This window comes from Pseudoxanthomonas daejeonensis (genome assembly GCF_010093205.1).
GTDB classification, from domain to species: domain Bacteria; phylum Pseudomonadota; class Gammaproteobacteria; order Xanthomonadales; family Xanthomonadaceae; genus Pseudoxanthomonas; species Pseudoxanthomonas daejeonensis.
Map to the genome: position 1 here is coordinate 1 of NZ_PDWN01000018.1, position 56,315 is coordinate 56,315.

Annotated in this window: 53 protein-coding genes (1 of these 53 running past the window's edge); 23 read left to right on the forward strand and 30 right to left on the reverse strand. The window is 69.8% G+C overall.

Annotation, left to right across the window (positions count from 1 at the left end; all coding sequences use genetic code 11):
* Window positions 1-314: 314 nt before the first annotated feature.
* From CSC65_RS15135 to CSC65_RS15215, 17 genes are all read right to left on the reverse strand, one after another.
* Complete coding sequence (locus tag CSC65_RS15135; RefSeq protein ID WP_202922903.1) at window positions 315-1,760, reverse strand: metal-dependent hydrolase family protein; 1,446 nt, start codon at window positions 1,758-1,760, stop codon at window positions 315-317.
* Window positions 1,761-1,788: 28 nt separating this feature from the next.
* Window positions 1,789-3,252, reverse strand: coding sequence for a DcaP family trimeric outer membrane transporter (locus CSC65_RS15140; RefSeq protein ID WP_162411422.1), 1,464 nt, complete (start codon window positions 3,250-3,252; stop codon window positions 1,789-1,791).
* A gap of 129 nt (window positions 3,253-3,381) precedes the next feature.
* Complete coding sequence (locus CSC65_RS15145; RefSeq protein ID WP_162411423.1) at window positions 3,382-3,981, reverse strand: cytochrome c3 family protein; 600 nt, start codon at window positions 3,979-3,981, stop codon at window positions 3,382-3,384.
* Window positions 3,982-3,984: 3 nt separating this feature from the next.
* Entirely contained in the window at window positions 3,985-4,548 is a 564-nt protein-coding gene (locus CSC65_RS15150) for a nitrate reductase cytochrome c-type subunit (RefSeq protein WP_162411424.1), read from the reverse strand.
* A 10-nt stretch (window positions 4,549-4,558) separates the two neighbouring features.
* The gene (napA, locus tag CSC65_RS15155; RefSeq protein ID WP_162411425.1) at window positions 4,559-7,054 is read right to left on the reverse strand and encodes a periplasmic nitrate reductase subunit alpha; all 2,496 of its coding nucleotides are present in this window, start codon (window positions 7,052-7,054) and stop codon (window positions 4,559-4,561) included.
* Entirely contained in the window at window positions 7,051-7,359 is a 309-nt protein-coding gene (locus CSC65_RS15160; RefSeq protein WP_162411426.1) for a chaperone NapD, read from the reverse strand. Before CSC65_RS15160 ends, napA begins: the two co-directional genes overlap by 4 nt.
* Complete coding sequence (napF, locus tag CSC65_RS15165; RefSeq protein WP_162411427.1) at window positions 7,356-7,856, reverse strand: ferredoxin-type protein NapF; 501 nt, start codon at window positions 7,854-7,856, stop codon at window positions 7,356-7,358. Before napF ends, CSC65_RS15160 begins: the two co-directional genes overlap by 4 nt.
* A 3-nt stretch (window positions 7,857-7,859) precedes the next feature.
* A complete protein-coding gene (locus tag CSC65_RS15170) occupies window positions 7,860-8,030 on the reverse strand; it encodes a periplasmic nitrate reductase, NapE protein (protein WP_162411428.1) in 171 nt (56 codons plus the stop codon).
* A gap of 144 nt (window positions 8,031-8,174) precedes the next feature.
* The gene (cobA, locus tag CSC65_RS15175; protein ID WP_162411429.1) at window positions 8,175-8,981 is read right to left on the reverse strand and encodes a uroporphyrinogen-III C-methyltransferase; all 807 of its coding nucleotides are present in this window, start codon (window positions 8,979-8,981) and stop codon (window positions 8,175-8,177) included.
* 16 nt (window positions 8,982-8,997) lie between these two features.
* Window positions 8,998-11,760 (reverse strand): nitrate reductase, encoded by a 2,763-nt coding sequence (locus CSC65_RS15180; RefSeq protein ID WP_162411430.1) that lies wholly within the window; start codon window positions 11,758-11,760, stop codon window positions 8,998-9,000.
* The gene (gene nirD / locus CSC65_RS15185; RefSeq protein WP_162411431.1) at window positions 11,760-12,140 is read right to left on the reverse strand and encodes a nitrite reductase small subunit NirD; all 381 of its coding nucleotides are present in this window, start codon (window positions 12,138-12,140) and stop codon (window positions 11,760-11,762) included. The genes CSC65_RS15180 and nirD overlap by 1 nt, the downstream gene beginning before the upstream one ends.
* 2 nt (window positions 12,141-12,142) lie before the next feature.
* A complete protein-coding gene (gene nirB / locus CSC65_RS15190; protein WP_162411432.1) occupies window positions 12,143-14,614 on the reverse strand; it encodes a nitrite reductase large subunit NirB in 2,472 nt (823 codons plus the stop codon).
* On the reverse strand, window positions 14,611-15,093 hold the full coding sequence (locus CSC65_RS15195; RefSeq protein ID WP_162411433.1) for a GNAT family N-acetyltransferase: 483 nt from the start codon (window positions 15,091-15,093) through the stop codon (window positions 14,611-14,613). The genes nirB and CSC65_RS15195 overlap by 4 nt, the downstream gene beginning before the upstream one ends.
* A 9-nt stretch (window positions 15,094-15,102) precedes the next feature.
* On the reverse strand, window positions 15,103-16,272 hold the full coding sequence (locus CSC65_RS15200; protein WP_202922909.1) for a nitrate/nitrite transporter: 1,170 nt from the start codon (window positions 16,270-16,272) through the stop codon (window positions 15,103-15,105).
* A 410-nt stretch (window positions 16,273-16,682) separates the two neighbouring features.
* Window positions 16,683-17,762: a CmpA/NrtA family ABC transporter substrate-binding protein gene (locus CSC65_RS15205; RefSeq protein WP_162411435.1), complete on the reverse strand. Its 1,080-nt coding sequence runs from the start codon at window positions 17,760-17,762 to the stop codon at window positions 16,683-16,685.
* Window positions 17,763-17,819: 57 nt separating this feature from the next.
* A complete protein-coding gene (locus CSC65_RS15210; RefSeq protein ID WP_202922910.1) occupies window positions 17,820-18,389 on the reverse strand; it encodes an ANTAR domain-containing response regulator in 570 nt (189 codons plus the stop codon).
* Window positions 18,390-18,471: 82 nt separating this feature from the next.
* On the reverse strand, window positions 18,472-18,909 hold the full coding sequence (locus CSC65_RS15215) for a CopD family copper resistance protein (protein ID WP_162411437.1): 438 nt from the start codon (window positions 18,907-18,909) through the stop codon (window positions 18,472-18,474).
* 167 nt (window positions 18,910-19,076) lie between these two features.
* Here CSC65_RS15215 and hemN point away from each other — a divergent pair, with 167 nt between their 5' ends.
* From hemN to CSC65_RS16145, 8 genes are all read left to right on the forward strand, one after another.
* Window positions 19,077-20,480, forward strand: a complete 1,404-nt coding sequence (gene hemN / locus CSC65_RS15220; protein ID WP_162411438.1) for an oxygen-independent coproporphyrinogen III oxidase — start codon at window positions 19,077-19,079, stop codon at window positions 20,478-20,480.
* Between the two features lie 19 nt (window positions 20,481-20,499).
* On the forward strand, window positions 20,500-21,255 hold the full coding sequence (locus tag CSC65_RS15225) for a helix-turn-helix domain-containing protein (RefSeq protein ID WP_162411439.1): 756 nt from the start codon (window positions 20,500-20,502) through the stop codon (window positions 21,253-21,255).
* A gap of 341 nt (window positions 21,256-21,596) precedes the next feature.
* On the forward strand, window positions 21,597-23,894 hold the full coding sequence (locus CSC65_RS15230) for a nitric-oxide reductase large subunit (RefSeq protein WP_162411440.1): 2,298 nt from the start codon (window positions 21,597-21,599) through the stop codon (window positions 23,892-23,894).
* A gap of 205 nt (window positions 23,895-24,099) precedes the next feature.
* Window positions 24,100-24,480, forward strand: coding sequence for a hypothetical protein (locus tag CSC65_RS15235; protein WP_162411441.1), 381 nt, complete (start codon window positions 24,100-24,102; stop codon window positions 24,478-24,480).
* A gap of 56 nt (window positions 24,481-24,536) precedes the next feature.
* Window positions 24,537-25,826, forward strand: coding sequence for a TolC family protein (locus CSC65_RS15240; RefSeq protein WP_162411442.1), 1,290 nt, complete (start codon window positions 24,537-24,539; stop codon window positions 25,824-25,826).
* Window positions 25,823-26,872, forward strand: a complete 1,050-nt coding sequence (locus tag CSC65_RS15245; RefSeq protein ID WP_162411443.1) for an efflux RND transporter periplasmic adaptor subunit — start codon at window positions 25,823-25,825, stop codon at window positions 26,870-26,872. Before CSC65_RS15240 ends, CSC65_RS15245 begins: the two co-directional genes overlap by 4 nt.
* On the forward strand, window positions 26,862-30,065 hold the full coding sequence (locus CSC65_RS15250; protein WP_274379420.1) for an efflux RND transporter permease subunit: 3,204 nt from the start codon (window positions 26,862-26,864) through the stop codon (window positions 30,063-30,065). Before CSC65_RS15245 ends, CSC65_RS15250 begins: the two co-directional genes overlap by 11 nt.
* A 101-nt stretch (window positions 30,066-30,166) precedes the next feature.
* Entirely contained in the window at window positions 30,167-30,343 is a 177-nt protein-coding gene (locus tag CSC65_RS16145; RefSeq protein WP_202922904.1) for a hypothetical protein, read from the forward strand.
* Between the two features lie 6 nt (window positions 30,344-30,349).
* On the opposite strand, the gene CSC65_RS15255 is transcribed toward CSC65_RS16145, so the two are convergent.
* On the reverse strand, window positions 30,350-30,637 hold the full coding sequence (locus CSC65_RS15255; protein WP_162411444.1) for a hypothetical protein: 288 nt from the start codon (window positions 30,635-30,637) through the stop codon (window positions 30,350-30,352).
* A 217-nt stretch (window positions 30,638-30,854) separates the two neighbouring features.
* On the opposite strand from CSC65_RS15255, the gene CSC65_RS15260 reads away from it, so the two are divergent.
* Genes CSC65_RS15260 through CSC65_RS16305 form a run of 3 tightly spaced genes read left to right on the forward strand, consistent with a single transcriptional unit; the run spans window position 30,855 to window position 32,684 of the window.
* The gene (locus CSC65_RS15260; RefSeq protein WP_162411445.1) at window positions 30,855-32,114 is read left to right on the forward strand and encodes an NnrS family protein; all 1,260 of its coding nucleotides are present in this window, start codon (window positions 30,855-30,857) and stop codon (window positions 32,112-32,114) included.
* Window positions 32,115-32,129: 15 nt separating this feature from the next.
* Window positions 32,130-32,531, forward strand: coding sequence for a SirB2 family protein (locus tag CSC65_RS15265; protein WP_162411446.1), 402 nt, complete (start codon window positions 32,130-32,132; stop codon window positions 32,529-32,531).
* An 18-nt stretch (window positions 32,532-32,549) separates the two neighbouring features.
* Window positions 32,550-32,684, forward strand: a complete 135-nt coding sequence (locus CSC65_RS16305; RefSeq protein ID WP_274379421.1) for a hypothetical protein — start codon at window positions 32,550-32,552, stop codon at window positions 32,682-32,684.
* Window positions 32,685-32,694: 10 nt separating this feature from the next.
* Here CSC65_RS16305 and CSC65_RS15270 read toward each other — a convergent pair whose 3' ends face one another.
* From CSC65_RS15270 to CSC65_RS15295, 6 genes are all read right to left on the reverse strand, one after another.
* Window positions 32,695-33,054, reverse strand: a complete 360-nt coding sequence (locus CSC65_RS15270; protein WP_202922905.1) for a GFA family protein — start codon at window positions 33,052-33,054, stop codon at window positions 32,695-32,697.
* Window positions 33,055-33,163: 109 nt separating this feature from the next.
* A complete protein-coding gene (locus CSC65_RS15275) occupies window positions 33,164-33,829 on the reverse strand; it encodes a DUF2894 domain-containing protein (protein ID WP_162411447.1) in 666 nt (221 codons plus the stop codon).
* On the reverse strand, window positions 33,819-34,463 hold the full coding sequence (locus CSC65_RS15280) for an OmpA family protein (RefSeq protein ID WP_162411448.1): 645 nt from the start codon (window positions 34,461-34,463) through the stop codon (window positions 33,819-33,821). The genes CSC65_RS15275 and CSC65_RS15280 overlap by 11 nt, the downstream gene beginning before the upstream one ends.
* On the reverse strand, window positions 34,460-36,565 hold the full coding sequence (locus tag CSC65_RS15285) for a DUF802 domain-containing protein (protein WP_162411449.1): 2,106 nt from the start codon (window positions 36,563-36,565) through the stop codon (window positions 34,460-34,462). Before CSC65_RS15285 ends, CSC65_RS15280 begins: the two co-directional genes overlap by 4 nt.
* Window positions 36,562-37,293, reverse strand: a complete 732-nt coding sequence (locus CSC65_RS15290; RefSeq protein WP_202922906.1) for a DUF3348 domain-containing protein — start codon at window positions 37,291-37,293, stop codon at window positions 36,562-36,564. The genes CSC65_RS15285 and CSC65_RS15290 overlap by 4 nt, the downstream gene beginning before the upstream one ends.
* A 147-nt stretch (window positions 37,294-37,440) precedes the next feature.
* The gene (locus CSC65_RS15295) at window positions 37,441-38,676 is read right to left on the reverse strand and encodes an alginate export family protein (RefSeq protein ID WP_162411451.1); all 1,236 of its coding nucleotides are present in this window, start codon (window positions 38,674-38,676) and stop codon (window positions 37,441-37,443) included.
* 177 nt (window positions 38,677-38,853) lie between these two features.
* On the opposite strand from CSC65_RS15295, the gene CSC65_RS15300 reads away from it, so the two are divergent.
* The 6 genes from CSC65_RS15300 (at window position 38,854) to CSC65_RS15325 (ending at window position 44,314) form a co-directional block, all read left to right on the forward strand.
* Window positions 38,854-39,108, forward strand: a complete 255-nt coding sequence (locus CSC65_RS15300; RefSeq protein ID WP_162411452.1) for a DUF2249 domain-containing protein — start codon at window positions 38,854-38,856, stop codon at window positions 39,106-39,108.
* A gap of 12 nt (window positions 39,109-39,120) precedes the next feature.
* The gene (locus CSC65_RS15305; RefSeq protein WP_162411453.1) at window positions 39,121-40,380 is read left to right on the forward strand and encodes a hypothetical protein; all 1,260 of its coding nucleotides are present in this window, start codon (window positions 39,121-39,123) and stop codon (window positions 40,378-40,380) included.
* Entirely contained in the window at window positions 40,377-40,808 is a 432-nt protein-coding gene (locus CSC65_RS15310) for a putative zinc-binding protein (protein ID WP_162411454.1), read from the forward strand. The genes CSC65_RS15305 and CSC65_RS15310 overlap by 4 nt, the downstream gene beginning before the upstream one ends.
* Window positions 40,809-40,927: 119 nt before the next feature.
* Window positions 40,928-41,806, forward strand: coding sequence for a ubiquinone anaerobic biosynthesis accessory factor UbiT (gene ubiT, locus CSC65_RS15315; protein ID WP_162411455.1), 879 nt, complete (start codon window positions 40,928-40,930; stop codon window positions 41,804-41,806).
* Between the two features lie 13 nt (window positions 41,807-41,819).
* Window positions 41,820-42,857, forward strand: coding sequence for a quinolinate synthase NadA (gene nadA / locus CSC65_RS15320; RefSeq protein WP_162411456.1), 1,038 nt, complete (start codon window positions 41,820-41,822; stop codon window positions 42,855-42,857).
* Window positions 42,854-44,314, forward strand: coding sequence for an L-aspartate oxidase (locus CSC65_RS15325; RefSeq protein ID WP_162411457.1), 1,461 nt, complete (start codon window positions 42,854-42,856; stop codon window positions 44,312-44,314). The genes nadA and CSC65_RS15325 overlap by 4 nt, the downstream gene beginning before the upstream one ends.
* Window positions 44,315-44,348: 34 nt before the next feature.
* Here CSC65_RS15325 and CSC65_RS15330 read toward each other — a convergent pair whose 3' ends face one another.
* The 3 genes from CSC65_RS15330 to CSC65_RS15340 are packed head-to-tail and all read right to left on the reverse strand — an operon-like array spanning window position 44,349 to window position 47,807.
* Window positions 44,349-45,236, reverse strand: a complete 888-nt coding sequence (locus CSC65_RS15330) for a U32 family peptidase (protein WP_162411458.1) — start codon at window positions 45,234-45,236, stop codon at window positions 44,349-44,351.
* A 35-nt stretch (window positions 45,237-45,271) separates the two neighbouring features.
* Window positions 45,272-46,270 carry a ubiquinone anaerobic biosynthesis protein UbiU gene (gene ubiU, locus CSC65_RS15335; RefSeq protein ID WP_162411459.1) on the reverse strand — a complete coding sequence of 333 codons (999 nt, stop codon included), beginning with the start codon at window positions 46,268-46,270 and terminating at the stop codon, window positions 45,272-45,274.
* Between the two features lie 52 nt (window positions 46,271-46,322).
* Window positions 46,323-47,807, reverse strand: a complete 1,485-nt coding sequence (locus tag CSC65_RS15340) for a UbiD family decarboxylase (RefSeq protein ID WP_162411460.1) — start codon at window positions 47,805-47,807, stop codon at window positions 46,323-46,325.
* Between the two features lie 150 nt (window positions 47,808-47,957).
* Here CSC65_RS15340 and CSC65_RS15345 point away from each other — a divergent pair, with 150 nt between their 5' ends.
* Window positions 47,958-48,512, forward strand: coding sequence for a DUF411 domain-containing protein (locus tag CSC65_RS15345; protein WP_202922907.1), 555 nt, complete (start codon window positions 47,958-47,960; stop codon window positions 48,510-48,512).
* Window positions 48,513-49,099: 587 nt separating this feature from the next.
* Here the strand turns inward: CSC65_RS15345 and CSC65_RS15350 are convergent.
* Window positions 49,100-51,190, reverse strand: a complete 2,091-nt coding sequence (locus tag CSC65_RS15350) for a TonB-dependent copper receptor (protein ID WP_162411461.1) — start codon at window positions 51,188-51,190, stop codon at window positions 49,100-49,102.
* 231 nt (window positions 51,191-51,421) lie between these two features.
* On the opposite strand from CSC65_RS15350, the gene nirK reads away from it, so the two are divergent.
* The 5 genes from nirK (at window position 51,422) to CSC65_RS15375 (ending at window position 54,755) form a co-directional block, all read left to right on the forward strand.
* Entirely contained in the window at window positions 51,422-52,513 is a 1,092-nt protein-coding gene (nirK, locus tag CSC65_RS15355; RefSeq protein WP_162411462.1) for a copper-containing nitrite reductase, read from the forward strand.
* 6 nt (window positions 52,514-52,519) lie between these two features.
* Window positions 52,520-53,299, forward strand: a complete 780-nt coding sequence (locus CSC65_RS15360; protein WP_162411463.1) for a formylglycine-generating enzyme family protein — start codon at window positions 52,520-52,522, stop codon at window positions 53,297-53,299.
* A complete protein-coding gene (locus CSC65_RS15365) occupies window positions 53,296-53,907 on the forward strand; it encodes an SCO family protein (RefSeq protein ID WP_162411464.1) in 612 nt (203 codons plus the stop codon). Before CSC65_RS15360 ends, CSC65_RS15365 begins: the two co-directional genes overlap by 4 nt.
* 46 nt (window positions 53,908-53,953) lie before the next feature.
* A complete protein-coding gene (gene azu / locus CSC65_RS15370; protein WP_162411465.1) occupies window positions 53,954-54,409 on the forward strand; it encodes an azurin in 456 nt (151 codons plus the stop codon).
* 106 nt (window positions 54,410-54,515) lie between these two features.
* Window positions 54,516-54,755 carry a hypothetical protein gene (locus CSC65_RS15375; protein WP_162411466.1) on the forward strand — a complete coding sequence of 80 codons (240 nt, stop codon included), beginning with the start codon at window positions 54,516-54,518 and terminating at the stop codon, window positions 54,753-54,755.
* Window positions 54,756-54,761: 6 nt separating this feature from the next.
* On the opposite strand, the gene CSC65_RS15380 is transcribed toward CSC65_RS15375, so the two are convergent.
* Complete coding sequence (locus CSC65_RS15380; RefSeq protein ID WP_162411467.1) at window positions 54,762-55,598, reverse strand: aldose 1-epimerase; 837 nt, start codon at window positions 55,596-55,598, stop codon at window positions 54,762-54,764.
* Window positions 55,588-56,315, reverse strand: partial view of a glycoside hydrolase family 43 protein gene (locus CSC65_RS15385; protein WP_162411468.1) — the 3' portion only. It continues 307 nt past the right edge of the window; the window shows 728 of its 1,035 coding nt (coding positions 308-1,035); its start codon lies beyond the right edge, outside the window — the gene reads right to left on this strand; it ends in the stop codon at window positions 55,588-55,590. Before CSC65_RS15385 ends, CSC65_RS15380 begins: the two co-directional genes overlap by 11 nt.

Sequence of the window (56,315 nt, forward strand, 5' to 3'; positions counted from 1 at the left end):
CCCCAGATCCATCCCCGCCCCCGTGCACCCGCGACTGCTTGCTGGGCGACTTCACACTCGCGAAGCCACCCTCCCCTTGTGTGCGAATCCGGGCACTGCGTCCCTTGATTGCGGCGACAGGATATGGCCGGGCAGCACCGGCCAGCAATACGGCGCTGACGGACGGACTCGCCGCATGTGAAGGGGCCAGCTTCAGGCGCAAGCCACGGCGCTGGACGTGCTGACCGCGACCTCGGCCCCCTGCCCGGCGGATCCCGCAACGGCGTGGAATCAGGGTTGCCGGGCGGAACTGGACCGCCCGGCAACCGCTCCGTTCAGGGCGCCTGGGCGCCCAGCGTGTCCTTGTAGATCCGCCCGTCCTTCATGATGACCTTGAAGGCCTGTTCCGGGCGCGCGACCAGGCTGATGTCCACGGTCGGATCGCCGTCGACCAGCAGCAGGTCGGCGAACGCGCCTTCCTGCACCACGCCGACCTTCCCCGGATAAGGATTTCGCTTGCCGCTCAGCTGCAGCAGTTCGCCATTGGTGCCGGTGGCCATGACCAGGGTTTCGGCCGGCGTGTACCAGCGGGTGAGGCTGGCGAGGATCGCGCCCTGCCGCCCGGCGAGTGCGGCGGAAAACAGCACGTCGGTGCCCCACGCAGTCTTGAGCCGGTACTTCTTGGCCAGGTCGTAGGCGTGGTTGTTGCCCGCGAACACTTCCTCGGCCTTTTTCCGCTCGAACGAACCCGGCGGGAACGCCTCGGCCAGTTCATCGGGGAACGGCTGGATGCTCAGCCAGATCCCCCGCTGCGCCATCAGCCGGGCAGTGGCATCGTCCATCAGGCTGCCGTGCTCGATGACCTTGACCCCGGCCTCGATCGCCTGGCGCACCGCTTCGGCCGTATAGGCATGCACGGTGACGTAGGTGCCCCAGTTGCCGGCCGCCTCGGTCGCCGCGCGCAGCTCCGCCGGCGTGAAGGTGATCGCATCCAACGGACTATGCGGCGAGGACACGCCGCCTCCGGCGGTCAGCTTGATCTGCGCGGCGCCACGCATGAGCTGCTCGCGCACGCGCATGCGCACCTCGTCGGGGCTGTCGGCGATGGCGGTGTCGCCCTCCAGGTCGGTCGGGCCGGGGGCGCCCATCGTCCGCGGCAGGTCGCCGGCCTGGCGGAAGTCGCCGTGGCCGCTGGTCACGCTGATCATCGCCCCGGACGCGTAGATGCGCGGGCCCGGCAGCACGCCCTCGTCCACCGCCTGCTTCAGGCCGAAGGAATTGCCGCCCACGTCGCGCACGCTGGTGAAGCCGCGCATCAGGGTCCGGGTGGATTCGGCGGCCGCGATCGCGGTCAGGTAGCGATGGTCGCCACTGAGGATCGCGCCCAGCGAGGGAGCGGCCATCATGCTGTGCCAGTGCGCGTCGATCAGGCCGGGCATGAGTACCCGTCCGCCACCGTCGATCACCTTCGTCGCCGGCTCGGGGACCAGCCCCGGCGAGATGCGTTCGATCAGGTTGCCACGGACCAGCACGTCGCTCGGGCCGGAGACGCGGCCGGACGTGCCATCGAAGATCCGCACGTTGCGGAACAGCACCGACCCCGCGTTTGGCGCGGATGCCTGGCTGGCGGCGGCTTGCGCGGCGGCCATGGCGAGCGAGTCGTCGTGCGCGCCGGCGCTGCCGGTGGCCAGACCTGAAACGAGGAAAGCCACCGCAACGACCAGCTGACGCGAACCGGTTCCCATGACATCCCCCGAAGCCTTGAAGGTCGGGCCGATCATGTCACAACTTTCCGCCCCCCAAGCCCTGCTACTTGATGAAGTCGTACTTCAACGAGGTCTGCAGCCGGAACGCATCGCCATCGGTGCCGTCCTGCTGCTGCAACTTGCCATAGACCAGTTCAAGGCCCCAGCTCCAGCTGGGCACCGGTGCGTAGATCACGTTGGCCGCCGCATAGTCGCTGCGCCGGAATGCGTCCGGCGCGAGCGAATCGTTCCGGTCCAGGTACAACCGGCCCCAGGTCAGGGTCGAACGCCAGTGTTCGTTCCAGGGATGGCCATAGCCGATCCAGCCGCCCCATTCGTCGAGCACCTCGAGCGCGCCGGTGTCATCGACCACCGCATCCAGTCCGATGCCTCCCAGATCGCCGACGTAGGTGGCGATGCCGCGGCCGCCGACCGCGCCCCAGGTCACGTAATTGCCCGCCTCGGCACCCCATGCACCACTGACGGTGATGCCGCCCGCCATCGCCTCGTCGCTGCCCGCATCGTCGCGGTAAGCCAGCTGGCGCAGCAGCGTACCGACCTGCATGTGGCCGCTTTCTCCTTCATGTCGGGCGACGAAGACCAGGTTGGGCGCGGTCGTGCGCGCCGACCCCGATGAGGATGTGATCTCCGGCGGCGCGTGTTCGGCGGCGAAGACCAGCTGGTTGCCGTTGGACAGCGGCACGTACTGGCGGACACTGGCCAGGCGCGCGAACGGGACCGCGCCGGGTCCGGCGAAGTCGAGCGTATCGGGCCCGGAATCCAGGTCGAGGAACGCCGAGAAGCCGTAGCCGACATAGGTATTGCCCAACTGGCCCCAGGCATGGCGCAGGTTGTATCCGTACGAACCACCGGAACCATAGAAGTCGTTCTGCAGAACGAAACGCAGCCAGCCGTAGTCCGTCTGCCGGCGCGCCTCGATGGTGAACCGGGTCTGGCGCGCGTGCATGTTGAAACTGCCATCACCGGCCTGGTCGCCGGCCGGGATCGTCGAGGTGATGAACTGGTCGCTGACGCCGGCGTCATCAGTGTCGTACATCGCATCGAGCTTGGCGTAGCCACTCAGGCGCAGCCAGGTGGAGGTCCCGCGGACCGGGAAGAATCCCTCCTGCCCGTCCTCGCCCGGCGCCAGCTCGTTGTCCACGCGCGCGCCGCCGAGCTCGTCCTCGCTGAAGGACGGATGCGCGGGCAGCGGCGATTCGTCGGGAACGGGAACCGGCATGGACGCCACCGCAGGATCGATGACGACGGCCGCCGGCGCAGGCGTGGTGGTTGCTGGCGGAACAGGCCCCGTCGCGACCGCCGCCGGTGCAGGCAAACCAGGACCCGCCGCAACTGGCGCCTGCCCCCGCTCCGATTCCAGCACCTCGATGCGCTGGACCAGCCGATCCACGGTCTCCCGCAGGTGGGCGATCTCCGCATCGCGCTCGTCATCGGTCTTCTGCGCAAGCGCCGGCAAGGGCGAAAGTGCGGCGACCAGGACCAGGAACCGCAGGGTTGCTCCATTCATGTCCGGACTCCGGGTGGATCAGGCATCCATCGCGCCGAATGCCGGCTGCGAGGATGCGATCGGGAACGGCACGTCCTGCCTTCCAGCCGTGCCCTGGCTGCCCCTGTATCCCGCACCCGACCGCGCGGCTCAGCCCTGCGGCACGCCCGCCATGTTCGGCAGCTGGTGGGCGACACCCTTGTGGCAGTCGATGCAGGTGCGCTCGCCACTGCGCAGCCACAGGCCATGGATCTGCGCCGCTCGCGGACTCTGCCGGGTCAGGTCCATCGAATCAAAGTCGTGGCAGTTACGGCACTCCAGCGAGTCGTTGGCCTTCAGTCGCGTCCATTCGTGGGTGGCCAGGACCAGGCGTTCGTCGAGGAACTTCTCGCGGGTGTTGATCGTGCCGAAGATCTTTCCCCAGACCTCCTTGGAGGCCTGCATCTTGCGCGCGATCTTGTCGGTCCAGTTGTGCGGCACGTGGCAGTCCGGGCAGGTGGCCCGGACCCCGGAACGGTTGGTGTAGTGGATCGTGCCCTTCAGCTCCTGGAAGACGTTGTCGCGCATCTCGTGGCAGCTGGTGCAGAACTGCTCGGTGTTGGTCGCCTCCAGCGCAGTGTTGAAACCACCCCAGAACATCACACCGGCGATGAACCCGGCCACGGTCAGGAAACCCAGGCTGTAGTAGCGGCTCGGCGAACGCAGCGTCCGCCAGAAGCCCTGCGCATGCCGCTTGGTCCATGCCCACATGGCTCAATGTCCTCCCGGCGGCGGCGCGGCCATCAGGCTGTCGATGTCGCGGAAGCCGTTGGCCACCAGCGTCGGCGCGTCGGTCTGGACCACGTGGCACTGGCTGCAGAAGTAGCGTCGCGGCGAGATCGTCGCCAGGAACTGGTCGTCGCGGTCCATGTAGTGGGTCACGCTGACCGGCGGGGCCTGGAAAGTGGCCGCATTGGCGCGCGCATGACACAGCATGCAACGGTTGCTGTTCTTGTCGACCTGGTAGCCGTCGATCGCGTGCGGGATGGTCGGCGGCTGCATCGGATAGTTGCGCACCCGGCGGATGTCGGTGTTCTCCACCCGCGCCATCGGTGGCGGATGGCCTTCCTTGTCGACCGGGACGCCGCGGCGGAGGGCGTCGATCTGGCCATCGCCCGGGACGAAGATGGCACGCGCGCCCACCGGGGTCGAAGCAGTCGCGGCGGGCTGGGCGTCGTCGGGCCGCTTCAGGCTGCCGAACATCCAGCCGGCGGCGAACACCAGCACCGACAGGAGCAGGACGAGGCCGGCGACGATAAGCAGGGGTTTGTTCCGCATGACATGCCTCCTAGGCGATCACGACCTTGCAGGCGCACTTCTTGTAATCGGTCTGCTTGGAGATCGGGTCGGTCGCATCAAGCGTGACCTTGTTGATCAGCTGGCCGGCATCGAACCACGGAACGAACACCATGCCCGGCGGCATCCGGTTGCGCCCGCGTGTCTCCACCCGCGAGCGCATCTCCCCGCGTCGCGACACCACCCGGATCTCGTCACCGCGCTTGAGCCCGCGCGCGCGCGCATCGTCGGGATTCATGAACACCACCGCCGCCGGGAACGACCGGTACAGCTCGGGGATGCGCATGGTCATCGAACCGGAATGCCAGTGCTCGAGCACGCGCCCGGTCACCAGCCACAGGTCGTACTCGGCATCCGGCGATTCTGCGGGCGGCTCGTAGGGCAGCGCCCACACCACGGCGCGGTTGTCCGGGAACCCGTAGAACTTGTGGCCCTCGCCAGGCTTGACGTACGGATCGGCGCCTTCGATGTAGCGGCGGCGCGTCTCCTTCCCGTCCACGACCGGCCAGCGCAGGCCGTGCGCTTGGTGGTACATGTCGAACGGGGCCAGGTCGTGGCCGTGGCCGCGACCGAACGCGGCGTATTCCTCGAACAGGCCCTTCTGCACGTAGAAGCCGAAGTCTTCCGACTCATGGTTCGCGAACCCCTCCTCGATGTCCGACACCGGGTAGCGATCCACGTTGCCGTTGGCGAACAGCACCTCGAACAGGGTCTTGCCCTTGAACTCCGGATTGGCCGCCAGCAGTTCGGCCGGCCAGCACTCGTCGGTGGTGAAGCGTTTGGAGAATTCCATCAGCTGCCACAGGTCGGACTTCGCTTCGCCGGGGGCGTTGACCAGCTGGTGCCAGAACTGGGTACGACGCTCGGCGTTGCCGTAGGCACCCTCCTTCTCCACCCACATTGCCGCCGGCAGGATCAGGTCGGCCGCCTGCCCGGTGACGGTCGGATAGGCATCGGACACCACGATGAAATTGTCGGGGTTGCGGTAGCCCGGCCAGGCCTCCTCCATGATGTTGGCCGCGGCCTGCATGTTGTTGTTGACCTGCACCCAGTAGGCATTGAGCTTGCCGTCGCGCAGCATCCGGTTCTGCTGCACCGCGTGGTAGCCGGGCTTGGGATTGATCAACCCGTGCGGGACCTTCCAGATCTCCTCGGCATGCTTGCGGTGCTCGGGATTGGCCACCAGCATGTCCGCCGGCAGGCGGTGGCTGAAGGTGCCGACCTCGCGCGCGGTGCCGCAGGCCGAGGGCTGGCCGGTCAGCGAGAACGGGCTGTTGCCCGGGGTGGAGATCTTCCCGGTCAGCAGGTGGATGTTGTAGACCATGTTGTTGGCCCACACGCCACGGGTGTGCTGGTTGAAGCCCATGGTCCAGAACGAGGTGACCTTCACCTCGGGGTCCGCGTACAGCTCGGCCAGCTGCTGCAGCCAGCCGCGCTCCACGCCGCTCATCTCGACGGCCTTCTCGAGCGTGTAGGGTTTCACGAACTCGGCAAACTGCTCGAAGGTGATCGGCTCGCCGCCATTGGGGTCGTCGGCGTTCTCGGCGGCCAGCTCCAGCGGATGGTCCGGGCGCAGGCCGTAGCCGATGTCCTGGTTGCCACGCTTGAAGTTCAGGCGGGAATCGACGAAGGCCTTGTTGACCCGCCCGCTCTGGATGATGTGGTTGGCGATGTAGTTGAGGATGACCAGGTCGGTCTGCGGCTTGAACACGATCGGGATGTCGGCCAGTTCGAAGCTGCGATGCTCGAAGGTCGACATCACCGCGACCTTTACGTGCGGGTGCGACAGCCGGCGATCGGTCACCCGCGTCCACAGGATCGGGTGCATCTCGGCCATGTTCGAGCCCCACAGCACGAACGCGTCGGCGGCCTCGATGTCGTCGTAGCAGCCCATCGGCTCGTCCATGCCGAAGGTGCGCATGAAGCCCATCACCGCCGACGCCATGCAGTGCCGCGCGTTGGGGTCGATGTGGTTGCTACGGAAGCCGGCTTTCATCAGCTTGTTGGCCGCGTAGCCCTCCCAGATCGTCCACTGGCCCGAGCCGAACATGCCGATCGCATCGCCGCCCTTGGCCTTGAGCACCTTCTTGAACTGTTCGGCCATCACGTCGAAGGCCTCATCCCATTCCACCGGGGTGAAGTCGCCATCCTTCGCGTACAGCCCACCCTTCTTGCGCAGCAAGGGCTTGGTCAGGCGGTCGGTGCCGTACAGCACCTTGGACAGGAAGTAGCCCTTGACGCAGTTGATGCCGCGGTTGACCTCGGAATGGACGTCGCCATGGGTGGCGACGACGTGGCCGTCGCGCACCGCCACGTTCACCCCGCAGCCGGTGCCGCAGTAGCGACAGGGCGCCTTGCTCCACTTGAGCGAAGTGAGGTCGCCTTCGGTGATGACGTTGCTGCTGCCACCCGGAAGCGGCAGGCCGGCAGCGGCCGCCGCGGTGGCGACGGCGCTGTTGCGGATGAAATCGCGGCGTGTGGTGCTCATGCGGGGGCTCCGCTCACGTTGGCGTTGGACAGGGGTTCGTCGAGCGCCTGGCGCGACTCGGCGTGATGGTGGACCAGCAGCACGTTCAGTACACCGGCGACTTCCTTGAGCTGGTCGACGCGATCCATCACCGCATGGCGGTCGGCCGATTCGCACAGCAGGACGCTGCGCGTGGGGCCGGGTATCGCCAGCTCCAGGTCGTCATGACCGGCGACCATCGCCGCCAGCGCCGGACCCGAACCTTCGCGGTGCTGGACCACGAAACTGGCGATGTGGATTTCGTCGTCGGGCGCGGTCGCGGTCATGCGGGGACTTCCAGCGGCAGGTGGGCCAGGGTGATCGCCTGGGCCGGGCAGATGCCCACGCACGCACCACAGCCGCTGCAACGCTCCGCATCGACCATGGCCGCGCCGCGCCCGCCAGGTGGCACGCGGATCGCCGACTCCGGGCAGACTTCGCGGCAGCTGGCACAGACGACACCATGCGCCGGCAGGCAGCTGTCCTGGACCTGCGCACGCAATTCCCACGGTGGCGAAACCGTCGCCTGCAACGCACCGCTCCCGCAGGCCTGCACGCAATCGCCGCAGAACGTGCATTCCCCACGCGCCGGATCGAAGCGCGGCAGGCCGTCGGCATCGCGCAGCAGGACCTGCTCCGGACAGGCGCGCACGCATGCGTCGCACCGCGTGCAGCGCGCGGCGAACAGGTCGGCATCGATCGCCCACGGCGGGCGCAGCGGGGAATCAGCGGTCGCGTTGCGACCGAACAGCAGCATGCGGCGGGAAAGCGGCGTGGCGGCCATGGCTCAACCCGTCGGCGGCCCGGCGAAGAACATCTGCCAACCCCACACCAGGAAGCCGTAACCGGCCACGATCAGGACCGCCATCAACGGAAAGATCACCGCCGTCACCAGCAGGAACGCGAGGCGCTCCTGGTTCCGCGTGGCCGGGACATCCGGGTCGTGATTCCGCTCCATGGGCCTACCTTCGCAGGATGGGGACGCAGCGAGACTTCAGGCATGAGGCTATCACCACGGCCCGGGAGCGGCAAACGCGGGACGCCGTGGAACGGTAATGTGCGAGCGCTATGCGTCGCTGCTCGCGAGTCGCGCCGCGTCGATTCAGGCGATGGCGCGGGCCTGCTCCTGGATGGCGGGATCGAACGCCGCGACGCATTGCGGCAAGGCTTCCGCCAACGCCCGGCCGACCAGGATCACCCCGGGCTGCCCGGCTTCCAGCGACATGGCCGACGTGGCCAGGTCCTGCAGCGTGGCGACCACGTAGCGTTCGCAGGACTGGCTGGCCGCCTGCACGATCGCCGCGGGCGTGTCGGCCGGCAGGTGCCGCTGCAGTGCACCGACGATCGAAGGAATCCGGCCCATGCCCATGTAGATCGCCAGCGTGGCTCCGCTGCGCGCCAGTGCTTCCCAGTCCGGCTCGCCATGGTCGGCGGTGTGCGCGGTGACGAAGGTGATCCCGTGGCAATGTTCGCGATGGGTGAGCGACACGCCCAGCGAAGCGGCCGCGGCGAAGGCGGCGCTGATCCCGTTGACGATCCGCACCGGAACTCCGGCCTGGCGCAGGAACGCGATCTCCTCGCCGGCACGGCCGAACATCAGCGCATCGCCGCCCTTGACCCGGACCACGCGCAAGCCCTGCAGGGCGTAGCGGCGCATCAGCCGGCAGATGAAGGCCTGCGGCGTGGAACGGCATCCGCCGCGCTTGCCGACACGCACCACCCGGGCATGCGGTGCAAGGTCGACGATCCCCGGATTGACCAGGTCGTCGAGCAGCAATACTTCAGCCACCTCCAGCGCGCGCACAGCCTTCAGGGTCAGCAGCTCCAGGTCGCCAGGCCCCGCGGAGAGCAGGACGACCTCGGCCGGGATGCGTCGGCCGGAATTTGCATCGTGCAGGGACTTGGTCATCGGGGCTCCTGGCGATTCATGCGCTGGCGGTCTCGCGGGCCAGGCGGTTCAGCTGCGGGACGCACGAGCCGCAGACCGTGCCGCATCCCAGTCGCTGCTTGAGTGCGGGTACGTCGGCGCCATTGCGCACCTCGGCGCGGATCGCCGATTCGGTGACCTGGCGGCACACGCAGACCAGCGGGTCGCGCTCGACCTCGGCCAGCACCGAGAATGCGGCCAGGCGTGGCCTGCGCCACGCATCGCCGGCGATCGCGTTGCGCAGAAGCGATTCGCCGGCCGGATGGACATCGGTCCAGAGCACGCCGTCGATGAAGTTTTCGCCATCGGCCTCGCGCCAGGCCACGCGCTTGAGCAGGCCGCGCCGCGCATCGCGGTACTCGAGCGTATCGGTGCCGGCAGCCAGTCCGAGGGCGTGGTCGAGCGCCGCCAGCCAGTCCGCCGGCATCGCCTCCACCGAAGCGGCGCGCAGCACCAGCCAGGCGACATCGATCGCCGCACCCGGCTCGGCCTGCAACGAGAGGGCGGCATACCCGCAGTCCTTCAGCAGCGGCTGCACCGCCGCATGCAGCGGCAGTGCGTTGCCGCGGCGGGCAGCCAGCAGGTGCCAGCCGAATTCCACCTTTTCCACCCGCACCGCGGCGTGCTTGAGTTCGGGCTGGCGAGACCGTGCGTCCGTCGCCGGCTGGCTCACTTCGTTGATGCCGCCGCTGGACAGGTGCTGGCCGCTCCAGTGCATCGCCGCGAACACCGTGCCCGACGCGACTTCGTCGGAGGGTTCCAGCGGCAACACCAGCTCCCCGCGCTTGCTGGACACACGCACCAGGTCGCCTGAACGGAGGCCGCGACGCGACGCATCGTCCGGATGCATGCGCAGGCCCGGCTCCGGGTTGTGCGCGAACAACCCCGCGACCCGGCCGGTACGCGACATGCCATGCCACTGGTCGCGCAGGCGACCGGTGATCAGGCGCAGCGGATAGCGTGCGGAGGTCTGCTCGGCCACCGGCCGATAGGCCGTCGCATGGAAGCGCGCGCGACCGTCGGCGGTGGGAAACACGCCATCCCCGTAGCGGCGCGGCTGGCCCTGCACCTGGCCGGCGGGAAACGGCCACTGCTGCGGACCGTGTTCGTCGAGGCGCGCATGATCCAGCCCGCCGATGTCCAGGTCGCGGCCGACCGTCATCGCCCGATGCTCGTCGAAGATCGCCGCCGGCGCATCGGCCTGGAACAGCGGCGCGGCGCCGGGCGCGGCCAGCCGCGCCTCGATCCGCCGGGCCACCTCGCGCACGATCCACCAGTCCGGCCTCGCCTGCCCCGGGGCTGCCACCGCGGCACGCACCCGCGAGATGCGCCGCTCGGAGTTGGTGACCGTGCCGTCCTTCTCGCCCCAGGTCGTGGCCGGCAGCAACGCATCGGCGTAGGGGACGGTATCGGTGTCGGCGAACGCCTCCTGCACGACCACGTACTCGGCGCGCTGCAAGGCCTCGCGCACGCGGCCGATGTCGGGCATCGAATGGACCGGGTTGGTGCATGCGATCCAGACCGCCTTGACCTTGCCACTGTGCAGGGCTTCGAACAGCTCGACTGCCGCCAGGCCCGGGCGCGGCGACAGACTGCCTGGTGCCAGCCTCCACAGCGCCTCCACTTCGGCGCGATGCGTGTCGTCCGTGATCTCGCGGTGCGCGGCGAGCATGGTCGCCATGCCACCAACCTCGCGGCCGCCCATCGCATTGGGCTGCCCGGTCAGAGAGAACGGTCCGGCGCCGGGCCGGCCCAGCTGGCGCGTGGCCAGGTGCAGCTGGATCAGCGCCAGGTTCTTGTCGGTGCCGTGCGCGGACTGGTTCAGGCCCATGCAGTACAGCGACAGCGCCGCCGGGCTGCGGCCGAACCACTCGGCGGCGGTGACCAGATCCTCCGCCGGGATGCCGCAGATTTCGGCGGACATCCTCGGCGTGTACTCGCGCAGCAGCTGCTTGAGTTCGCCGAAGCCGGTCGTGTGCGCGTCGATGAATGCCTGGTCGAGCAATCCCTCCCATACCAGGTGGTGGAGCATGCCGTTGAACAGCGCCACGTCGGTGCCCGGCTGGATCTGCAGGTGCAGGTCGGCCATCGCCGCGGTATCGGTGCGGCGTGGATCGACCACAATCCAGCGGATGTCCCGATCGCGCTCCTTCGCGTCCTCCAGCCGGCGGAACAGCACCGGATGCGCGTAGGCCGCGTTGCTGCCGGCGAACAACACGGTCTTCGCGTGCTCCAGGTCGTCATAGCAGGTCGGCGGACCGTCGGCACCGAACGCCAGCTTGTAGCCGGTCACCGCGCTGGACATGCACAGGCGCGAATTGGTGTCGATGTTGTTGGTGCCCAGCAGGCCTTTGGCCAGCTTGTTGAAGACGTAGTAGTCCTCGGTCAGAAGCTGCCCGGAGATGTAGAACGCGACGGCGTCCGGGCCATGCCGCTCGACGATCCCGGCCAGGCGTTCGGCCACGGTATCCAGCGCCAAGCCCCAGTCCACCGCGCGACGGGCCTCCTGGCGGCGACCACGCAGCTGCGGCGCGAGCACGCGTCCTTCCAGGCTGCGCGCACTCTCGGCCAGCGCGAGGCCCTTGCTGCACAGGCGGCCGAAGTTGGCCGGATGGTCCGGGTCGCCCTCCACGCCGGTGATGCGCTCGCCCGCGGCCGTGCGCTCACCGTGGATCAGCACGCCACAACCGACGCCGCAGTAACAGCAGGTCGAGCGCGTGGTGCGGCGCTCACCCGGCAGCAGCGGGCCGGTGCCGTCCATCAGGCGGCGGCCACCGCGGCCACGCCCGCATTCGCCGCAATGCCGTCCGCATGCTGCGAAAGCGACAGCCACACTTCGCCATCGCGCACCTGCACGGGGTAACGGCGCGCGCAGCCCACGTCCGGCGCGCAGGCCTGGCCGCTATCGAGCTGGATGTTCCAGCCGTGGAGCGGGCAGGTCACCGTGTCGCCGGACACAATGCCCTGCGACAGCGGCCCGCCCTTGTGCGGGCAACGGTCGGCCAGCGCGAATACCCGTTCTGGCGCCGGTCGGAACAGGGCGATGTTGTCGCCCTCCCCGCATTCGAGCACCCGCGCGCCCAGCAGCGGGATGTCTTCGAGCGCGCAGATGCGCACCCAGGCTTCGGTTGCCGTGGCCATGCTCAATCCTCCAGGGTCACGGCGATCTGCCTTTGCGGCTTGGGTGGCTCAAGCTTCAGCGGAACGAATTCGGGGGCCTGCGTGCCGGCGATGCGCGCCGCCCACGGATCGGGCAGGCCTTCGAGCGCGAACAGCAGCCGCTCGAACAGCGCGCGCCGACTGGCCGGGTCCTCTACGACCTTCTGCTTCACGTACTCCAGGCCGACCCGTTCGATGTAGTGCACGGTGCGGTCGAGGTAGTAGGCCTCCTCGCGGTACAACTGCAGGAACGCGCCGGTGTACTCCTTCACCTCGTCGGCGGTCCTGACCTTGCACAGGAAGCGGGCGACCTCGGTCTTGATCCCGCCGTTGCCGCCGACGTGGATCTCCCAGCCCGAGTCCACCGCGATGATCCCCACGTCCTTGATCCCCGATTCGGCGCAGTTGCGCGGACAGCCGGACACGGCGAGCTTGACCTTGTGCGGGCTCCACATGTTGGCCAGCATCGTTTCCAGGTCGATGCCCATCTGCGTGCTGTTCTGGGTGCCGAAGCGGCAGAACTCGCTGCCTACGCAGGTCTTCACCGTGCGGATCGACTTGCCGTAGGCGTGACCGGAGTTCATGCCCAGGTCCTTCCACACCCCGACCAGGTCCTCCTTCCGGATCCCGAGCAGGTCGATGCGCTGGCCGCCGGTCACCTTGACCATCGGTACGGCGTACTTGTCGGCCACGTCGGCAATGCGGCGCAGCTCGCTCGCGTTGGTGACCCCACCCTTCATCTGCGGGATCACCGAGAAGGTGCCGTCCTTCTGGATGTTGGCGTGCGCGCGCTCGTTGATGAAGCGGCTCTGCGGATCGTCCACCGCCTCGCGCGGCCAGGTCGAAAGCATGTAGTAGTTGATCGCCGGCCGGCAGGTCGCGCAGCCGTTGGGCGTGCGCCACTCCATGAACGCGTAGGCCTGCGCGTGGCTGACCAGGTGGTGATCGCGGATCGCCTGGCGCACCTCGCCGTGGGTCAGCGACGTGCAGCCGCACACCGCCTTGGTCTTGGGCGTCTCCTGGAAGTTGGAGCCCAGGCAGTTCATCAGGATCTGCTCGACCAGGCCGGTGCACGAACCGCACGAACTCGCCGCCTTGGTGTTCTTCTTGACCTCGTCGACGGTGAACAGGCCCTGCTCGCGCACCGCCTTGACGATCGTCCCCTTGCACACGCCATTGCAGCCGCAGACCTCGTCGCTATCGGCCATGGCGGCGGCGCGATCCTGTCCGCCGGTTCCGGCATCGCCCAGTGCGGTCTCGCCGAACACCAGGGTGTCGCGGCGCTCGTCGATCGATGCGCCATCCTTGATCTGCTTGAAGTACCAGGCGCCGTCGCCGGTATCCCCGTACAGGCAGGCACCCACCAGCCTGTCGTCGCGGATCACCAGCTTCTTGTACAACCCGCCGGCCGGATCGGAGAGCACGATCTCCTCGGTCCCCTCCCCGCCCATGAAGTCGCCGGCCGAGAACAGGTCGATGCCGGTGACCTTGAGCTTGGTCGAGGCCACCGAACCCTTGTAGATGCCGATGCCGTAGGTGGCCAGGTGGTTGGCGCAGATCTTGGCCTGCTCGAACAGCGGCGCGACCAGGCCGTAGGCGATGCCGCGGTGGCTGGCGCATTCGCCGACGGCATAGACGCGCGGGTCGTAGGTCTGCAGCGTATCGTTGACCACGATGCCGCGGTTGCAGTGGATCCCGGCGGCCTGCGCCAGCGTCGTGTTGGGGCGGATGCCGGCCGCCATCACCACCAGGTCGGCCTGCACTTCCTCGCCATCGGAGAAGCGCACCGCGGCGACCTCGCCGGCGGCATTGCCGACGATCTCGGTGGTGGAGGTGTTGAGGCGGAAATCCAGGCCACGCCCGGCCAGGGACTTCTCAAGCAACGCCCCGGCGACCGGATCGAGCTGGCGCTCCAGCAACCAGCCGGCCAGGTGGACCACGGTCACCTGCATGCCGCGCAGTTTCAGGCCGTTCGCCGCTTCCAGGCCGAGCAGCCCGCCACCGATGACCACCGCGTGCTTCTTCACCTTCGCGGTGTCGATCATCGTCTGCGTGTCGTGGATGTCGCGGTAGCCGATGACGCCTTTCAGGTCCTTGCCGGGCACCGGCAGGATGAACGGCACCGAGCCGGTGGCCAGCAGCAGGCGGTCGTACTCGGCCTCGGTGCCGTCGCTGGCGACCACCTTGCGGCGCACGCGGTCGATCGTGGTGACTTCCTTGCCCAGGTGCAGGGTGATGCCGTGGTCGGCATACCAGGACAGCGGGTTGAGCACGATCTCGTCGAAGGCCTGCTCGCCGGCCAGCACCGGCGAGAGCAGGATGCGGTTGTAGTTGGGATGCGGCTCGGCGCCGAACACGGTGATGTCGTACATGTCCGGCACCAGCTTCAGCAGCTCCTCCAGCGTGCGGATGCCGGCCATCCCGTTGCCCACCACCACCAGCCTTGGCTTTTTCATTGCAGGTTCTCGTTGGACACGGGAGGCAGCGCGCGGGTCATGAACGCGCTGCAGGGGTCTTCTCTGTAACTTCCGAACGGCGCGCAATACTGGAAGCCGAAGCGCGCGTACAGCGCGCGCGCCGGCGCGAACTGCGGCTGGGTGCCGGTCTCCAGGCTCAGCCGGCGGTAACCGCGCTGCACGGCTTCGTCGATGACCTGCCGCAGCAGCGCCTCGGCCACGCCGCGGCGGCGGTGCGCGGCGGCGGTGCGCATCGACTTGATCTCGCCATGCCAGCCATCGATTTCGCGCAGCGCAGCGCACCCGACCAGTGCGCCGCCCTCGCGCGCGCTCCAGAAGGTGATGTCCGACGCGCGCAACCGGGCCAGGTCCAGCGCATGCACGCTTTCGGGCGGCGAGATGCGGCGCATCTCCTCCAGGTGCTCGCGCAGCAGGGCGACGATCTCCGTGCCGTCGAGTGGATCGATGGCGATCTGCATGGGCATGCCTCAGACCCGCGCCGCGCCCAGCGGGGCCCAGTGCAGGCGCCAGCGCTGCTTGACCCCGACCAGGCACAGCGAAGCGGCCAGGGTCACCGCCGCGAACAGCCACAGGCCGACCGCATAGCTGCCCAGCTGCTGCTTGACCACGCCCAGTCCGGCGGCGAGCAGGAAACCACCGACGCCACCGGCCATGCCGATCAGTCCGGTCATCAGCCCGATCTCGGCGCCGAAACGCTGCGGCACCAGCTGGAATACCGCGCCATTGCCGGCACCCAGGCACAGCAGGGTGAGCACGAACAAGGCCACCGTCGCGCCGGCGCCGCCGATGCCCAATGCCGCGGTCGCGACCAGCACTGTGACGGCGAGGTAGACCATCTGCAGCGAGCGGGTGCCGCCGATGCGGTCAGCGACCACGCCGCCAAGCGGACGCATCACCGAGCCGGCCAGCACGCAGGCCGCGGTCGCCCAGCCGGCGATCTTGGGCTCGAAGCCGAACTGGTCGTGGAAGTAGCCCGGCAGCGCGCTGGCGAAACCGGCGAAGCCGCCGAAGGTGATGGCGTAGAAGAACATGAACCACCACGAGTCGCGGTTGCCGACCAGCACGCGCCCGTAATCGCCCAGGCTCTTGCGCGCCACCGGCGCCGGCGCGTCCTTCGCGCAGGCGGCGAAGATCGCCAGCACCACCAGCAGCGGGATCACGGCCAACCCGAACACGTTCTGGAAGCCGAACGCGGTGGCCAGCACCGGCGCGAACAGCGCGGCGAACACCGTACCGGAGTTGCCGGCGCCAGCAATGCCCATCGCCGTGCCCTGGTGCTCGGCCGGATACCAGCGCGAAGCCAGCGGCAGCGCCACCGCGAACGAGGCCCCGGCCACGCCGAGCATCGCACCCAGCAGCAGTACCTGGCCAAAGCTGTGCACGCCCAGCCGCCATGCCACCAGCAGCGAAGCGATCACCACCACCTGCGCCAGCACGCCGGTGCGCTTGGCGCCGATGCGGTCGGCGAGCAGGCCCAGGAACAGGCGCAGCACCGCCCCGCACAGGATCGGCACGGCGACCATCAATGCACGCTGCTGCGTGTCCAGTGCCAGTGCCTGCGCGATCTGCACCTGCAGGGGACCGAGCAGGTACCAGACCATGAAGCTGACATCGAAGTAGAGGAAGGCCGACAGCAGCGTGGGGGCGTGTCCGGCGTTCCAGAAGGATCGGTTCATGCGTCGCCATCTCCGGGTTTGGGCACGCCGTGGGGGCGGCTGGATCGCAAAAAAAAAGGCGTCCCCGGTTCGCACCGGGAAGACGCCGTTGTCTGGGTGGCCGGACCGCCGTTGGCCGGGCTACCTGATCAGGTTGTGGACGGCCACGCCGTTGTGTCCGCACCCATGGCTACGCAATGGCCATGCCAAGTCGTGTCGCAGCGCAGCATCACCAGCGCACGCGAGGAAAAACATGGAGTTGGGTGCGCGATGGACGCCATGGCGCGATCCGCGCGCGCAGGCTCACGAACCCACTTGCACCGGGCTGGTGCGCTTTGCACTGCGTACGTGCGCCATGCACCACGAGTGCGCACGCGGAGCGGCCGCGAGGTTCAGTCCGTCGCGTCCGTCCGCAGGCCGGGGGCCGTGTCCCCCGCAGGTACGGCGACACCCAGTTGCCCGGCGGCTTGCCGGTAGGTGTCGATCCGGTACACATCGGCCAGCCAGGCGTCGCGCGCGTCGTCTTCGGTGGCCGGCGGCAGCCAGCGCCAGCGGCGGAACTGCTGCAGGAACCAGCGCCCGTTGCCGGCGCGCGGCACGTTCGCCTCGCCCTGCGCGTGGAACTGCAGCGCTTCTCCGGGAACGTCGCCATCGCGTGGGAGCAGGCCTTCCGCCAGCCGCGCGACCGGCAGGCCGATGGCCTCGGGCGCCGACAGCCATTGCGCGGCCTGCATGCGATTGCTTGGATCGGCATCCAGCCAGCGGCACGCTTCCAGCGCCATCGTGGTGAGCGCGAGCGCTAGCTCGGGCTGCAGCGCGGCGAAGTCGCGCCGGCACGCGAGCACCTTCTCCGGATGACCCGGCCAGGCCTGGCCGCTGCGCACCACCCGGCGGCCGGCACCAGTCGCTTCGGCCTGCTCGCCCCAGGGCTCGCCCGCGCAGAAGCCGTCCAGTTCGCCCTCGGCCAGCGCCTGCGGCATCTGCGGCGGGGGCAGGGTCAGCACCTCGATGTCGCAGGTGGGATCCACGCCCTGGCGTGCCAGCCAGTCGTACAGCCACAACGCATGCGTGCCGGTGGGAAAAGTCTGCGCGAACACGGCGCGGCGCGGCAACGCGCGCAGCGCATCGCGCACCGTCCGTCCCTGGTCCAGTGCAGTGGCCAGCGCGGGCGAGACGGTGATCGCCTGCCCGTTGCGGTTCAGGCCAAGCAGGATCGCCAGGTCCGCGCGCGGGCCACCGATGCCGGTCTGCACGCCCAGCACCATCGCCTCCATCGCGTGCGCCGCATCCAGCTCGCTCGACAGCAGGCGGCCGCGCAGCGCGGCCCAGGACGCCTGCCGGTGCAGGCGCAGCGCCACGCCATGCTGCCGGTCCAGGCCCAGCCGCGCGGCCACCAGCAACGGGGCGGCGTCCAGCAAAGGCATGAAGCCCACGTCCAGCGCGTGCGGATCGTTGCGTCCGGCATTCGTCATCGCTTGCCCATCCCGTGCGTCATTGCGGCTTGCCCCGTTGCATGTCTTCGCTTCGTTTCATCCCAGCAGGTCGGACATCGAGAGGATCCGGCGCGCCACGTCGGCCAGCTTCAGGCCGTGCTTCATCGCCTGCTGGCGCAGCGCCGCGTAGGCCTGCGCCTCGCTCATGCCACGCCGCTCCATGAGCAGCCCCTTGGCCCGGTCGATGTCCTTGCGGTCGCCCAGCTTGTGCTCGAGTTCGTCCAGGCGCAGGCGCACGTTCGCCTGCTGCTCGAAACGCGCCATCGCCACGCGCAGGATCGGCGCCAGCCGGCCGGGAGCCAGGCCGTCGACCACGTAGGCGGCCACGCCGGCGCCCAGGACATCGCGGATCAGCCCTTCGTCGCCATCGGCCGAGAACATCACCACCGGCCGCGGCGCGTGCCGGTCGAGCATGGCCAGCTGCTCGAGCGTATCGCGCGAGGGCGAGTCCACGTCGAGGATGACCACGTCCGGCGCGGCGGCCTCCACCGCGCGCAGCAGGCCGCTGCCGGACACATGCGGCAGCACCTCGTAGCCGGCATCGCGCAGGGCATCCTGCAGGTCGGCGATGGGCTTTTCCGTGTCGTTGACCAGCAGGACGCGCAGCATCGGGCACAGGGCGGGGACGTGGGGTCGCCTCGATGTTGCCATGCAACATGAGGCGCCGGCGAGCCCTGCCTCGCGCGGCTCAGAGGTGGAACATCAGCTTGGCCAGGACGGCGATCGCCAGCACGTGGACCAGCACGCTGCGGTGCAGGCGCTGCGAGCGGGGGCCGTCGAGGCGGCCCTGCCGCTGCCAGGCCATCGCCCGCAGGAAGTGGCCGAAGACGCTGGCCGCCAGGACCATCTTGGCCCACAGCAGCATGGCGAAATGACTGCCCAGCGGCTGCGCCAGCGCCCCCCTGTGGTGCCAGGCCAGCCCCAGCCCCGCCAGGTAGAGCACGGCCAGGACCCAGGGCATCACCACGCGGGCCTGCGCGGCGAACGCCGCTTCCAGCCGGCGCGCGGTCGCCGCCGGCAGACGCCGGCGCACCCCGGGCAGGAACAGCACCTCGACCACGACCGTGCCGATGAACACGATCGCGGCCAGCAGGTGCAGCAGCAGGAACAGCAGATACGTCGACATGCCGACAGCGTGGCGCCCGCCACGGCCGGACGCCTTGACCACGATCAGGCGCGCGCCACCCCGCATCGGCCAGGCCCGACCGTTACCAGCCTGAAGCGGTCGCAATGACGCGTCGCGGATTGACCTGCATCAAGGACAGGTTCGGCGTATGGTTCTAGCCTGTCGCCATGGCTACCCTGTCCGCCCTCTTCGACCCGCAGCTGCTCCAGCGCTACGACGTGCCGGGGCCGCGCTATACCTCGTATCCGACCGCGCCGCAGTTCACCCCCGGCTTCGGCGAAGCGGAGCTGCGCCAGGTCGCGACGGCCAGCAACGGCGACCCCATCCCGCGCCCGATCTCCCTGTACCTGCACATCCCGTTCTGCACCAGCCCGTGCTTCTACTGCGGCTGCAACCGGATCATCACCCGCGATGCGAGCCGCGGCGCGGCCTACCTGACCCGCCTGTATCGCGAGATCGCGATGGCCTCGTCCATGTTCGATCGCGACCGCGACGTCGAACAGGTGCATTTCGGTGGTGGCACGCCCAATTTCCTGACCCCGGACCAGATCACCGAAGTGGTGGACGTGCTGCGGCGGCAATTCCATTTCGCCGCGGACGCCAAGCTGGACTGCTCGATCGAGCTGGACCCGCGCTTCATCACCCCCGGCGAGATCGGCCAGCTGGCGTCGGCCGGCTTCAACCGCGCCAGCCTGGGCGTGCAGGACTTCGACCCGGTCGTGCAGCAGGCGGTCAACCGCGTGCAAGGCGTCGAGCAGACCCTGGGCATCATCGATGCCTGCCGGCAGCATGGCTTCCGCTCGGTCAACGTCGACCTGATCTACGGCCTGCCCAAGCAGACCCTGGAAGGTTTCTCGCGCACCCTGGACATCACCCTGCAGGCGCGCCCGGACCGGCTGGCGATCTACGGCTACGCACACATGCCGCAGCTGTTCCGCCCGCAGCAGCGGATCAATGCCGAGGAACTGCCCAGCGCTGAGACCAAGCTGGACCTGCTGCGCCTGGCGATCGACAAGCTCGGCCAGGCCGGCTACGAATACATCGGCATGGACCACTTCGCCCTGCCCGACGACGAACTGGCGCGCGCCCAGCGCGAAGGCGGGTTGCACCGCAACTTCATGGGCTACACCACGCACGCCGAAAGCGACCTGGTCGGCCTGGGGGTGAGCGCGATCAGCCACATCGGCGCGAGCTTCAGCCAGAACCCGCGCGACATCACCAGCTGGGAGCAGGCCATCGACGACGGCCGCCTGCCGGTGTGGCGCGGCATGCGCCTGGACGAGGACGACGTGATCCGTGCCGACGTGATCCAGTCGCTGATGTGCCACGGCGAGCTCGATTTCGAGGCGCTGGGCAGGCGCCATGTGATCGATTTCCGCGACTATTTCCGCGATGCCATCGAGCGGTTGACGCCGCTCCAGGACGATGGACTGGTCGAAGTGGACGGCCGCGGCCTGCACGCGACCTCGCGCGGAAGGCTCCTGCTGCGTATCATCGCGATGTGCTTCGATCGATATCTACCCCCGGCCGCGGATGCGACGGCCACACCCCGGTACTCGCGCACCGTCTGAGTGTGACGGGAGTCATTGCATGACCTCACCGACCGTCTTCCCGCGGACCAGCCCGACCGTGCTGGCCGACGACGGCGATGCCCTCTCCTTCTGCTCGACCTGTGCCTTCTCCCAGGCCTGCCTGTCCGAAGGCATGGACAAGCGCGCACTGATGGACCTGCACGTGCTGGTCGAGCACGTCGGCCCGCTGCACCCGGGCGAGCATGTGTTCCGCGAAGGCGATCCGTTCGGCGCGATCGCCGCGGTGCGCGCCGGCACGGTCAAGACCTACCAGATCGACCGCAACGGGCACGAGCAGGTCCTGGGCTTCCACCTGCCGGGCGAGGTGATCGGCCTCAACGCGATCCACGGCGACCGCTATCCGTGCAATGCCATCGCGCTGGACACGGTCATGCTGTGCCGGTTCTCGTTCCCGAAGATCGCGCTGCTGGCCCAGCGCCTGCCCAACCTGCAGCAGCACCTGTTCCGGCTGATGAGCCGCGACATCGGCGTGGCCTCGCTGTTCGCGCGCGACAACACCGCCGACGAGCGCATGGCCGCGTTCCTGATCGGCCTGTCGCGGCGCCTGGCCGCGCGCGGCTTCTCGCCGCGCCGCTTCCAACTGACCATGTCGCGCACCGACATCGCCAACTACCTGCGCCAGGCGCCGGAGACCGTCAGCCGGGTGCTGCGCCGGTTCGAGGTCGAAGGCCTGCTGCACATCAAGCAGCGCGACGTCGAGATCGTGGACCTGCCGCGCCTGGAAGCGCTGGCGATGACGGTGCTGCGCCAGTAACGGGGGCCGGCTGCGCGCGTCGACGCGTGCGGCCTGTCGGGCCGGGAAGACGCTGCGGGAAAAGCCCGTCACCAGGGCCGCGTGCGCACGTCGCTCGAAGGCGTGGGCCCGCCCGGTTCGGCCGCACCGGGCCCATGCCACGCCCTTTGCCGCGGTCGGGAAGCCCTCCACACCCCTAACGCCGGTCGCCGTCGTCGGCCCGCCGTGCACGGCGAAGATCGGCGCCGAGGGCATTCCGCGGCCAGCCAGACGGCCGAATCGGCACGGCTTGACCTGCGTCATGGAGGCCGCGGCCCCCGGCGCCGAACATGCGGCCATTCCCCGCAGGAGAGAGCCGCGTCATGAATTCCACCCGCAAGCTTTGGACAGGCCTGGTGGTCCTGCTCATCGCCTCGTTTGCCGTCCTGCTCTGGGTCGGCAGCGAGATCCACCGCCAAGCCCCCCCATTGCCCGAACAGGTGGTCAGCACCGACGGCCAAGTGGTCTACACCCGCAAGGACATCGAGACCGGACGCCAGGTATGGCAGTCGATCGGTGGCCAGCAGCTGGGCTCGATCTGGGGCCACGGCGGCTATGTCGCCCCGGACTGGGGCGCTGACTGGCTGCATCGCGAGGCCGAAGCGGTCCTGGACCTGTGGGCCGCGCGCGAGCATGGCCTGGACAGCTACAAGAAGCTCGATGCCGCCACCCAGGCCGCCTACGCCCAGCGCGTGCAGGCCCTGCTGCGGCCGAACACGTACGAGGCGGCCACCGGCACGATCCACATCGATGCCGATCGCGCCGCCGCCATGGCCACGGTCGCCACGCATTACCAGACCCTGTTCGGCAACGACCCGTCGATGACAGGACTGCGCGAGGCCTATGCCATGCGCAACGGCACCGTGCCCGATGCCGAGCACCGCCGCCAGCTGACGGCGTTCTACTGGTGGGCGGCATGGTCGTCGGTGACCGAGCGTCCCGGCGCGGACATCACCTACACCGCCAACTGGCCGCATGACGAGCTGGTCGGCAACACGCCGCCGTCGAACCTGTTCATGTGGACCGTGTTCAGCGTGCTGTTCCTGATCGCCGGCATCGGCCTGCTCGGCTGGCACTACGCGGTCAGCCACGGCGAGGAGATGGTGCCGGTACTGCCGAAGTCCGATCCACTGGCCGCGATCAAGGTCACCCCGTCGATGCGCGCCACCGCCAAGTACTTCTGGGTGGTGATCGCGCTGTTCCTGGTGCAGATCCTGCTCGGCGCGATCACCGCGCACTACCAGGTCGAAGGCCAGGAGGCCTACGGTTTCGCCCTGGCCGACGTTCTGCCGTACTCACTCACCCGCACCTGGCACACGCAGCTGGCGGTGCTGTGGATCGCCACCGCGTGGCTGGGCATGGGCCTTTACATCGGTCCGGCCATCTCCGGTCATGAGCCGAAGTTCCAGCGCCTGGGCGTGAACGTGCTCTGGACCTGCCTCCTGGTCATTGTCGTTGGCTCGTTCGCAGGCCAGTGGTTCGCAGTGATGCAGAAGCTGGGCCTGGCCAACAACTTCTGGTTCGGCCACCAGGGCTGGGAATACGTGGACCTGGGCCGCTTCTGGCAGTGGTTCCTGTTCATCGGCCTGCTGCTGTGGCTGACCCTGGTCGGTCGCGCGCTGTGGCCGGCCATGCGCAAGGGCACCGAGTCTCGCTCCATCGTCAGCCTGCTGTTCCTGTCGGTGGTGGCGATCGGCATCTTCTACTCGGCCGGCCTGATGTGGGGCGAACACACCCACCTGTCGATGGTCGAGTACTGGCGCTGGTGGGTCGTGCACCTGTGGGTCGAGGGCTTCTTCGAGGTGTTCGCGGTGGCGGTGATCGCCTTCCTGTTCACCCGCCTGGGCCTGCTGCAGGTGAAGTCGGCCACAATCGCGGTGCTGTTCGCCACGATCGTGTTCATGGCCGGCGGCGTGCTCGGCACCCTGCACCACCTGTACTTCACCGGCACGCCGACGGCGGTGATCGCCCTGGGCGCGAGCTTCTCGGCGCTGGAAGTGGTGCCGCTGGCCTACGTCGGCTTCGAGGCCTACCACAACTACAAGCTGGGCAAGGCCACGCCGTGGATGGCCAAGTACAAGTGGCCGATCATGTTCTTCCTGGCGGTGTCGTTCTGGAACCTGGTGGGCGCGGGCCTGTTCGGCTTCCTGATCAACCCGCCGCTGCCGCTGTACTACATGCAGGGCCTGAACCTGACCGCCAACCACGGCCACACCGCGATGTTCGGCGTGTACGGCATGCTGGGCATCGGCCTGATGCTGTTCTGCCTGCGCGGCCTCAAGCCGGACGTGAAGTGGAACGAAAAGCTGCTGGCCACCTCGTTCTGGTCGCTCAACATCGGCCTGGCTGGCATGTCGCTGTTCACCCTGCTGCCGCTGGGCATCCTCCAGCTCAACGCGGCGATCGACAAGGGCTACTGGTACGCGCGCTCGGCCGACTTCATGCAGCAGCCGATCGTGGACCTGCTGGTGTGGATGCGGGTGCCGTCGGACACGCTGTTCAGCGTCGGCGCCGCAGCCCTGGCATGGTTCGTGTTCCGGCTCTGGGTGGCACCCAAGCGTGAATCGCCGGTGCCGTCGGCTACCGCGGTGGCCGCTGCGGCGATCACGCCCAAGCACTGATCCTCGCTGCATCGCTGCATCCATCGGGGCCGCCTTCGTGCGGCCCCGATGTTTTTCCGGCCGGGACTGCGCGCCGGGGGCCGGGCAGTCCACCCGCCAGCACGCTGCCCGCCGCGTCGACCCTGGATCGTCTGCGGCCGATGACCGATATCACTGCCTTGCCCGAAATTGTGTAACCCGACCGGCGCGGCCTATCCTGCCCGCCATGTCCCGCGTCTTCGGCCCCCGCCGGCTCTCCTTCCTGCGCACCAGCGTCATGCTGGCGTTCGCGCTGGGGCTGTTCTGGCAATCGATGCTGGGTTCGCTCGGCGAGATCCACGAAGCCGTCGAGCACGCGAGCACGGCAGCGACCCACGAGGCCGGCGTCGAATCGCACGAGGCCCCGGCGCACGGGAATCCCGCCGACGATGGGCTGCATTTGGCGCTCCACTACGCGCACTGCTGTGGCCAGGCGGCCGGCCTGGCCGATCCGGGCATCACCTGTGCCGCCGTCGCACCGCAATCCGTGCAGCCGCGGACCTTGGCCTCGGTGCGGACGCCTGCGTCACACCTTTCCGGTCCGTTCCGCCCTCCGATCCGGGCCTGACGCTCGACTGGCGATAAGCCAGCGTTCCGTCACTGCACCCTTTCCGGAGTATCCCCATGCCTGTGCGACTCGCGGCCCTGGCCGCGTGGATCGTCGGCTGTGCCCTGGCCTGGCCGGCCGTGGCCGCCGATCCCGCCCCACCCGCCCTCACCCTGGATGACGCGTTCGTACGCGTCGCCCGTGCCCACCCGGACCTGCGCCTGTTCGGTGCGCAGACCGACCTCCTACTCGCCGAGCGTGACCAGGCCAGCCTGAAACCCGCGCTGCGCGCCGGCCTGGACATCGAGAACGTGCTCGGCACCGGCGCGACGCGCGGCTTCGACCAGGCCGAAGTGACGCTGACGCTGGCCGGCGTGCTGGAACGCGGCGGCAAGCTCGACGCGCGTCGCGCGCTGGCGCAGAGCCGCATCGATGCATTGTCCGTGCAGCGCGAGGCACAGCGCCTGGACCTTCTGGCCGAGACCGCGCGACACTACCTGGCCGTGGCCGCGGCACAGGCGCAGGCGGACATCGGCCGCCTCGACATGGAACAGCGCCGGCGCACGGTCGCGGCGGCCCGTCATCGCCTGCAGGCCGGTGCATCGCCCGAGTCCGTCGTGCTGACCGCCGAAGCCGCGCTGGCGCGTGCGGAAATGAGCGTGGATCGCGCCACCCAGCAGGAGCACGCTGCGCGCCAGCACCTGGCCGCACTGTGGGGCGAACGTGATCCGGCCTTCCTGCTCGCCGCGGCCGATCCGCTGCTGACGCCCGCCGTGCCCGAACTCGAAGAGCTCGCCGCCTGGCTCGAGCGCACGCCGGAGCTGGCCGGTTTCGTCGGCGAGCAGCGCATCCGCGAAGCGCGGCTGCAGCTCGCGCGCAGCGCCGCCACGCCCGACCTGGACTGGCAACTGGGCATCCGCCGCCTGCAGGAAAGCGACGACACCGCGCTGGTGGGCAGCCTCTCCATGCCACTGGGGGGCACGCGCCGGGCGCAGCCGGAAATCCGCGCCGCCGAAGCGGAGCTGGCGTCGCTCGGGCTGGAACGCGAATCCCGCGACGTGTCGCTCTACAGCACGCTGGTCCAGGCACACGGTCGCTACCGCGTCGCCCAGCAGGAGGTGCGGCGCACCGCGCAGGACGTGCTTCCGCGCCTGGCACGCGCCGAGCGTGCCGCGCAGCGCGCGTACAGCGCCGGCGCGATCAGCTACCTGGAATGGGCGCAACTGCAGTCCGAGCACACCGCCATGCAGCGGCAGCAGCTCGACGCCGCGCTTGAAGCACAAAGCGCCCTCATCGAAATCCAGCGCCTGACCGGCCAGCCCTTCGTGGCCGGCGCCGGCGCCTCCGGACAAGGAACCTCCCCATGATCCGTTCACTGGGCACCGCGATTTTCCTGGCCCTGCTGCTCGCCGCCTGCGGGCGCGGTGCGGCCGATGGCGAAGCCGGACACGACCATGCCGACGGCGGCCACGAAGGCGAACGCCTTGATGAAGCAGGTCGCGAAAAGCGGGGCGCCGCCAACAGCAACGCCAGAAATGAAGAAGACGCCGACCACGCGCACGATGCAGACGGCGCCGAGGAAGGCGAAGCGCATGCCGACAGCACGGTCATCGCCGCCGACATCGCCCAATCCTCGGGTATCCGCGTCGCGCCGGCGGCCGCGGGAATCATCGCCGACGAACACGAGGTGCAAGGCCTGCTGACCCCGGTCGAAGGCCGCGCCGCGCAGGTGTCGGCGCGCTATCCCGGTCCCATCCGCAGCCTGGCGGTGAACGTCGGCGACCGGGTCCGCGCCGGGCAGGCGCTGGCGGCCGTGGAAAGCAACCTGAGCCTGTCCACCTACACCGTCACCTCGCCGCTGGCCGGCGTCGTCCTCGCGCGCCATGCCAGCCTGGGCAGCGTCGCCAGCGAAGGCAGCGCGCTGTTCGAGGTCGCCGACCTGTCGCAGCTGTGGGTGGACCTGCACATCTTCGGTTCCGATGCCGGCCACATCGTGCCCGGCGCGCCGGTCACGGTGACCCGCCTGAGCGATGGCGTCACCGCGCAGACCACGCTCGAGCGCGTGCTGCCCGGCACCGCCACCGCCAGCCAGAGCACGGTCGCGCGCGCGGTGCTGGAGAACGAGGACGGTTTGTGGCGTCCCGGCTCGGCGGTCAGGGCGCGCATCACCGTCGAACAGCAGCCGGCCGCGCTCGTCGTGCCGCTGACCGCGCTGCAATCGCTGGAAGGCCGTGACGTGGTGTTCGTACGCGAAGGCGACCGCTACCAGGCGCATCCGGTGAAGCTGGGCAAGCGCGATGGGCAGAGGGTGGAGGTCCTCGAGGGACTGAATGCCGGCGACGAAGTCGTGGTCGAACAGAGCTACCTGGTCAAGGCCGACATCGGCAAGGCGGGGGCTTCGCATGAGCATTGAGCCCATGGGCGAGGCCCCGCGCGGAACGCTTGAACGCATCATCGGCTTCGCCATCGCGCATCGCTGGCTGATGCTTGCGCTGACCCTGGCGCTGGTCGCGGTCGGCATCTGGAGCGCGCGCCAGCTGCCGATCGACGTCACCCCCGACATCACCAACGTGCAGGTGCAGGTCAATACCGCGGCGCCCGGTTTCTCGCCGCTGGAAACCGAGCAGAGGGTGACCTTCCCGCTGGAGACCGCGCTGGCCGGCCTGCCCGGGCTGGACTACACGCGCTCGCTGTCGCGCTACGGCCTGTCGCAGGTGACGGTGGTGTTCAAGGACGGCACCGACCTGTACTTCGCCCGCCAGCAGGTGGCCGAACGCATCGCCCAGGCGCGCTCGCAGCTGCCTGCGGGGCTGGATCCGGAGATGGGTCCCATTGCGACGGGCATGGGCGAGATCTTCATGTACATCGTGCAGGCCGCGCCGGACGCTAGGAAGGCCGACGGCACGCCCTGGACGGCCACCGACCTGCGCACCCTGCAGGACTGGGTGGTGCGTCCGCAGCTGCGCAACGTGCCCGGTGTGACCGAAGTGAACACGCAGGGCGGCTTCGCCCGGCAGGTCCACATCACCCCCGATCCGGCGCGCATGGTCGCGTTGGGCTTCAACTTCGACGACGTGGTGCGCGCGGTGGCGGCCAACAACCGCAATGTCGGCGCCGGCTATATCGAACGCAACGGCCAGGAACTGCTGGTGCGCGCACCGGGCCAGGTCACCGACCTGGATGACATCCGCGACATCGTGCTCGACCGCCGCGAAGGCGTGCCGATCCGCGTGCGCGACGTGGCCCAGGTCGGCGAGGGTCGCGAGCTGCGCACCGGCGCGGCGACCCTGGACGGCGAGGAGGTGGTCCTCGGCACGGTGTTCATGCTGGTCGGTTCCAACAGCCGCGACGTCTCGCAGGCCGCGGCCGCGCGACTGGAGGACGCGAACCGCAGCCTGCCGGCGGGTGTGTCGGCGGTGCCGGTCTACGACCGCACCTCGCTGGTGGACCGCACCATCCGCACCGTGGCCACGAACCTGGTCGAAGGCGCCCTGCTGGTGATCGTGGTGCTGTTCCTGTTGCTGGGCAATTTCCGCGCGGCGCTGATCACCGCGGCGGTGATCCCGCTGGCGATGCTGTTCACGCTCACCGGCATGGTCCGCGGCGGCGTGTCGGGCAACCTGATGAGCCTGGGCGCGCTGGACTTCGGCCTGATCGTCGACGGCGCGGTGATCATCATCGAGAACTGCCTGCGCCGCTTCGGCGAGCTGCAGCATCGCCTGGGCCGGGTGCTCGACGAATCGGAGCGGCTGGCGACCACCGCCTCGGCCACCGCCGAAGTGATCCGCCCGAGCCTGTTCGGCCTGGGGATCATCGCCGCGGTGTACCTGCCGATCTTCGCGCTCACCGGCGTGGAAGGAAAAATGTTCCACCCGATGGCGATCACGGTCGTGCTCGCGCTGACCGGCGCGATGCTGCTCTCGCTGACCTTCGTGCCCGCGGCGATCGCGATGTTCCTGCGCGGCGACGTGCAGGAGAAGGACACCCGGCTGATGCAGTGGTCGCGTCGCGCCTACCGGCCGGTGCTGGACTGGGCGCTTGGCCATCGCCTGGCCGTGCTCGGCGGCGCCGTGGTCGTGCTGGTGGGCGCCGGCCTGCTGGCCACGCGGCTCGGCTCGGAGTTCGTGCCCAGCCTGGACGAGGGCGACATCACCGTGCACGCGATGCGCATTCCCGGCACCAGCCTCAGCCAGGCGGTGACCATGCAGGCGTCACTGGAAAAGACCTTCGCCGCCTTTCCCGAAGTGCGCAGGGTCTTCAGCAAGATCGGCACCGGCGAGGTGGCCAGCGATCCAATGCCGCCCTCGGTGACTGACACCTTCATCATGCTCAGGCCGCGCGAGGAGTGGCCGGATCCGCGCAAGTCCAAGGCCGCACTGCTGGAGGAGCTCGAAACCGCCGCGCGGCGCCTGCCCGGCAACAACTACGAGTTCACCCAGCCGATCCAGATGCGCATGAACGAGCTGATCTCGGGCGTGCGCGCGGACGTGGCGGTGAAGGTGTACGGCGACGACCTTGACACCCTGGTCGAGGTTGGCCAGCGGGTCGAGGCGCTGGCACGCGGACTCGAAGGCGCAGCCGACGTGCGCATGGAGCAGGCCGAGGGCTTGCCGATGCTCACCGTCACGCCCGATCGCGCGGCGCTGATCCGCTACGGGCTCAATCCCGGCGACGTGCAGGACACCGTGGCGATGGCGGTGGGTGGCGAAGTCGCCGGACAGCTGTTCGAAGGCGACCGCCGCTTCGACATCGTGGTCCGCCTGCCCGAGCACCTGCGCCAGGACCCCACTGCCCTGGCCGACCTGCCCCTCCCGCTGGGCAGTGCCGGCAACGACGACGAATCACGCAGCCGGCCCGCATGGGCCTCGGGCGAACCGCGCACGGTGCCGCTGCGCGAGGTCGCGAAGATCGAGACCGTGCTCGGGCCCAACCAGGTCAACCGCGAGAACGCCAAGCGCCGCGTGGTGGTGACCGCCAACGTGCGCGGCCGCGACCTCGGTGGTTTCGTCGCCGAACTGCGCGAGCGCGTCGGCACGCAGGTCGAACTGCCGGCCGGCTACTGGATCGACTACGGCGGCACGTTCGAGCAGCTGATCTCCGCAAGCCAGCGCCTGGCAGTGGTCGTGCCGGTGACCCTGCTGGTCATCATGGCACTGCTGTACTGGGCGTTCGGTTCGATCCGCGACGCGGCCATCGTCTTCACCGGCGTGCCGCTGGCGCTGACCGGCGGCGTGGTGGCGCTCGCCCTGCGCGGCATCCCGCTGTCGATCTCGGCCGGCGTGGGCTTCATCGCCCTGTCGGGCGTTGCGGTGCTCAACGGCCTGGTGATGATCAGCTTCATCCGCAAGCTGCGCGAGCAGGGCGATCCGCTCGACCTGGCCGTATCCGACGGCGCGCTCGGCCGACTGCGCCCGGTACTGATGACCGCGCTGGTGGCCTCGCTCGGCTTCCTGCCGATGGCCTTCAACGTCGGTGCCGGCTCGGAGGTGCAGAGGCCGCTGGCCACCGTGGTGATCGGCGGCATCGTCTCCTCGACGCTGCTGACCTTGCTGGTGTTGCCGGTGCTGTACCGGTGGCTGCACGGGCGCTCGCAGCCGGCCGCGTGAGCGGCTGCGGGCCGGCGCGCGCAACGGGTGCGCGCGCCATCACTGCACGACGACGGCCACCGTCGTGCAATGGGCCCCACGCTGCGCATGAGGACGCGACCATGAAACCCACGCCGGAATCCAATCCCGAGGGCGACCAGGCCAAGTCGCACACGCCCGACAAGCTGCGCAACGACAAGGCGCGCTGGAAGGACCACGACCAGCCCGACACGCCGCGCAAGGACGGACCCGACCCGGAAAGCGACTATCCGGACGCGCGCGAAAGCGTACCGCGCTGACCGCGCTCAGCTGCGGCGGCAGCCGCAGCCGCAGCTGCCACCCGTGTTCGTGCCGCGCGCTTCGTCGGCGTCTTCCGCGTACGCATCGCCGGACAGCTCGGCCGTTTCGCCCAGCGCCTGCAACACGGCCATCACCTGGGCGGGTGGCAGCACGGTCAGCACTTTCAACTTGCCGCCGTCTGGATCCAACGCGACCTGGGCATCGGGATCGAGCTCGCGCAGCGCGGCGTTCATCGCCGACAGGCGCGACAGCGCAATAGTGGGATCGGTCGGGGAAGCCGGTGCGATGGACATGGGTTCTCTCGTTCGGAGGGGCGTTCACGGGATCGTTCAAGGACGGACACGGCCGCGCGCGCATGGCGTGCGACCGGTACTGGAGCGACTGTAGGCAGCGGCGGCGCTCGCGGCCTTGACAGGGGTCAAGGCGCAGCACGGTCGCACGGGGCGGCCGATCAGCGCCGGCCTGACGTGGGTCAAGGCATCGCTTGCGTCCGCGTCGCAGACTGCGGCCATGCACATCGAGGTCGCTCCCCCGCCCCGTCCCCACCGCGCTGGCGCATCGCCGGCCTGGCTGGCGCATGCACCACACCGGCTGATGTTCTTCATCGGCGCCTCCAACGTGCTGCTGGCGATGCTGTGGTGGACGCTGTGGCTGCTGTCGGTGCGCTTCGGCCTGTGGACGCTGCCGGCGATGGCGGTGCCGCCAGGGTGGCTGCACGCCTTCCTGATGCAGTACCTGGTGCTGCCCAGCTTCGTATTCGGCTTCCTGCTGACCGTGTTCCCGCGCTGGCTTGGCCTGCCCGACCTGCAGCGCTGGCACTACGTGCCGGTGGGCCTGGGCCTGATGGGCGGGCAACTGGCGATTCTGCTCGGTGCCGCCGGCTGGGAGGTCGGACTGACCGTGGGACTGTGGATGGCGCTGGCCGGCTGGACCGCGGCGCTGGCGATCCTGGGCCGCCTGCTCGCCGACGAGAAAGGGCGCACCTGGCACGCGCGCTCGTGCTACGCGGCGCTGGTGCTGGGCTGGCTGGGCGTGGCAATGTTCCTGGCCTTCGTGCTCGGCGCACCGGCGAACTGGGCATTCGCCAGCATCAAGCTGGGCGGCTTCGGCCTGCTGCTGCCGGTGTACGTAACCGTCGCCCATCGCATGTTCCCGTTCTTCGCGGGCAATGCCGTGCCGGGCTACAAGGCGTGGCGGCCGCTGGCATGGCTGGGTGCGGTGTGGGCCTTGGCGATGTTGCACCTGGCGCTGGAGCTGGTCCACGGCTACGCGTGGCTTTGGTTGGCCGACGTGCCGCTGCTTTCGTTGACCGGCTACGCGGTGTGGCGCTGGTGGCCGCGCCGCGTCGCAGGCGCCCCGCGCATGCCGGGCCTGCTGGCGGTGCTGTTCATCGGCACCGCGTGGCTGCCGGTGACTTTCGCCCTGTACCTGGCGCAGAGCCTGGTCTACGCCACGAGCGGCGAGTTCATCCTCGGGCGCGCGCCGATGCACGCCTTGTTCATCGGCTTCTTCGGCAGCGTGCTGGTGGCGATGGTCACCCGCGTGACCCAGGGCCACTCCGGCCGGCCTTTGCAGATGTATCCCATCGCCTGGTTCGCCTTCATCGCGATCCAGCTCGTCGCCACGCTGCGCATCCTCGCCGATGTACTGCCCGACCCGGGCCTGTGGCAGGCGCTGGCCGCGGTCGGCTGGCTGCTGGCGCTGTCGCCGTGGGTGGCGCGAATCGGCCACATCTACCTGACCCCGCGCCGCGACGGACGTCCCGGCTGACACACCGACTCCGCGATGATCACCTTCTATCCCGACATCAAGCTCGTCCACATCGCCGCCGCGCTGGCCAGCGGCGCGTTCTTCGCCTTGCGGGCGATGGCCCTGCTCGGCGGCATGCGCTGGCCGCGCCTGGCCCCGGTCCGCTACCTCAGCTACACGATCGACACGGTGCTGCTGACCGCCGCTTTCATGCTGCTGACGATCCTGCCGCGCGAGCTGTACGCCAACGGCTGGCTGCTGGTGAAGCTGTGCTTCGTTACCGCCTACGTGGTGCTGGGCATCCTGGCCTTCCGCCCGCAAAGGCGCACCTTGCCGCGCGCCGCACTCGTGGCCGCCGCGGGCCTGTGTTTCCTGCAGGTCTACTGCATCGCCCGCGTGCACCATCCCCTGGGCGCGTTCTACCTGCTGGCGGGCTGACACCCGCGGAGTCACACCATGGACCTGAGCGAACTGGAACTGCCCGATCCCTGCCTGCCGGCCTGTCCCCTGCTGCAGGAATCCTGGCAGGCCGCCGGCCTGTCGACCGACACCCCTGAAGCGCGGTCAGCGGACGATCCCTGGCACGACTGAGCGTGCCGCCTCAGTCCATCCCGGCTCCCACCGTGCGCCGTACCGGTATGCCCTCCGGATCGAAACCCTCCAGGCAGAACACGTTGATGCCCAGGTAGTCGGGCGTGACGCGCTTGCGGTGGAATGGATAGATGCCGCAGGTCTTGCAGAAGAAGTGTCGCGCGGTGCGGGTATGGAACTGGTATTCGGCCAGCGCCTGCTCACCGGCGAGCAGCTGGAAGGCGCTCTCGTGCACCTTGACCATCAGCGCGTTCTTGCGCAGGCAGATCGAACAGTCGCACGTGGTCAGCTCGGGAAACCCGGTCTCGATCTGGAAGCGCACCGCGCCGCAATGGCAGCCCCCCTGGTATTTCTGCAACGGACGATTCATCGGTCGTGCGCTCCGGAACCCTGGCATGCGGCGGATGCGGGCATGCGCCTGGCCGGACGTGCCGGCGGCGGCAGCCGACGATACGGCAAAGGTGCCGCTGCTGCAGCTGTCAGCCGCTGCGCTTGCGCCCGCGACCGCGCGTTGGCGCGCGCGCGTCGGCGCCCGCCGGGACGGTACTTTCCCGCAGCTGCTGCAGCGAGGAAAGCGTGTCGGCATAAGCGATGAAATGCTGCAGGTAGCCCGGGGCGGTGGCCTGCATCAGTTGCAGAGCGCGATGCACGAGCATGCCGGAGTTGAGCGGGCCGGCATCGGCAGGCACCTGCTCCATCGATTCGCGCATCTGGCTGTCGTTGCGCAGGCGCGACCAGACCGTGCGCAGTTCGTCCAGCACCGGCAACTCGGGATACAACGGCGCAGGCGCAGCCTGCAGGTCCGCTGACGCAGGATCCGCCACGACCGGCCGGGCCAGCGACGCGGACAGTGCAGCAAGTGCGCTGCTCGCGATCGCGCCTTGCTTTGCCACGGCGTCGCCCGGACTGGCGGACGCAATGGTGTCCGCGTACGCCTGGACCAGGCGGGACAGGCGCTGCTCGAGAAGTGCGCGCGCCGTACCCGCGTGGTCGTGCACGCGCGCGGCCATCGCGGCGATCAGGTCGAAGCGCAGCGGATCGATGCGATCGGCACCCTGGGCGCGCCAGGCCTCGAGTGCGGCCTCTGCCGTCGGCGGCGCGTCTGGCTGGCTGCGCACCGTGGCGTGCACCGCATCACCGTCCATCGGGCGTCGTGGTCCTTGATGGCCGCGGCACCGGTGCGATCTCCACCCGGCGGTTGCGCGAACGCCCGTCCTCGTCGGCATTGGTGCTGACCGGCTGCTGCGCACCGAACGCGGCCGCGAACACCGAAGCCGCCGGCACGCCTTCTGCCACCAGGACGCGGGTCACGGTCAGCGCGCGCTGCGCCGACAGCTCCCAGTTGTCGGCGAAGCGGGCATTGCCACCGCGCACCTGGCGGTCATCGGTGAAGCCGCTGACCATCAGGATTTCCTCGCGCGAAGCCAGGTAACCGGCCAGTGGCGCGGCCAGGCTGCGCAGCAGCTCGTGCCCTTCCGGCTGCAGCTGGTCGGAATTGAGTGCGAACAGCACATTGCCGCGGATGCCGATGCGACCGTCAACCAGGGTCACCCGGCCCGCCGCCAGCGGCGCGGCCAGTGCCTGTTCGAGCGCATGGCGCTGTTGCGCTTCGGCTTGGCGCCGGCGCACTTCTTCGTCCAGCCGGCTGGCCAGCTGGGCCTGGATGGCGATGACGCCGACCAGGACCAGCACGAACGCGCCCAGCAGCACCGACATCAGGTCGCCGAAGCTGGCCCAGACGGTGGTGCCGAGTTCGGCATCGTCACTCTCCACGCTCATGCCGCGTGGGCTCCGGCGGACGGCTGGCCACCGATCCGCTGCAGGTCGGCCATGATCTGCTTCTGCGCGAGCAGGCTCAGGTCGATCACCTCGCGCGCCTGCGCCACGTAATAGGCCAGCTGCTCGTCGCTGCGCACCAGCGAGCGGTCGAGCGCGCCTTCGATCGCGCCCAGGCGCTCGACCAGGATGTCGTTTGATGCGCCGAAGCGTTCCACGGCCATGCCGAAGGCGTCGCTCAGGCTCGCCACTTCGGTGGCGCCCGCGGCGACCTGCGCGGCGACTTCCTCGAGCTTGCCGGTGCCGGCCTCGACCTGGTCGGCGAAGCGGTTGCCGACGCGGTCGAGCAGGTCGGCCGAGGTGGCGACCAGCGCATCGATGGCACCACGCTGCTCGGTCGATGCGTGGTTGACCGCGGCAAGCAGGGTGTCGAGGGTGGCCAGCATCTGGTTGCGTTCTTCCAGCATGGCGGTGTCGCGGACCATGCTGTCGGAAAGTTTCTGGCGCAGCTCGGCGATGACTTCGGCGGCGGCGCGCGGCGCTTCGGATGCGACCTGGACCAGCCGGGAAATCTCGGCGATCGTCTCGCGGGCGTGCGCCTGCGCCTGCGCGGTGATGTCGGCCGCGCTGCTGGCCAGCGCATCGCAGATTTCCTGCTGGCGCGCGGCGGTGTGCGCGCCGGCGTGCTCCCATTCCTCGCGCAGCGCCACGCCGGTCGCCGAGAGCTGCCCGGTCCAGGCTTCAAGCCGCTGCTGGTCCTGCCCGGCCAGCGCGGCCTGCAGCTCGTCGTGCGACTGCGCCAGGCGCGAGATGAGCGCATCGGCATGCCGCTCGAAAGTCGTGGCCGCGTTCGCCAGCGCCTGTTCGTTGCGGCTGGCCAGCGCCGCACCAGCGGCGTCCTGCTGCGCCAGCGCCTGCTGCCAGGCGGCCGCGACGTGGCCGGCGGTCGCATCGAGGCGCTGCGAGACGCCCTCCACCAGGTCCACCGAGCGCTGCTCGAACGTCGAGGCAAAGCGCGTCAGCGCTGCTTCCAGCTCGCGGCCCTGGGCTTCACTGGCGCCTCGCTGGCCCTCCAGTGCCGTGGTCCAGGCGGCGGCGGCGGCCTCGCGCGTCGCATCGACGCCAGCGGTCAACGCTTCCAGCTGGCGCTGCACGGCCTGGTTCACCGTGTCGTGCAGCACCGCGGTTTCGCGCGACAGGCCCGCCATCGTCGTTTCGATCGCCGGCTGCAGGACCGCGGCGGCGGCACGCGTGCTTTCGGCCACGCCGGCGCGCATCGACTGCTCCAGCGAGTGGGCCAGCTGCGCGTAGGCGCTCTCGGTGCGCGCGTGGAACTCGGCCTGGTGCGCGGCCAGGCGATCGCCGTTGGCCACGCCCTGACGTTCGATCGCCCCGACCATCGCCTGCAGCTGTTCCACCAGCGCCGGCACCACCGTCGCCTGCTGCTGCAGGAGCCGGAACGCCTCTTCGCGCTGCCAGGCCTGCGAATGCACGCGCAGTGACGTGGCGATCTCCACGTCCAGCTGCTGCACCGCCTGCAGCCGCTCGCGCCGGCACAGCGCCGAGAGCAGGCCGAGCACCGCGGAGCTGGCGACGCCGGCGATGGAGGTGCCGAAGGCGAAGGCCAGGCCCTTGATCGGTGCGGCGAGCGATCCGCGGATCGCGTCCAGGTCGGTCGCGCTTTCCAGCGCCAGGCCGGTGCCGCGCAGGGTCGCCATCATGCCCATCAGCGTGCCGAGCATGCCCAGCAGCACCAGCAGGCCGACCAGGTACGGCGTAAGCGCGGGCGCCGGCAGGGCGACGCGCTCGCCTTCGATGCGCAGGCGCACCGCGTTGCGCAGGCCCGGATGCAGTCGCGCAAGCCAGGCGTCGAGCATGCCGCCGGCGGCGGGCATCTCCTGCAGCGCGGCGGACAGCGTCGCCGTCGCCTGCCGGTAGCGATGCAGTTCGATCCCGCCCGCCAGATAGCAGGCCGCGATGACCCCGGTGACGAGTGCGCCGAGCGGATTGGTGACGACGTAGCCGGCGCCGATCCAGCCGGTCACGCCCAGGCCGGTCAGGTACAGGGCGAAGTAAGGGGCGAAGTAGGGGGAATGCCGGTTCATGTTTTCCGCAAGGTCTGGGGATCGAGCGCTGCGAGCAGCGCCTGGATCGGTTGGAAACGGACATCCAGTTCGGCCAGCAGCACCGCCTGCATGTCGCGGCTGAACGCATCCAGCCAGGTGTGTGCGGGCACCGAACCGGCGCCCGTGGATGCCTGCGCCAGGCGCAGGCGCTCGAAATGTTCGCCGAGCATCGCCGGCACGCCCGACAGCAGTGCCTGTTCGCGCGGACTGAGGGTCAGTTCCATCACCGCGTCGACTTCGGCCAGCCGGGCCAGGTCGGCCGGGCCGTGGGCGAGCTGGTCGCGCAGGCGACCGCGCAGCTGGCCGGTGGCCGCCTGCATCGAGCGCTGCCGGGCCAGGTGGAACTGGCGGAAAGGGGCGTAATCGGGCGCCTCGCCGCTGGACGCGCAGCGTTCACGCACGCGGGCGAGGGCCGCCGCGCCTTCGTCGACGATCGCACTGGCCTGCATTTCGCGCGCACGGGCGCAGGCCGCGGTCGCGTCGTCGTCGGCAGCCGGTGCGCCATCGCCGGCCGGCGCTGGGAGCCGCCCGTCGAGCGCCCGCGACAGCACCACGGCGCGGTTCCAGTCGAACCACTGGCCCAGCCGCCCTGACAGGGCCGGGCCCGACGCCGGGAGTTCAGCCCCGGTGACCCGCGCCAGCAGGCGGGTGAAGGCCGGGCCCGGAACGGGCGTTCGATGTCGCGCTTCTGCCACTCTGCCGCTCAAAAGACGGCGATTTTACATGATGGGCCGGCCCCGGCCGGGTATCCGGGGCTGGAAGACCCGCCGGCGGCCGGCGGTCAGGGAGGCTTCCGGCGCCGGCCGGAGGGACCCGGACGGCCCCGGCACCCGCCGGGACGGGCCAGGACAGGCTCAGTAGGTGTACTGCAGCTGCAGCCAGAGCTTGTCGGTATCGACCGTGCGGCTTCGGTCTTCGCTGCGGTAGCGGGCCAGCTTCAGCAGGCCGGAAAGGCCCTTCAGCGCGGGGATCGGGTGGGCGTAGGACAGGTCGATCTCGTCGCCGTAGCGTCCGCCGCCGCGCTGCGGCGAGAAATCGTGGTACCAGGCCTGCAGCGTGCCGCCGGCCAGCGGCACGCTCACGCCGGCGTAAAGGTCGTCGACGCCCTGCGCCGGGGTGGTCAGGAACATGTCGGCCCAGCCCTGGAACAGGTGCTTGGTCGCCAGCGGGGTCTGGAACGCGCGGTTGCCCGTGCCCTCGCCGCCGCCCAGCGATTCGAAGCCGGCCTTCAGGGTGGCGCCGCGGACCTTGTAGCCCAGCTCGGCCAGCAGGTAGCGGCTGTCCAGCGTCCACGGGTTGTCCGCCAGCTCCTGCTGGCGCGCGTACTCGGCGGCGTAGCTCCATGCGCCCTGCGCGCCTTCCAGGCGCAGGCCGGTGGTGTGGCTGGACAAGGTGCCAGGCGGCGCGGTCGCAGTCACCGCGATTCCGTCGAGGTCGAGCCGGTAGTGATAGGCGCTGGCCGACAACGCAGGCGCGAACCGCAAGCCGACCTGCAGCAGGTGACTTTGGCCTTCGATGTCCGACGGATTGCTGCGGTTGGAGGCGGCGCTGTCGTCGGGCCCGAACACCGTATTGATCCCGTCGACGAAGCTGTAGTCCACGCTGAGGCGTTCCAGCGGCGCCAACTGCACGCGCACGCCATCGTAGGTCTGCTCGTTCTGGCGCCAGCCGACGCCGCCGACGAAGCGCTGGTTACCCAGGTTGATCCGCTGGCGACCGAGCGTGGCCGTGTTGCTGCCACTGGTGTAGCGCAGCAGCGCCTGGTTGATCTCCGCGCCGGGTCGGTCGGCGATCACCGGGTACTGGCGCTGGCCGTTGCGGGTGTCGTTGTAGCGGCCATCGCCCAGGCCGAGCACGGCGTCCGCCTCGGCCAGCGCCGTCCAGCCGTGCCAGGCCGCAGTGGCGTAGCCGGCGCGCACGCGCAGCGTGTCGGCATGGGCGTCCTTCGCGAAACCGTCCTGGTCGACGGATTCGTGCCGGTAGCGCAGGTCGAGGATCGGCGTGCCGGCGTCGGCAGCCAGTGCCTGTCCGGCGGCAAGTGAGAGGAGGATGCATGTGGCCAAGGTCGAACGGATGGCGTGACGCGACATCGGAAGCTCCTGCTTGGAAGATGCGCGCACCGTAGGACCGGTGCCATCGCGTCCTCCATGATCAGGATCAATTCCGGCGCCTCCCGCGCGCCGATGCCGCGCCCACCTGATGCAGGTCAAGGCGCGCGCATCCGGGGGTTGCGATGGTGGCGCCATCCGCGACCTGCCGTATACGCCATGCACGCCTTGCTGGACCTGCGCCACCTGCCCCCGCCCGCACCGATGGAACGCATCCTCGACGCGCTCGATGCGCTGCCGGCGGGCGCCTGCCTGCACGCACTCACCCCGCACCGGCCCGGACCGCTGCTGCCTATGCTGGAACGGCAGGGTTACGCCTGGCGACTGGACGACCTGGGCGACGGCGGGGCGCGCATCGCCGTGTGCCGGCTCGAAGACGCCGCGGTGTTGCCGGCGCAACCACCCGCTTCGTGACGGGGTGATGCGATGACTGGCCTGGCGCTCACGCGTGCGCCGCCCGCGCCGCGGCCGCTGCGCTTCCTGTTGACCGCGCCGCTGTGGGGCGTGGTTGCCGGCGTGCTGCTGGCCGCATCGCCGGACACCCTCGCCGGCGGACGCTGGTCGCCCACGGCGGTCGCGCTGGTGCACCTGTTCACCCTGGGCGTGCTGGGCAACGCGATGCTCGGCAGCCTGCTGCAGTTCCTGCCGGTCGCCGCGGGTATCGCACCCTCCGCGGCGCGACTGGCGCCGGTCGCGCATGTGGCGCTCAACCTCGGCCTGCCGGTGTTCGTGGCCGCGCTGTTCTTCAACCACGCTTTGCTGCTGCCGGCATCACTGCTGCTCGCCGCCTCGCTCCTGCTCGTCATCGTGCCGCCACTGCCGGCGCTGCTGCGTGCAGGCGCGCAACGCCTGTTGCGCGCGGGTATCGGCGGCGCGCTGCTGGCGCTGCTGGCCACGATCGCGCTGGGCCTGCTCGCGGCCCTGGTGCTCGGTGGCCATGCCGCCCTGCCCTTGGACCAGGTGGTCGATGCGCACGCCACGCTCGGCGCCGGCGGCTGGATGCTCGGCCTGCTGGCCGCGGTGGGCAGCGTGACCGTGCCGATGTTCCAGGGCACGTCGCCGGTCCCGCCGCGCGCGTTCGCGGCATGGCTGGTGCTTGCCCTGGGACTGCCGATCGCCGGGGGCCTGGCGCGCCTGGCGGGTGCGCCGGTGCTGTACGCCGCGCTGTCGCTCGCGCTACCGGCGATGGCCTTCGCCGCGGCGCTGCTCTGGCTGCAGTGGCGCGCACCGCACCGGCGCAATCGGACCCTGGTCCGCTTCTGGTGCGTGGGCAGCATCGCGCTGGCCCTGGCCGGGATCGCCGCGTGCGCGTCAGCGGCCGGTGCGCCCGCCATCACGACGGCGCTCGCGGGCATGCTCGCACTGGGTATCGGCGTGCCGCTGCTGGTCACCGGCATGCTGCTGGAGATCACCGCATTCATCACCTGGATCGCCTTGCGCGGCCAGTGCCCGCGCGGCGTGCGTATTCCCGCAGTGGGCCGGCTGGTCACCGATGGCGAAAAGCACGGAGTGCTGTGCGTGCACCTGGCGGCGGCCGGGCTGCTGCTGGTTGCGCTGGCCTGGCCGCCGCTCGGACGGATCGCCGGTATCGCGCTGGCGGTCGCGTATGCAGGCAGCGCCCTGTGCCAGTGGCGCTGCCTGCAGCGCGCCCGCGCATTCGCACGCCAACACGGGGAACCGCAATGACCGGAAAACTTCCGCTCGTCTACAGCTGCTCGGGCTGCTCGAGCGCGGCGCAGATGGCCAACCAGATGGCGCTGTGGCTGGACCGCGCCGGCGCCGCCGAGATGTCGTGCATCGCCGGCGTCGGCGGCGGCGTCACCGGGCTGGTGCGCACCGCGCAGTCCGGCCGGGCGATCCTGGCCCTGGACGGCTGCGTGCTGCATTGCGTGCGCGCCTGCCTGGAGCGCGCCGGCGTGAGCGCCGACACGCACCTGACCCTGTCCGACCATGGCGTGCGCAAGCGCAGGCATGCGGACTTCCTGCCGGAACAGGCGGAGACCGTCTACCGGCAGACGGTGCTGCCGGCGGCACGGGCACTGCATGCCGCCGGACCGGTGCCGGTTGCCATCGATCCCGAGGCAGGAGAGGAAACCCGCGCAGTGCCGCCTTGATCGACCGGCCACCCGCCCACCCGTGCGCATGCCATATCGCGGCGCGCTTGATCTGGATCAGAAGCCGCGCGCAACGGCGCCGCTAGCATCGTCGCGCTCGCCACCTACGCGGACCCCGCATGGAAACACCCCGAGGGCTGCCACCGTTCCCGCTCTCCCCCACGGGTCCGGCGCAGCACATCGCTTCCGGAACGCTGGTCGGCGCACGCCATGCGATCGACCACGTGGACGACGCGGTGGTAGCCCTGGCCGGCCTGCGCCGACGCCTGGTCGGAGCGGTCCATCGCAGCAAGCGCGTGGCTGGCCTGCCGGTCCGCGATGGCGAGCGCGAGGCGGGGGTACTGTCACGCGCAAGGCGGGTGGCCGCGCGCGTGGCAGTACCCGGCGATACCGCCGACGCACTGATGCACGCGCTGATGTCCGATGCCTGCCGACAGCAGGTCCAGGCCGGCAACGCCGGTCCCCGCCCTGCCGTCAGGATCTCCATGTCCACGCCCGTCGCATCCCGCTCCTTTTCCGCTGCGCGCCTGCTGCGCCTGCTGCCCCCTCCTCGCCGGCTGCGCCCGCTGCTGCGCCGCCTGCCGCGCGTCGCCCACGAGCCGCTGGCCGAGCGCATCCTCGCCCGCGCCGTCCGCCGCGTGGATCCGGTCACGCTGGATCTCGTGCGCGGACGACGCCTGGGCATCGAGCTCGAGGACCTTGGCCTGGCCTGGGTGTTCGCGTGGAGTGGTGAGCGGCTGCTCGCCTGCCATGAACCGGCCGAGGCGACCGTGCGCGGCAGCGCCACCGACCTGTTCCTGCTGGCCAGCCGCCAGGAGGATGCCGACACCCTGTTCTTCCAGCGTCGCCTGATCCTCACCGGCGACGTCGAACTGGGCCTGACCGTGCGCAACCTGCTTGATCGCCTGCCCTGGGAAGACCTGCCGCTGGGGCTGCGCATCGTCCTGCACCGCGGCAGTCACCTGTTGCGCGCCGCGCGCGACGCACACCGCGCCTGACCGGAACCCACGCATGCACCACACGGCGGCACGACCCGGCCTGAGCTGGCACCCCGAGCTGGAGGCACGCTACGCGGAACTGGGCGCGAAGCTCGAACCCCTGCTGCCGTGCCTGGAATGGCCGCTGCACCTGCCCTGGATCGACGCGATCCGCACGCTCAAGCGCGAGCGCGGCGCGGTGATCATGGCGCACAGCTACCAGTCGCCCGAGATCTTCCATGGCGTGGCCGACGTCACCGGCGATTCGCTGGCACTGGCCCAGGCCGCCGCCGATTGCGACGCGGACATCATCGTGCTGTGCGGCGTGCACTTCATGGCCGAGACGGCGAAGATCCTCGCGCCCGGCCGCACCGTGCTGATCCCGGACCTGGAAGCCGGCTGCTCGCTCGCCTCATCGATCACCGCCGCCGACGTGCGCGAACTGCGCCGCCTCCACCCCGGCGCCCCGGTGGTCAGCTACGTCAACACGACCGCCGAAGTGAAAGCCGAATCGGACGCCTGCTGCACCTCGGCCAACGCGGTGCAGGTGGTCGAGGCGATGGCCGCCGAATCCGGCTCGGAACGCGTGATCTTCCTGCCCGACCGGTTCCTGGGCCACCACGTCGCCCAGCACACCGCGATCGAGCTGGTGCTGTGGGACGGGCGCTGCGAGGTCCACGAACAATTCACCGCGCAGCAGGCACGGCACGCCCGCGAGCGCTTCGACGCGCGCCTGGTCGCCCATCCCGAATGCCCGCCCGAGGTACAGGCCGAAGCCGACTTCGTCGGCTCCACCACCGCGATGGGTGCGTGGCTGGAGAAGGAACAGCCGCAACGGGTCGCGCTGATCACCGAGTGCTCGATGGCCGACAACCTGCGCGCGCGCTTCCCGAAAGTGGAGTTCATCAAGCCCTGCAACCTGTGCCCGCACATGCAGCGGATCACCCTGCCCAACATCCACGCCTGCCTGCAGCACCTGCAGCACGAAGTGGTGGTGCCCGATGACGTGGCCCGCCGCGCGCGCCACGCGCTGGAGCGGATGCTGGCGGTGGGCCGGCGCGACCGCGTGTGAGCGCCCGTCCCCACCCGCTGGTGGTGGTCGGCGGGGGCGTAGCGGGATTGTCGGTGGCGCTGGCCGCCGCACCACGGCCGGTGCTGGTGATCGCCCGCGGTACCCATGGGCAAGGCAGTGCCAGTGCCCTGGCACAGGGCGGCATCGCCGCGGCCCTGGCCGTGGGCGATACGCCGGCCGCGCACGCGCGAGACACGCTGGAGGCCGGCGCCGGGCACAACGACACCGCCGTGGTGGAGTACCTCGTCGAGCATGCGCCGGCGGCGATCGGGCGCCTGCAGGCGCTGGGGGTGCCGTTCGATTGCGACGACCACGCACGACTGCGCCTGGGACGCGAAGGCGGGCACCGTGCCGATCGCATCGTCCACGCCGGTGGCGATGCCAGCGGCGCGGTGCTGCTCGCCGCGATGTTGCGCAGCGCGCGCGCGGCCGGGCATATCGAACTGCGCGAAGGGGTCGAGGTGCAGGCCCTGCTGCTGCGCGACGGCGGCATCGCCGGCCTGCGCGTGCGCGATGCGCACAACGTTACGACCCTGGTCGGGGCCAGCGAGGTGGTGCTGGCCACCGGCGGCATCGGCGCGCTGTTCTCGGCCAGCACCAATCCTTCCAGCGCCGATGGCAATGGCCTGGCCCTGGGGCTTGCGGCCGGCGCAGCCGGGCGCGACCTGGAATTCGTCCAGTTCCATCCGACCGCGTTGGCCGTGCCCGGCGACGCGGCGGGCGGCGAGCCGCTGCCGCTGGTCACCGAAGCCCTGCGAGGCGCGGGCGCGCGCCTGTACGACGCGCGCGGCCGCCTGCTGATGGCGGGACTGCATCCGCTTGCCGACCTGGCGCCACGCGACCTGGTCGCACGCCGCGTGTGGCAGGCGCTGCGCGAGGACGGGCAGGCCTGGCTCGATGCCACCGCGCTGGGCGATGCCTGGCCCACCCGATTCCCGACCGTGCACGCGAGTTGCCGCGCCAATGGCATCGATCCGGCGCGCGAGCGCATCCCGGTGACGCCGGCGGCGCATTTCCACATGGGTGGACTGGCCACCGACCACGATGGACGCACCGGCGTGCGCGGGCTGTATGCGGTCGGCGAAGTGGCCTGCAACGGCGTGCACGGCGCCAACCGGCTCGCCAGCAACTCGCTGCTGGAAGGGCTGGTCTTCGGTGATCGCCTGGGCCGCCGCCTGGCGGACATCGACACGCTGGCCCAGCCGGCGCGGGGCCGATACGCGTGGAGCGGACATGGCGCCGCGGCCGACCCGCAGGCGCTGGCCCACGTGCGGCAGTTGCTGTGGAGCGCGCTCGGACCGGTGCGCAACGGTAGCGACATGGCCGCGGCGCAGCACGCGCTGGCAGCGGATGCGCCGGCCTGCGGCTGGCAGGGAAGGCTGGCCCGCCAGCTCCTGGCCGCCGCATCACGGCGTGCCGCCAGCCTCGGTGCGCATTACCGCAGCGACGACGCCTGACCGCGCGGATGCGCGATCGCAACCCTGGCCGGACTCAGGCGACGGCCAGTTCGGCCAGCGACGCCTTGCCCGGCAAGCCGTCCCAGTAGCCGTTGCGCGCGCCCAGTCGCGCCGGCGGCTCGGCTGCATCGAGCGCGCCGCGGAAACGCGCCACGACTTCTCCGGTGCCCTCTGCCTGCGGCGAAATCCGCAGCACGCCCACGCCGCACGCGGCCAGTTCGTCGCGTTGCGGCGCCAGGTCGATCACTTCGCTGCCCTGCACCTGGATGCCATTGATGGTCAGGAACGGTTCGCCCTCGCGCGTGGCCAGCGGCAGGCCATCGGGATGCTCGATGCAGCGGAAACCGCACTGGTCCTTGGGCAGGTCCAGCGCGCGGGCGGTGAAGCAGCGCGCCGAGTAGGCCAGCGGCAGGCGGCCCCAGGCCAGCATCTCCAGCTCGGGCATGGCTCCGCCCTCGCCTTCGCGCGCCGCACGCATTTCCTGCAGCAGGGCCCGCCCCTGTTCGGCACCGGGCACCCAGCGACGCATGCCGTCTTCCATGAGCAGGGCCAGCGCGCGATGGTTGTAGACGTTGAGCGAAGGCCCGCCGACGAAGGGCACGCCGCGCTCGCGGCACAGCTGCACCGCCGACAGGTCGTTGGCTTCGACCAGGTAGCGTCCGTTGCCGACCTGGCGCCGGACCACGCCCAGCTCGGATTCGGCCTCCACCAGCGCCAGCGTCGACAGCACCACTTCCTTGCCGGCCTCGCGCAACGAATCGGCCAGCGCCAGCCAGTCGCGCACGCCCAGCTCGCGGCGCTTGCTGCACACCGTTTCGCCCAGGTAGACGATGTCCACCGGCCAGCTGCCGACGGCGTGGTAGAACGCCAGCGTGGCCTGGCGCGGCCAGAAATACTGCAAGGGTCCCAGGCTCAGCTTCATCGCAGGCTCCGCGTCGGTGCGTCGATCGTCAGGGTTCAATGCCAGGCCCGGTGGTACGGCCCGAGCGTGGTCTGCTGGCCTTCCGCATGAGCCGACAGCGCCTGCTGCCAGGCCGCCTCGCTGGTCCAGTGGTCGGGGCCGGCGCGATAGCGGTCGATCGCCTTGCGCCAGGTGGAGGCCACCGTACGCACGTAGGCGACGCCGCGCTGGCGGCCTTCGATCTTCAGCGCGGCCACGCCGGCCTGCGCCAGTCGCGGCAGCAGCTCCAGCGTGTTGAGGCTGGTCGGTTCCTCCAGCGCGTGGAACACCTCGCCGCCGACCTCGTAACGACCCTTGCATACGGTCGGATAGCCCGCCGGCTCGCCTTGCGCGAAGCGGTCGATCAACATCCCGTTGACCCGCACGCTGCGGCTGTCGTCCGGGTGCTCGTCCCAGCGCACGAAACTGGCCGGCGAGCACACCCCGTGCCGGTTCGGCGACATGCCCGTGACGTAACTGGAAAGCTGGCAGCGCCCCTCGACCATGATGCACAGGCTGCCGAACGCGAACACTTCCAGCGGCACCGGCGAAGCCATGCACAGGCGCTCGACCTGCTGCACCGACAGCACCCGCGGCAACACCGCGCGGGCGATACCGAAGCGTTCGTATGCGTACTTGAGCGCCGGCACGGTGGTCGCCGAACCCTGCACCGACAGGTGCCGGGCCAGCTGCGGATGGGTGCGGCAGGCGTAGTCGAGCACGCCCATTTCCGCGGCGATGATCGCGTCCACGCCCAGTTCGGCGGCGTGGTCGACCGCGGCCTGCCAGTGCGGCAGGCGCACGCTGTCGGGATAGGTATTGAGCGCCAGGTAGACCTGCCGGTCCAACGCGTGCGCATAGGCGATGCCCTGGCGCAGCTCGCGCTCGTCGAAGTTCAGTCCCGGGAAGGCGCGCGCATTGGTCTGGTCCCGGAAGCCGGCGTAGACCGCGTCGGCACCGGCATCGATGGCCGCGCGCAGGGCCGGGAGGTTGCCGGCCGGACAGACCAGTTGCATGGGCGTCTCCGCATCGAAGGGAAGGCCATGCTAGGGGGCGCCGACGCGCTGCTCATTGATCCATGTCAGGTCCGAGCGTGCGCAGCAGCGACGACCACAGCGCATCCACGCGCTTCTCCACCTTCGGATCGAGCGCGATCGCCCGGCCCCATTCGCGCGCCGACTCGGCCGGCCACTTGCGGGTCGCATCCAGGCCAAGCTTGGAACCCAGCCCGGACACCGGCGTGGCGAAGTCCAGGTAGTCGATCGGCGTGTTCTCCACCAGCATGCTGTCGCGCGCCGGGTCCACCCGGGTGGAGAGGGCCCAGATCACCTGGCCCCAGTCACGCACGTCCACGTCCTCGTCGGTGACGATCACGAACTTGGTGTAGGTGAACTGGCGCAGGTAGGACCAGACCGCCATCATGATCCGCCGCGCGTGGCCGGGATACTGCTTGCGGATGCTGACCACCGCGATGCGGTACGAGCACGCTTCCGGCGGCAGATAGAAGTCCACGATTTCCGGGAACACCTTGCGCAGGATCGGCACGAAGATGTCGTTGAGCGCCATCGACAGCACCGACGGCTCGTCATGCGGCGAGCGGCCCATGTAGCTGCCGTGGTAGATCGCGCCGCTGCGCATGCGCATGCGCTCCACGGTCAGCACCGGGAAGGTCCCCTGCGCGTTGTAGTAGCCGGTGTGGTCGCCGAACGGCCCTTCCAGCGCGGTGTCGCCCGGATGGATGAAGCCTTCCAGCAGGATCTCCGCGCCGGCCGGCGCATCCAGCCCGGTCAGCTCGCTGCGCCACACCCGGCTGCGCGAGCCGCGCAGCAGGCCGGCGAACTCGTACTCCGACAGCGTGTCGGGCACCGGCGCGACCGCCGCCAGCAGCGTGGCCGGATCGGCGCCGATGGCCACCAGCACCGGGAAAGGCTTGTCGGGATAGGCGTACTGCCACGACGCGTAGTCCTGCGCGCCACCGCGGTGCGGCAGCCAGCGCATGATCACGCGATTGCGGCCGATGAGCTGCTGGCGGTAGATCGCCACGTTCTGGCGAGGTTGGTGCACGCCGCGGGTGACCACCAGGCCGAAGGTGATCAGGCGGCCTGCATCCTCCGGCCAGCAGCGCTGGATCGGCAGCATGCCTAGGTCGATGTCGCCGCCTTCCACCACCTGCTCGCAGAACGCCGGATCATCGACGTGCTTCGGTGCGACGTTGGCCAGCTGGGCCAGTTCCGGCCAGCTGTCGAGCGCATCGCGCAGCGAAGCCGGCCAGCGCGGCTCCTTCAGCGAGGCCAGCAGCTCGCCCAGTTCGCGCAGCGAGGCGATCGGGCGGTCGCCCAGCGCCAGTTCGATCCGACGGCGGTCGCCGAACAGGTTGCCCAGCAGCGGATGCACCGATCCGGTGGGGTTGTGCATCAGCAGCGCCGGACCGCCCTCGCGCAGCGCGCGCAGGCTCAGGGCGGTGCTCTCCAGCTCCGGATCGACCGGAGCATCGATCTCCAGCAGTTGCTGGTGGCGTGACAGGTGCTGCAGGAAGCTGCGCAGGTCGTGCATGGCGTGGCCGGGGGCATTGTTGACGTCCCGTACGCTAGTGCCGCTGCCGGTCGCCGGCGATGACGCAGGTCAAGCGCCTTGACCGTGATCAACGCGGGGACCGCGCGAGCCGGACACACTGCCGCCACGCCCTCGCCAGGAATCGACCCTATGACACTGCGCCCACGCGCGCGCCTGCTGTGCCTGCTGCTGGTCGCCGCTGCGGCGCCCGGCTGCGGCGGGCCGGCCGGATCCGACGCGACGACCTCCACCCTGGCCGCCGCGGCAACGGCGGCGCCCGTACTGCCACCTGCGGCGTCACCGGTCGCCACGCAGGACGGCCTGCTGCCGTTGCTGGAGGTGTTCAGGTCGCCCGCCTGCGGTTGCTGCGGTGCCTGGGTCGAACATATGCAGCACGCCGGCTTCCCCGTCCAGGTGCGCGAGGTCGACGACCTCGAAGCGGTGCGCCGGCAGATGGGCGTGCCGTTCGGCAAGGGGTCGTGCCATACCGCGCGTATCGATGGCTACATCGTCGAAGGCCACGTACCGGCCGCCGACATCCGGCGCCTGCTGGCCCAGCGCCCCAACGCGCGCGGCCTGGTCCTGCCGGGCATGCCGGCCGGCTCGCCAGGCATGGAAATGCCGGACGGCCACGTGCAGCCGTATACCGTCGAACTGGTGGGGCACGACGGCGTCAGCCGCGCCTGGTCCAGGCACGGCGACTAGGAGCGCGCGGGGCTCGACCGGGCACGCCATCGGCACCGAAGACAGGCCGGCCGGCAAAGCGCCGGCGCGGGTCGCGAACGCGTACGGCGCCGCGACGCCGTTGGCGCTGGCGGCAGTCAGCGCCTGCAAACAGGCGGCGTCGAGGACCGGCTCGGGCAACGTGCCCGGATCAACCGTCGTGACCCTCGTGGTACAGCTGGCCGCGAGGTTGGTGACGTCGGCGGCGATTGCGATGCCACCGGCCGGACTCACGCTGCACAGCTGTCCAGGTGATGAGAGGATGCTGGCGCTCCCGTTGGCGCCCGTCGGCAGCCGCGCGGCGAATGCGAAATTGCCGTCACCGGTGGCTACGGCCGCCTGCTGGGTGCTGGCGGGATTGCTGGCCCCCAGCTGCAGGACGACCGGCCCGGACTGGCCACTGGCGTGGCCGCGCACCTCGTACGCGAGGCCCCGAGCAGGTCAGTGCAGCGCCGTTGCCGGCCTGCACCTGCACCTCATTGTTGAAGCTGACGCCGGTCCGTCCGGTCGCCGAGGCGCCCCCAGCACCGTCGCCGCTAGCAGGAGGCCAGCGCTACGCCCGCGTCGCGTCAGTACTTGAAGTTGAGCTTCACCCAGGCCGTGCGACCGGGTTCGTTGATCCGTTGCGGATCGGCGGGATAGCCGAAGGCGCTGTTGCCGGCGAGGTTGAGGTGCTCGCTGTAGGCGCGGTCGAACAGGTTGTCGATGCCAGCGGTCAGCTGCACGTGCTCGCTGAAGCGGTAGCCGCCGTTGAGCGAGAACACCGCGAAGCCCGGGCTCGGGCCCAGGTCGCGTCCGACGACATTGCCCTGGTCGGTGCTGACCCGGTCCTGCGCGGCGGCGATCCGCAGCAGCGTGCCCCACGACCAGTCGCCATGCTCGCCACTGGCGGACAGGCGCGCTTCCAGCGGCGGCATCTGCGGCAACGCACCTTCGGCGGTCTCGCCCCAGGCATAGGCCAGCACGCCGGACAGCTTGAGTCCGTCGCGCACCTTCCAGTCCAACCCCGCTTCGCCGCCGGCGATGTCGGCATCGACGTTCCGTGCGCGCGTGGTCGAGCCCATCGCCATGCCGCCCATCGGGCCGCTCATGTAGTCAAACAGGATGTAATCGTCGATGCGCCCCGCGTAGACCGAAGCCCACGCCTCGAGGTTGCCACGGCGGAACTGCAGGCCCGCGTCCAGCTGCGTGGTCCGCTCGGGCTGCACGCCGGCGAACGCGTTGGCCGCGCCGGCCGGTCCGCGCGTGGGCGAGAACAGCTCCCAGTAGTCGGGCATGCGCTCGGCATGGCCGACGCCGGCGTACCAGCCGAATTCGCCGGCCATGTCGTGCTCGTAGCGGACGAAGCCGCCCGGCAGCGTCTCGCTGCGGCGCTGGCCGGCGGTCGGATTGGGCATCGGCATCATGCCGCTGCCGGTGGTGGCGCGCAGGTCGTCGGCCTGGGCGCGGTCGATGCGCAGGCCCGACATCAGGTGGTGCACCTCGCTGATGTGCCAATGCGATTCGGCGAATACGCCCAGCGTGCGGAAACGCGCATCCTCCGTCCACGGCTGGGCCTGGTAGGCACCCCGGCCCATCGCGCTGCGCTTGCGGTGCTCGCTCTGGCGGCCGTCGACGCCGGCGGTCACTTCCCAGCGGTCCTGCTGCCAGGTCAACGCCACGCGTCCGCCCTGGGTGGTGTCGCCGACATTGCTGGCCATCGGCATCGGCATGCTGCCGGTCGGGTCGGGGTCGCGCAGGCTGTAGTTGTCCATCACGTGGTCGACCTCGTTGCGGTAGACGTTCGCCGCCACCGCATCGAGCACGTCGCCGATGTGCTTCTTCTCGAAACGCAGGCCCAGGCCGTCGCGACGGAAGCGCGCGCCGTCCATGCCACGTCCGGCGTAGCGGGCCTGCGCATCGCCGGTACCCGCGCTCAGCTCCAGCACCGTGTCCGCATCGGGCGTCCAGCCCACCGCCGCGTCGGCGTTCCACTTGCGCCAGGCCGAGGGCACCTCGTCGCCGTTGCCGTCGCTGTAGTCGTCGGCCTCCGAACGGTTGGCCGACAGGCGCGCATAGCCGGCCGGCGTGCCGGCGCTGATGTCGGCGACCTGGTCGTTGCGGTTGTTGCTGCCGCCCAGCAGGCTGCCCTGCGCCTGCACGCCGGGCCGGTCGAAGTACGGGATCTCGCGCTCGAAGCGGACCGTGCCGGCCGATGCTCCGCCGCCCCACAGCACCGTCTGCGGGCCCTTGATGACGGTCAGCCGGTCGTAGGTCTCCGGGGCGATGTAGGACATCGCGTTGTCCATGCGCGAGGGGCAGGCGCCGCTGAGCGCGCCGTCGTTGGTCAGCAAGGCGATGCGCGAGCCGAACATGCCGCGCAGCACCGGGTCGCCGTTGGTGCCACCGCTGCGCAGCGTGGAAAAGCCGGGGATGGTCTTGAGGTAGTCGGCGCCGTCGCTGGCCGGGACCGGCTGGCGCGGCAGCTTCGGGTCGGTGACGAAGGTGGAGGCGGCGATCGGGGCGACGCCCAGCACGACCACGCCGTCCAGCTGGGTGACCGCCGCGGCTCCGGCGGCGCCATGCACGTGGTCGGTGGCGGGTCGGGCAAGGGCCGGCGCCGACACCGCCGCGCCGAGTACGGCAACGGCCAGGGCACGGGACAGCAGGGTTCTCTTCATGGCGCGTTCTCTTCTCTTTTCTCTCGTTCGATGTGGGCATTGTTTTGCCCGGGGTGCGCCCATGCCTTGATCCGAGTCAAACGTCCGCTGTACTCGATCACGCGCTTGACGTGGATCAAGCCGCACTTCGAATCGTTGCGCGTACGCCCCCGGATTGATGCAAATCAAGGACGCCCTGCCTTGCCCCCCGCAACCTTGGCCCCGTCAACCAACGACCCACAGAGAGAGCCCATGAAATCCCGTCACCCCCGTCTTGGCCGCGCCCTGTTCGCCGGTGCCCTGGCCGTCGCGATCTCTTCCGTCTTCGCCGGCCAGGCCATGGCGGCCAAGCCCGCCGCGGTCGCAGCCGATGCTTCGCTGCCGACCCTGCAGGCGGTCCTGACCTCGCCGCCGATGGTGCCGGCCCCGATCACGCGCAAGACCCCCGCCAAGGTCGTCGTCGACCTGGAGATGGTCGAGAAGGAAATGCGCCTGGCCGATGGCGTCACCTACAACTTCTGGACCTTCGGCGGCAGCGTTCCCGGCAGCTTCATCCGCGTGCGTGAAGGCGACACGGTGGAGTTCAAGCTGAAGAACCACCACAGCTCGCACATGCCGCACAACATCGACCTGCACGCCGTCAGCGGCCAGGGCGGCGGCGCCGAAGCCACCTTCACCCTGCCGGGCAAGGAAACGCAGTTCACCTTCAAGGCGCTCAACCCGGGCCTGTATGTCTACCACTGCGCGATGGCCCCGGTGGCCATGCACGTCGCCAACGGCATGTACGGCCTGATCCTGGTCGAGCCCGAGGAAGGCCTGGAGCCGGTCGACAAGGAGTTCTACGTGATGCAGAGCGACTTCTACACCGAAGGCGCGCACGGCGAACCGGGCCTGCAGCCCTTCAGCCTGGAGAAGGGCATCGCCGAGAACCCGGACTACGTGGTGTTCAACGGCTCGGTCGGCGCACTGACCGGCGACAACGCCCTGACCGCCACGGCCGGCGACAAGATCCGCATGTTCGTCGGCAACGGCGGCCCCAACATGGTGTCGAGCTTCCACGTCATCGGCGAGATCTTCGACAAGGTCTACTTCGAGGGCGGCTCCAAGTACCAGGAGAACGTGCAGACCACGCTGGTGCCGGCCGGTGGTTCGGCCATGGTCGAGTTCAAGGTCGACGTGCCGGGCAACTACGTGCTGGTCGACCACAGCATCTTCCGCGCCTTCCACAAGGGTGCGCTGGGCATCCTCAAGGTCGACGGCAAGGAGAACCACAACATCTACAGCGGCCAGCAGCACGACATCGACTACCCCGAAGGCGTGCCGCAGGGCAGCCACCACAAGTAAGCGGCCATGGAACTGACCCGTCCCCTGATGCTTCTCCTGGCCCTGGCCGCGGCTCCCGCCGCGGCCACGGGCCCGACCGGCACGATCGCCTACCGGTCGATCGAGGGTGGCCAGTTCCGTTCCGCGGTCCGTTTCGAGGAGGCCATCGGCACGGTGCCGGTGGCCTCTTACGCGTTGATGGCCCGTCCGGTCAGCAACCGGGATTTCGAAGATTTCGTGGCCCGCCAGCCCAAGTGGCGGCGCGACCGCATTCCCGCCCTGTTCTCCGGTGCGGGCTACCTGGACCACTGGGCGCAACCCGATGCCGCCGGCGCCGGGCTCGACCCCGACGCCGCGGTCACGCAGGTGAACTGGTACGCCGCCGATGCCTACTGCCGCGATCAGGACGCGCGCCTGCCGACCTTCCTGGAATGGGAATACGCAGCCGCCGCCGACGCGAGCCGGCGCGACGCCCGCAACGACCCGCGCTGGCGCATGCGCCAGGTCAACGACGGCACCCCCCATGCCATCGACGCGTCGCCGCAGGCGCCCGCGAATGTGTACGGCGTGCATGGCCTGCACGGCGCCAACTGGGAATGGGTCGCAGACTTCGCCTCTTTGCTCGGCGATGGCGACCGCCGTGGCCAGGAGGATGGCGACAACCTGCGCTTCTGCGGCGCCACCGCACTGGCCTTCAACGACCCGGGCGACTACGGCGTGGTCAAGCGCTTCGTGCTGCTGTCGGCGCTGCAGCCCCGCAACTCCCTCGGCAACCTCGGTTTCCGCTGCGCAAGGAGCCAGCCATGAACCCCACGATCCGCCCCCTCCTCACGCTCGTGCTGCTGCTGTGCGGCGCGGCCGCATCGGCCCAGTCCCCGCAGGACGCCGCCACCGACACCACGACTGCGGCGCTGCCGGGCGATTCGGTCTACCAGCTCGATGCGCGTGCGATCGATACCCAGGGCCGCCTGTTGCGCTGGTCCGACCTGCGCGGCCAGCCGCAGCTGGTATCGATGTTCTATGCCAACTGCCATCTGATGTGCCCGCTGATCATCGAGAACGCCAAGGCCGTGCGCAAACAGCTGCCCGAGGCAGAACGCCAGCGGCTGGGCGTGGCGATGATCAGCCTGGATCCCAAGCGCGATACCCCCGCCGCACTGGCCGAAGTGGCGCGCAACCACCGCACGCCGGAGGACTGGCGCTTCCTGCGACCGGCACCCGATGACGTTCCGGGTCTGGCCAGCGTGCTGGATGTACGCTACCGGTTCCGCGAAGACGGCAGCATCAACCACACCAGTGTGCTGGTGCTGCTCGACGCGCAGGGCCGCATCCTGGCCCGATCCGAGGTCGTCGGCGCCGCACCGGACCCGGCCTTCCTCGCCCAGGTCCGCGCTGCGCTGGCTGCGGCGAACTGAATCCTTCCACCCACCCAAGCACGACAAGTCCTACAGGAGCACCCCCATGAAACTCACCCGCACCCTCGTTGCCATCGCCCTGTTCGGCGCCGCCGGCCTGGCCCAGGCCGCCGGCAACTGCACCATCTCGCTCAAGGGCGACGATGCGATGAAGTTCGACCTCAAGGAAGCCACCGTCTCGGCCGGCTGCGCCACCATCACCGTCGAACTGACCCACACCGGCAAGCTGCCGGCCGCGGCGATGGGCCATAACGTGGTCATCACCAAGACCGCCGACCTCGCCGGCCTCGCCCGCGATGCGATCAAGGCCGGCGCGGCCAAGAGCTACGTGCCGGAAGGCGACGCCCGCGCGATCGCCCACACCAAGATCATCGGCGGCGGCGAGAAGACCAAGATCACCTTCCCCGGCAAGGCGCTCACCGCCGGCGGCGACTACACCTTCTTCTGCAGCTTCCCCGGCCACTCGACCCTGATGAAGGGCAAGCTGGTCGTCACGAAGTAAACCACCCTCCCCGGTGGCTTACCCCGTGCCGCCGCTCCGGCGGCGGCACGGGTCTTTTTCTTCCCGGTTCCGCGCCAAGGCGGCGGAACGCACCACGCGAGGCTCCATGGAACTCGACATCATCCTTCGCACCGGGCCGGTCGACGTCGGACACATCGAACGCCTGCTGCTCGAGGCCGATCCGGCCGGGGTCGTCGACCTCGATGCCGCGAGCGGGCACCTGCGCATCTCCACCTGCGCCGCGCGCGACGAGGTCGCCGCGATCCTGGCCGCGGCCGGGCATCCGGTCGAGGTGCCTGACATCGTGATCGTGCCGTCGGTCTGCTGCGGCGGCTGCAGCGGCTGAGTCGCCTCAGTCCCACTCCATCCGGAACCAGGCCTGCAGGGACTCGCCTGGCTCGAGGATCCGCGGCTCGAGGTTGAACGCATCGGCCGGGCCGGTCTGGGGTTCGATGCAGGTCGAGTGCGCGGTTTCGTCGTAGACCACCCAGCGCTCGCAGTCCGAGGACAGGCGCAGGCGCTGTCCATCGCGATGGACCACCACCTCGCGTGTGTTGACGAAGCAGTCGTCCCAGGGACCGGGCGTGGGCGGCACGGTGGGCCGCGTGGCGATGCCCTCGTCGTCGCGCGGATAGATCGCCGACGGGTGGAATTCGATGCGTCCGGGTTTGCGCAACCACGGATGCCAGCCCAGTGCCACCGGCATCGCCTGCGCACCCGCGCGCACCGACAGGATCATCGCCAGGTGGCGGGGACCGGCCTCGATCCGCTGCCGCGCACTGCCGCCGAAGGGCCAGCGCAGGTCATGCGGAAGGCGCAGCGAAAGCTCGACCGAATGCGGATCGTGCGCCTCGACCGTCCACGGCAGCCACATCGACACGCCGTGGATCGCGTGGCCTTCGAGATTTCGCGGCAACTGCCACTGGCGTCCCGCGAAATCGAAGCGACCGTGGCGGATGCGCCCGGCCCACGGCAGCATCGGATAGCTGCCCCAGGCGATTGCCGCGGGGAACCCGTCGCCGGGCCCGACCAGCTGCGCGACATCGCGATAGTGGATTTGCGCGATGCGCCCACCGGCCTGCGGCGCGATCTCCACGCGCAAGGTGTCGTCGCCAATGTGCAACAGCGATCCGGGCGCCAGCGGCGCATCCGGATCGCCGACGGACGATGCGCCGTCCTCAGACACCATACGGATCGATCGGTACGATCCTGCCCTGCGCGTCGTGGTGCAGTTCGGCCACCTTGATCGAACGCAGGTGGGTGACGCCGCCCGACAAAAGGGAGTCGTGGTAGAACAGGTACCAGCGGCCTTCGAACTCGCAGATCGAATGGTGCGTCGTCCAGCCGACCACCGGTCGCAGCACCTGGCCCTGGTAGGTGAACGGCCCATACGGGTTGTCGCCCACGGCATAGCACAGCAAGTGGGTATTGCCGGTGGAGTACGAGAGGTAATAGCGGCCCTCGTACAGGTGCAGCCACGGCCCCTCGAAATAGCGCCGGTTGTGGTCGCCGGCGCTCAACGGCTGCCCGTGCTCGTCCAGGATCAGGATCTCGCGCGTCTCCTCGACCAGCTCCTTCATGTCCGCGCGCAGGCGGCCGATGCGCGGCCCCAGCGCCGGTGCGTCGCCAGTGGGTTCCTCGTGCGCAACGGCGTGGACGTTGTCGCGGTACTTCTGCAGTTGCCCGCCCCAGATGCCGCCGAACAGCAGGTAATGCTCGCCGTCGGTGTCGGCGAACACGGCCGGGTCGATGGAGTAGGTGCCGGCGATCGGCTGCGGCTCGGGCTTGAACGGCCCGGCCGGATGGTCGCCCACGGCCACGCCGATCCGGAACAGCCCATCGGCGCACTTGGCCGGGAAGTACAGGTAGTAGCGTCCGTCGCGGTACGCGGCATCGGGCGCCCACA

Coding starts and splice junctions, on each gene's coding strand:
- CSC65_RS15135 (WP_202922903.1), bottom strand. CDS start 1,760: ATGATCGGCCCGACCTTCAAGGCTTCGGGGGATGTCATGGGAACCGGT.
- CSC65_RS15140 (WP_162411422.1), bottom strand. CDS start 3,252: ATGAATGGAGCAACCCTGCGGTTCCTGGTCCTGGTCGCCGCACTTTCG.
- CSC65_RS15145 (WP_162411423.1), bottom strand. CDS start 3,981: ATGTGGGCATGGACCAAGCGGCATGCGCAGGGCTTCTGGCGGACGCTG.
- CSC65_RS15150 (WP_162411424.1), bottom strand. CDS start 4,548: ATGCGGAACAAACCCCTGCTTATCGTCGCCGGCCTCGTCCTGCTCCTG.
- napA (WP_162411425.1), bottom strand. CDS start 7,054: ATGAGCACCACACGCCGCGATTTCATCCGCAACAGCGCCGTCGCCACC.
- CSC65_RS15160 (WP_162411426.1), bottom strand. CDS start 7,359: ATGACCGCGACCGCGCCCGACGACGAAATCCACATCGCCAGTTTCGTG.
- napF (WP_162411427.1), bottom strand. CDS start 7,856: ATGGCCGCCACGCCGCTTTCCCGCCGCATGCTGCTGTTCGGTCGCAAC.
- CSC65_RS15170 (WP_162411428.1), bottom strand. CDS start 8,030: ATGGAGCGGAATCACGACCCGGATGTCCCGGCCACGCGGAACCAGGAG.
- cobA (WP_162411429.1), bottom strand. CDS start 8,981: ATGACCAAGTCCCTGCACGATGCAAATTCCGGCCGACGCATCCCGGCC.
- CSC65_RS15180 (WP_162411430.1), bottom strand. CDS start 11,760: ATGGACGGCACCGGCCCGCTGCTGCCGGGTGAGCGCCGCACCACGCGC.
- nirD (WP_162411431.1), bottom strand. CDS start 12,140: ATGGCCACGGCAACCGAAGCCTGGGTGCGCATCTGCGCGCTCGAAGAC.
- nirB (WP_162411432.1), bottom strand. CDS start 14,614: ATGAAAAAGCCAAGGCTGGTGGTGGTGGGCAACGGGATGGCCGGCATC.
- CSC65_RS15195 (WP_162411433.1), bottom strand. CDS start 15,093: ATGCAGATCGCCATCGATCCACTCGACGGCACGGAGATCGTCGCCCTG.
- CSC65_RS15205 (WP_162411435.1), bottom strand. CDS start 17,762: ATGACGAATGCCGGACGCAACGATCCGCACGCGCTGGACGTGGGCTTC.
- CSC65_RS15215 (WP_162411437.1), bottom strand. CDS start 18,909: ATGTCGACGTATCTGCTGTTCCTGCTGCTGCACCTGCTGGCCGCGATC.
- hemN (WP_162411438.1), top strand. CDS start 19,077: ATGGCTACCCTGTCCGCCCTCTTCGACCCGCAGCTGCTCCAGCGCTAC.
- CSC65_RS15225 (WP_162411439.1), top strand. CDS start 20,500: ATGACCTCACCGACCGTCTTCCCGCGGACCAGCCCGACCGTGCTGGCC.
- CSC65_RS15230 (WP_162411440.1), top strand. CDS start 21,597: ATGAATTCCACCCGCAAGCTTTGGACAGGCCTGGTGGTCCTGCTCATC.
- CSC65_RS15235 (WP_162411441.1), top strand. CDS start 24,100: ATGTCCCGCGTCTTCGGCCCCCGCCGGCTCTCCTTCCTGCGCACCAGC.
- CSC65_RS15240 (WP_162411442.1), top strand. CDS start 24,537: ATGCCTGTGCGACTCGCGGCCCTGGCCGCGTGGATCGTCGGCTGTGCC.
- CSC65_RS15245 (WP_162411443.1), top strand. CDS start 25,823: ATGATCCGTTCACTGGGCACCGCGATTTTCCTGGCCCTGCTGCTCGCC.
- CSC65_RS15250 (WP_274379420.1), top strand. CDS start 26,862: ATGAGCATTGAGCCCATGGGCGAGGCCCCGCGCGGAACGCTTGAACGC.
- CSC65_RS16145 (WP_202922904.1), top strand. CDS start 30,167: ATGAAACCCACGCCGGAATCCAATCCCGAGGGCGACCAGGCCAAGTCG.
- CSC65_RS15255 (WP_162411444.1), bottom strand. CDS start 30,637: ATGTCCATCGCACCGGCTTCCCCGACCGATCCCACTATTGCGCTGTCG.
- CSC65_RS15260 (WP_162411445.1), top strand. CDS start 30,855: ATGCACATCGAGGTCGCTCCCCCGCCCCGTCCCCACCGCGCTGGCGCA.
- CSC65_RS15265 (WP_162411446.1), top strand. CDS start 32,130: ATGATCACCTTCTATCCCGACATCAAGCTCGTCCACATCGCCGCCGCG.
- CSC65_RS16305 (WP_274379421.1), top strand. CDS start 32,550: ATGGACCTGAGCGAACTGGAACTGCCCGATCCCTGCCTGCCGGCCTGT.
- CSC65_RS15270 (WP_202922905.1), bottom strand. CDS start 33,054: ATGAATCGTCCGTTGCAGAAATACCAGGGGGGCTGCCATTGCGGCGCG.
- CSC65_RS15275 (WP_162411447.1), bottom strand. CDS start 33,829: ATGGACGGTGATGCGGTGCACGCCACGGTGCGCAGCCAGCCAGACGCG.
- CSC65_RS15280 (WP_162411448.1), bottom strand. CDS start 34,463: ATGAGCGTGGAGAGTGACGATGCCGAACTCGGCACCACCGTCTGGGCC.
- CSC65_RS15285 (WP_162411449.1), bottom strand. CDS start 36,565: ATGAACCGGCATTCCCCCTACTTCGCCCCTTACTTCGCCCTGTACCTG.
- CSC65_RS15295 (WP_162411451.1), bottom strand. CDS start 38,676: ATGTCGCGTCACGCCATCCGTTCGACCTTGGCCACATGCATCCTCCTC.
- CSC65_RS15300 (WP_162411452.1), top strand. CDS start 38,854: ATGCACGCCTTGCTGGACCTGCGCCACCTGCCCCCGCCCGCACCGATG.
- CSC65_RS15305 (WP_162411453.1), top strand. CDS start 39,121: ATGACTGGCCTGGCGCTCACGCGTGCGCCGCCCGCGCCGCGGCCGCTG.
- CSC65_RS15310 (WP_162411454.1), top strand. CDS start 40,377: ATGACCGGAAAACTTCCGCTCGTCTACAGCTGCTCGGGCTGCTCGAGC.
- ubiT (WP_162411455.1), top strand. CDS start 40,928: ATGGAAACACCCCGAGGGCTGCCACCGTTCCCGCTCTCCCCCACGGGT.
- nadA (WP_162411456.1), top strand. CDS start 41,820: ATGCACCACACGGCGGCACGACCCGGCCTGAGCTGGCACCCCGAGCTG.
- CSC65_RS15330 (WP_162411458.1), bottom strand. CDS start 45,236: ATGAAGCTGAGCCTGGGACCCTTGCAGTATTTCTGGCCGCGCCAGGCC.
- ubiU (WP_162411459.1), bottom strand. CDS start 46,270: ATGCAACTGGTCTGTCCGGCCGGCAACCTCCCGGCCCTGCGCGCGGCC.
- CSC65_RS15340 (WP_162411460.1), bottom strand. CDS start 47,807: ATGCACGACCTGCGCAGCTTCCTGCAGCACCTGTCACGCCACCAGCAA.
- CSC65_RS15345 (WP_202922907.1), top strand. CDS start 47,958: ATGACACTGCGCCCACGCGCGCGCCTGCTGTGCCTGCTGCTGGTCGCC.
- CSC65_RS15350 (WP_162411461.1), bottom strand. CDS start 51,190: ATGAAGAGAACCCTGCTGTCCCGTGCCCTGGCCGTTGCCGTACTCGGC.
- nirK (WP_162411462.1), top strand. CDS start 51,422: ATGAAATCCCGTCACCCCCGTCTTGGCCGCGCCCTGTTCGCCGGTGCC.
- CSC65_RS15360 (WP_162411463.1), top strand. CDS start 52,520: ATGGAACTGACCCGTCCCCTGATGCTTCTCCTGGCCCTGGCCGCGGCT.
- CSC65_RS15365 (WP_162411464.1), top strand. CDS start 53,296: ATGAACCCCACGATCCGCCCCCTCCTCACGCTCGTGCTGCTGCTGTGC.
- azu (WP_162411465.1), top strand. CDS start 53,954: ATGAAACTCACCCGCACCCTCGTTGCCATCGCCCTGTTCGGCGCCGCC.
- CSC65_RS15375 (WP_162411466.1), top strand. CDS start 54,516: ATGGAACTCGACATCATCCTTCGCACCGGGCCGGTCGACGTCGGACAC.
- CSC65_RS15380 (WP_162411467.1), bottom strand. CDS start 55,598: ATGGTGTCTGAGGACGGCGCATCGTCCGTCGGCGATCCGGATGCGCCG.